The sequence below is a fragment of the Bacteroides neonati genome, assembly GCF_000499785.1.
GTDB lineage: Bacteria > Bacteroidota > Bacteroidia > Bacteroidales > Bacteroidaceae > Bacteroides > Bacteroides neonati.
On record NZ_HG726019.1, the window covers coordinates 435,988 to 493,658 of the forward strand.

General features: G+C 41.7%; 58 protein-coding genes and 5 tRNA genes (2 of these 63 only partly in view). 38 read left to right on the top strand and 25 right to left on the bottom strand.

Annotation, left to right across the window (positions count from 1 at the left end; translation table 11 throughout):
- The 19 genes from TY03_RS01630 to TY03_RS01720 form a co-directional block, all read right to left on the bottom strand.
- On the bottom strand, window positions 1-315 hold the 5' portion of the coding sequence (locus tag TY03_RS01630; RefSeq protein WP_042366734.1) for an IS4 family transposase. 1,125 nt of this gene lie to the left of the window's left edge; the window shows 315 of its 1,440 coding nt (coding positions 1-315); the start codon lies at window positions 313-315; its stop codon lies off the left edge, out of view.
- A 103-nt stretch (window positions 316-418) separates the two neighbouring features.
- Window positions 419-1,108 (bottom strand): ABC-three component system protein, encoded by a 690-nt coding sequence (locus TY03_RS01635; RefSeq protein ID WP_042366735.1) that lies wholly within the window; start codon window positions 1,106-1,108, stop codon window positions 419-421.
- Window positions 1,109-1,153: 45 nt separating this feature from the next.
- Window positions 1,154-3,517, bottom strand: a complete 2,364-nt coding sequence (hsdR, locus tag TY03_RS01640) for an EcoAI/FtnUII family type I restriction enzme subunit R (protein WP_042366737.1) — start codon at window positions 3,515-3,517, stop codon at window positions 1,154-1,156.
- A gap of 5 nt (window positions 3,518-3,522) precedes the next feature.
- Window positions 3,523-3,984, bottom strand: coding sequence for a hypothetical protein (locus TY03_RS01645; RefSeq protein ID WP_042366738.1), 462 nt, complete (start codon window positions 3,982-3,984; stop codon window positions 3,523-3,525).
- A 4-nt stretch (window positions 3,985-3,988) separates the two neighbouring features.
- The gene (locus TY03_RS01650) at window positions 3,989-4,396 is read right to left on the bottom strand and encodes a hypothetical protein (RefSeq protein ID WP_042366740.1); all 408 of its coding nucleotides are present in this window, start codon (window positions 4,394-4,396) and stop codon (window positions 3,989-3,991) included.
- Window positions 4,397-4,408: 12 nt separating this feature from the next.
- The gene (locus tag TY03_RS21370; RefSeq protein ID WP_187373965.1) at window positions 4,409-5,560 is read right to left on the bottom strand and encodes a restriction endonuclease subunit S; all 1,152 of its coding nucleotides are present in this window, start codon (window positions 5,558-5,560) and stop codon (window positions 4,409-4,411) included.
- Between the two features lie 5 nt (window positions 5,561-5,565).
- Window positions 5,566-5,934 (bottom strand): hypothetical protein, encoded by a 369-nt coding sequence (locus tag TY03_RS01660; RefSeq protein ID WP_042366742.1) that lies wholly within the window; start codon window positions 5,932-5,934, stop codon window positions 5,566-5,568.
- Between the two features lies 1 nt (window position 5,935).
- A complete protein-coding gene (locus tag TY03_RS01665; RefSeq protein WP_042367282.1) occupies window positions 5,936-6,298 on the bottom strand; it encodes a hypothetical protein in 363 nt (120 codons plus the stop codon).
- 11 nt (window positions 6,299-6,309) lie between these two features.
- Window positions 6,310-7,680: a hypothetical protein gene (locus TY03_RS01670; RefSeq protein ID WP_042366745.1), complete on the bottom strand. Its 1,371-nt coding sequence runs from the start codon at window positions 7,678-7,680 to the stop codon at window positions 6,310-6,312.
- A complete protein-coding gene (locus tag TY03_RS01675) occupies window positions 7,680-9,122 on the bottom strand; it encodes a class I SAM-dependent DNA methyltransferase (protein WP_042366747.1) in 1,443 nt (480 codons plus the stop codon). The genes TY03_RS01670 and TY03_RS01675 overlap by 1 nt, the downstream gene beginning before the upstream one ends.
- Window positions 9,123-9,241: 119 nt before the next feature.
- A complete protein-coding gene (locus TY03_RS01680) occupies window positions 9,242-9,814 on the bottom strand; it encodes a hypothetical protein (RefSeq protein ID WP_052332363.1) in 573 nt (190 codons plus the stop codon).
- 19 nt (window positions 9,815-9,833) lie between these two features.
- Entirely contained in the window at window positions 9,834-10,748 is a 915-nt protein-coding gene (locus TY03_RS01685; RefSeq protein WP_042366749.1) for a relaxase/mobilization nuclease domain-containing protein, read from the bottom strand.
- Window positions 10,738-11,100: a plasmid mobilization protein gene (locus TY03_RS01690; RefSeq protein ID WP_187373966.1), complete on the bottom strand. Its 363-nt coding sequence runs from the start codon at window positions 11,098-11,100 to the stop codon at window positions 10,738-10,740. The genes TY03_RS01685 and TY03_RS01690 overlap by 11 nt, the downstream gene beginning before the upstream one ends.
- 130 nt (window positions 11,101-11,230) lie before the next feature.
- Window positions 11,231-11,488 carry a DUF3408 domain-containing protein gene (locus TY03_RS01695; RefSeq protein WP_042366752.1) on the bottom strand — a complete coding sequence of 86 codons (258 nt, stop codon included), beginning with the start codon at window positions 11,486-11,488 and terminating at the stop codon, window positions 11,231-11,233.
- Between the two features lie 183 nt (window positions 11,489-11,671).
- Complete coding sequence (locus TY03_RS01700; protein ID WP_042366754.1) at window positions 11,672-12,682, bottom strand: toprim domain-containing protein; 1,011 nt, start codon at window positions 12,680-12,682, stop codon at window positions 11,672-11,674.
- A gap of 236 nt (window positions 12,683-12,918) precedes the next feature.
- The gene (locus tag TY03_RS01705) at window positions 12,919-14,103 is read right to left on the bottom strand and encodes a primase-helicase family protein (protein WP_074434124.1); all 1,185 of its coding nucleotides are present in this window, start codon (window positions 14,101-14,103) and stop codon (window positions 12,919-12,921) included.
- 19 nt (window positions 14,104-14,122) lie between these two features.
- The gene (locus TY03_RS01710; RefSeq protein ID WP_042366757.1) at window positions 14,123-14,434 is read right to left on the bottom strand and encodes a helix-turn-helix transcriptional regulator; all 312 of its coding nucleotides are present in this window, start codon (window positions 14,432-14,434) and stop codon (window positions 14,123-14,125) included.
- Between the two features lie 168 nt (window positions 14,435-14,602).
- Entirely contained in the window at window positions 14,603-15,583 is a 981-nt protein-coding gene (locus TY03_RS01715; RefSeq protein WP_042366760.1) for a hypothetical protein, read from the bottom strand.
- A 7-nt stretch (window positions 15,584-15,590) separates the two neighbouring features.
- Entirely contained in the window at window positions 15,591-16,931 is a 1,341-nt protein-coding gene (locus TY03_RS01720; protein WP_042366762.1) for a site-specific integrase, read from the bottom strand.
- 338 nt (window positions 16,932-17,269) lie between these two features.
- Here TY03_RS01720 and TY03_RS01725 point away from each other — a divergent pair, with 338 nt between their 5' ends.
- From TY03_RS01725 to TY03_RS01745, 5 genes are all read left to right on the top strand, one after another.
- Window positions 17,270-17,608, top strand: a complete 339-nt coding sequence (locus TY03_RS01725) for an MGMT family protein (protein ID WP_042366764.1) — start codon at window positions 17,270-17,272, stop codon at window positions 17,606-17,608.
- Window positions 17,609-17,902: 294 nt separating this feature from the next.
- Complete coding sequence (locus tag TY03_RS01730; RefSeq protein WP_042366766.1) at window positions 17,903-18,589, top strand: energy transducer TonB; 687 nt, start codon at window positions 17,903-17,905, stop codon at window positions 18,587-18,589.
- A gap of 132 nt (window positions 18,590-18,721) precedes the next feature.
- A complete protein-coding gene (locus TY03_RS01735) occupies window positions 18,722-19,351 on the top strand; it encodes a hypothetical protein (RefSeq protein WP_042366768.1) in 630 nt (209 codons plus the stop codon).
- Window positions 19,352-19,406: 55 nt separating this feature from the next.
- Window positions 19,407-19,970, top strand: a complete 564-nt coding sequence (locus TY03_RS01740; protein ID WP_042366770.1) for a cob(I)yrinic acid a,c-diamide adenosyltransferase — start codon at window positions 19,407-19,409, stop codon at window positions 19,968-19,970.
- 71 nt (window positions 19,971-20,041) lie between these two features.
- Entirely contained in the window at window positions 20,042-20,263 is a 222-nt protein-coding gene (locus TY03_RS01745; protein WP_002558131.1) for a DUF2795 domain-containing protein, read from the top strand.
- A gap of 72 nt (window positions 20,264-20,335) precedes the next feature.
- Here the strand turns inward: TY03_RS01745 and TY03_RS01750 are convergent, their stop codons facing one another.
- From TY03_RS01750 to TY03_RS01760, 3 genes are read right to left on the bottom strand one after another with little or no spacing between them, the layout of a single operon-like run.
- On the bottom strand, window positions 20,336-21,523 hold the full coding sequence (locus TY03_RS01750) for a porin (RefSeq protein ID WP_042366785.1): 1,188 nt from the start codon (window positions 21,521-21,523) through the stop codon (window positions 20,336-20,338).
- A 15-nt stretch (window positions 21,524-21,538) separates the two neighbouring features.
- Window positions 21,539-22,597, bottom strand: coding sequence for an L-asparaginase 2 (ansB, locus tag TY03_RS01755; protein ID WP_042366787.1), 1,059 nt, complete (start codon window positions 22,595-22,597; stop codon window positions 21,539-21,541).
- Window positions 22,598-22,628: 31 nt separating this feature from the next.
- A complete protein-coding gene (locus TY03_RS01760) occupies window positions 22,629-23,939 on the bottom strand; it encodes an anaerobic C4-dicarboxylate transporter family protein (protein ID WP_042366789.1) in 1,311 nt (436 codons plus the stop codon).
- Between the two features lie 142 nt (window positions 23,940-24,081).
- Between TY03_RS01760 and TY03_RS01765 the strand changes: the two genes are divergently transcribed.
- The 5 genes from TY03_RS01765 (at window position 24,082) to TY03_RS01785 (ending at window position 29,013) form a co-directional block, all read left to right on the top strand.
- On the top strand, window positions 24,082-24,792 hold the full coding sequence (locus TY03_RS01765) for a DUF169 domain-containing protein (RefSeq protein ID WP_042366791.1): 711 nt from the start codon (window positions 24,082-24,084) through the stop codon (window positions 24,790-24,792).
- 9 nt (window positions 24,793-24,801) lie between these two features.
- Window positions 24,802-25,296 (top strand): GNAT family N-acetyltransferase, encoded by a 495-nt coding sequence (locus tag TY03_RS01770; RefSeq protein ID WP_042366792.1) that lies wholly within the window; start codon window positions 24,802-24,804, stop codon window positions 25,294-25,296.
- Between the two features lie 111 nt (window positions 25,297-25,407).
- Window positions 25,408-25,998 carry a porin family protein gene (locus tag TY03_RS01775; RefSeq protein ID WP_042366794.1) on the top strand — a complete coding sequence of 197 codons (591 nt, stop codon included), beginning with the start codon at window positions 25,408-25,410 and terminating at the stop codon, window positions 25,996-25,998.
- 76 nt (window positions 25,999-26,074) lie between these two features.
- Window positions 26,075-28,534, top strand: a complete 2,460-nt coding sequence (gene priA, locus TY03_RS01780) for a replication restart helicase PriA (protein WP_042366796.1) — start codon at window positions 26,075-26,077, stop codon at window positions 28,532-28,534.
- Between the two features lie 5 nt (window positions 28,535-28,539).
- Entirely contained in the window at window positions 28,540-29,013 is a 474-nt protein-coding gene (locus TY03_RS01785; RefSeq protein ID WP_042366799.1) for a low molecular weight protein-tyrosine-phosphatase, read from the top strand.
- Here TY03_RS01785 and TY03_RS01790 read toward each other — a convergent pair.
- Complete coding sequence (locus TY03_RS01790; protein WP_042366802.1) at window positions 28,988-31,048, bottom strand: HD family phosphohydrolase; 2,061 nt, start codon at window positions 31,046-31,048, stop codon at window positions 28,988-28,990. The genes TY03_RS01785 and TY03_RS01790 overlap by 26 nt on opposite strands.
- A 94-nt stretch (window positions 31,049-31,142) precedes the next feature.
- Between TY03_RS01790 and gltX the strand changes: the two genes are divergently transcribed.
- Window positions 31,143-32,660, top strand: a complete 1,518-nt coding sequence (gene gltX, locus TY03_RS01795) for a glutamate--tRNA ligase (protein ID WP_042366805.1) — start codon at window positions 31,143-31,145, stop codon at window positions 32,658-32,660.
- Between the two features lie 11 nt (window positions 32,661-32,671).
- Complete coding sequence (locus TY03_RS01800; protein ID WP_042366806.1) at window positions 32,672-33,892, top strand: 3-deoxy-D-manno-octulosonic acid transferase; 1,221 nt, start codon at window positions 32,672-32,674, stop codon at window positions 33,890-33,892.
- A gap of 347 nt (window positions 33,893-34,239) precedes the next feature.
- Here the strand turns inward: TY03_RS01800 and TY03_RS01805 are convergent, their stop codons facing one another.
- Window positions 34,240-34,755 carry a gamma carbonic anhydrase family protein gene (locus TY03_RS01805; RefSeq protein ID WP_042366808.1) on the bottom strand — a complete coding sequence of 172 codons (516 nt, stop codon included), beginning with the start codon at window positions 34,753-34,755 and terminating at the stop codon, window positions 34,240-34,242.
- An 11-nt stretch (window positions 34,756-34,766) separates the two neighbouring features.
- The gene (locus TY03_RS01810; protein ID WP_042367284.1) at window positions 34,767-36,548 is read right to left on the bottom strand and encodes an aminopeptidase P family protein; all 1,782 of its coding nucleotides are present in this window, start codon (window positions 36,546-36,548) and stop codon (window positions 34,767-34,769) included.
- Window positions 36,549-36,760: 212 nt separating this feature from the next.
- Between TY03_RS01810 and rpsU the strand changes: the two genes are divergently transcribed.
- The 26 genes from rpsU to rplB all read left to right on the top strand — a co-directional run.
- Window positions 36,761-36,952: a 30S ribosomal protein S21 gene (rpsU, locus tag TY03_RS01815; protein WP_042366811.1), complete on the top strand. Its 192-nt coding sequence runs from the start codon at window positions 36,761-36,763 to the stop codon at window positions 36,950-36,952.
- Between the two features lie 73 nt (window positions 36,953-37,025).
- Window positions 37,026-37,907, top strand: coding sequence for a tyrosine recombinase XerC (xerC, locus tag TY03_RS01820; protein ID WP_042366813.1), 882 nt, complete (start codon window positions 37,026-37,028; stop codon window positions 37,905-37,907).
- Between the two features lie 14 nt (window positions 37,908-37,921).
- Window positions 37,922-38,221 carry a ribosome hibernation-promoting factor, HPF/YfiA family gene (hpf, locus tag TY03_RS01825; RefSeq protein WP_042366815.1) on the top strand — a complete coding sequence of 100 codons (300 nt, stop codon included), beginning with the start codon at window positions 37,922-37,924 and terminating at the stop codon, window positions 38,219-38,221.
- A 97-nt stretch (window positions 38,222-38,318) separates the two neighbouring features.
- Window positions 38,319-38,392 (top strand) — tRNA-Thr (locus TY03_RS01830).
- Between the two features lie 110 nt (window positions 38,393-38,502).
- Window positions 38,503-38,585: transfer RNA gene (locus TY03_RS01835), tRNA-Tyr, on the top strand.
- 41 nt (window positions 38,586-38,626) lie between these two features.
- Window positions 38,627-38,699, top strand: a tRNA-Gly gene (locus TY03_RS01840).
- Window positions 38,700-38,711: 12 nt separating this feature from the next.
- A tRNA-Thr gene (locus TY03_RS01845) sits at window positions 38,712-38,783 on the top strand.
- A gap of 55 nt (window positions 38,784-38,838) precedes the next feature.
- A complete protein-coding gene (tuf, locus tag TY03_RS01850) occupies window positions 38,839-40,020 on the top strand; it encodes an elongation factor Tu (protein ID WP_042366817.1) in 1,182 nt (393 codons plus the stop codon).
- A gap of 58 nt (window positions 40,021-40,078) precedes the next feature.
- Window positions 40,079-40,151: transfer RNA gene (locus tag TY03_RS01855), tRNA-Trp, on the top strand.
- A 14-nt stretch (window positions 40,152-40,165) separates the two neighbouring features.
- On the top strand, window positions 40,166-40,354 hold the full coding sequence (gene secE, locus TY03_RS01860) for a preprotein translocase subunit SecE (RefSeq protein ID WP_042366819.1): 189 nt from the start codon (window positions 40,166-40,168) through the stop codon (window positions 40,352-40,354).
- A gap of 15 nt (window positions 40,355-40,369) precedes the next feature.
- Window positions 40,370-40,915, top strand: coding sequence for a transcription termination/antitermination protein NusG (gene nusG, locus TY03_RS01865; RefSeq protein ID WP_042366821.1), 546 nt, complete (start codon window positions 40,370-40,372; stop codon window positions 40,913-40,915).
- Between the two features lie 57 nt (window positions 40,916-40,972).
- Window positions 40,973-41,416, top strand: a complete 444-nt coding sequence (gene rplK / locus TY03_RS01870) for a 50S ribosomal protein L11 (protein WP_042366824.1) — start codon at window positions 40,973-40,975, stop codon at window positions 41,414-41,416.
- 15 nt (window positions 41,417-41,431) lie between these two features.
- Window positions 41,432-42,130, top strand: a complete 699-nt coding sequence (rplA, locus tag TY03_RS01875; RefSeq protein ID WP_042366826.1) for a 50S ribosomal protein L1 — start codon at window positions 41,432-41,434, stop codon at window positions 42,128-42,130.
- 15 nt (window positions 42,131-42,145) lie between these two features.
- Complete coding sequence (rplJ, locus tag TY03_RS01880) at window positions 42,146-42,658, top strand: 50S ribosomal protein L10 (RefSeq protein WP_042366828.1); 513 nt, start codon at window positions 42,146-42,148, stop codon at window positions 42,656-42,658.
- Window positions 42,659-42,705: 47 nt separating this feature from the next.
- Entirely contained in the window at window positions 42,706-43,077 is a 372-nt protein-coding gene (rplL, locus tag TY03_RS01885) for a 50S ribosomal protein L7/L12 (RefSeq protein WP_042366830.1), read from the top strand.
- A gap of 104 nt (window positions 43,078-43,181) precedes the next feature.
- Window positions 43,182-46,994: a DNA-directed RNA polymerase subunit beta gene (gene rpoB, locus TY03_RS01890; protein ID WP_042366832.1), complete on the top strand. Its 3,813-nt coding sequence runs from the start codon at window positions 43,182-43,184 to the stop codon at window positions 46,992-46,994.
- 117 nt (window positions 46,995-47,111) lie between these two features.
- Window positions 47,112-51,395 (top strand): DNA-directed RNA polymerase subunit beta', encoded by a 4,284-nt coding sequence (gene rpoC, locus TY03_RS01895; RefSeq protein WP_042366834.1) that lies wholly within the window; start codon window positions 47,112-47,114, stop codon window positions 51,393-51,395.
- A 212-nt stretch (window positions 51,396-51,607) separates the two neighbouring features.
- A complete protein-coding gene (locus tag TY03_RS01900) occupies window positions 51,608-51,913 on the top strand; it encodes a DUF3467 domain-containing protein (RefSeq protein WP_042366836.1) in 306 nt (101 codons plus the stop codon).
- Window positions 51,914-52,165: 252 nt separating this feature from the next.
- Window positions 52,166-52,576 (top strand): 30S ribosomal protein S12, encoded by a 411-nt coding sequence (gene rpsL, locus TY03_RS01905; RefSeq protein WP_042366837.1) that lies wholly within the window; start codon window positions 52,166-52,168, stop codon window positions 52,574-52,576.
- Between the two features lie 141 nt (window positions 52,577-52,717).
- Window positions 52,718-53,194 carry a 30S ribosomal protein S7 gene (rpsG, locus tag TY03_RS01910; RefSeq protein ID WP_042366839.1) on the top strand — a complete coding sequence of 159 codons (477 nt, stop codon included), beginning with the start codon at window positions 52,718-52,720 and terminating at the stop codon, window positions 53,192-53,194.
- 50 nt (window positions 53,195-53,244) lie between these two features.
- Window positions 53,245-55,362, top strand: coding sequence for an elongation factor G (gene fusA / locus TY03_RS01915; protein ID WP_042366841.1), 2,118 nt, complete (start codon window positions 53,245-53,247; stop codon window positions 55,360-55,362).
- An 84-nt stretch (window positions 55,363-55,446) separates the two neighbouring features.
- Window positions 55,447-55,752: a 30S ribosomal protein S10 gene (gene rpsJ / locus TY03_RS01920; protein ID WP_002558075.1), complete on the top strand. Its 306-nt coding sequence runs from the start codon at window positions 55,447-55,449 to the stop codon at window positions 55,750-55,752.
- A 21-nt stretch (window positions 55,753-55,773) separates the two neighbouring features.
- Window positions 55,774-56,391 carry a 50S ribosomal protein L3 gene (gene rplC, locus TY03_RS01925; RefSeq protein WP_042366848.1) on the top strand — a complete coding sequence of 206 codons (618 nt, stop codon included), beginning with the start codon at window positions 55,774-55,776 and terminating at the stop codon, window positions 56,389-56,391.
- Complete coding sequence (rplD, locus tag TY03_RS01930; RefSeq protein WP_042366850.1) at window positions 56,391-57,017, top strand: 50S ribosomal protein L4; 627 nt, start codon at window positions 56,391-56,393, stop codon at window positions 57,015-57,017. The genes rplC and rplD overlap by 1 nt, the downstream gene beginning before the upstream one ends.
- A 17-nt stretch (window positions 57,018-57,034) precedes the next feature.
- The gene (gene rplW / locus TY03_RS01935) at window positions 57,035-57,325 is read left to right on the top strand and encodes a 50S ribosomal protein L23 (RefSeq protein ID WP_042366852.1); all 291 of its coding nucleotides are present in this window, start codon (window positions 57,035-57,037) and stop codon (window positions 57,323-57,325) included.
- A 5-nt stretch (window positions 57,326-57,330) separates the two neighbouring features.
- A protein-coding gene (gene rplB, locus TY03_RS01940; protein ID WP_042366854.1) for a 50S ribosomal protein L2 crosses the window boundary here: on the top strand, window positions 57,331-57,671 show its 5' portion. 484 nt of this gene lie beyond the right edge of the window; the window shows 341 of its 825 coding nt (coding positions 1-341); its start codon is at window positions 57,331-57,333; its stop codon lies off the right edge, out of view.

Here is a 57,671-nt window from a genome sequence, read left to right on the forward strand (position 1 = left end):
TATCAGATTGCGCCAGTTGATATTATCATGTGACATAAACGAATACAAGACATCCTTCTTGCCGCCGAACATTCGACTTAAAGCCGAATCAGGATAATGGGAAAAACCTTTTATGGCGAAAAACGGCATCAGGACAAGAATCTGAAACAGCTGAAGATTGGTCAACTGACAGTTTTCACGTTTGTTCCCTCCAAGACAACGGCTGTCAAGATGAAGAGACTCTAACAGTCCTGAAAATGAGTCCATCACAGAGCAACGGCGTTTTTCACTCAAAATATTGCGGATTTCTGACGGAATTTTAGTAATTTTGCTCATGGCTTTGAGAATGGTTAATTAGTTGTTTGGTCACTGCTAATTTACTAAATTTCCGAGATTTACGGAAAGTCTCAAAGCTTTTTTTATGTCTAGAATTAGGATGTCAGCCTAAATCCGAAACTTGAGTATTTATTAACCGCCTTTCGGCTTTATACCAAGCCAATTCCTCAGTCACAACTATTGAGTTATCTGCAACCAAATCTACAATATCCACGAGAAGGATTTGTTCTACAACTTTAGATTTATGTCTCATCCTGATTAAAGTATTGATTTTGGAACAGCAATTATAATACTTATGCTCTATACTCGGCTCATCAACAGATAGTCCTTTTTTTGTGCAAAGATTATTTATTTGCTCCAATATTTTAACCTTAATATTATCCAGAGTATATTTACCTGCGATGACATTGCTTTTCATTAGCTCTTTTTTGGGGAAATCGCTTGACTCAAACTCACAACTATTGTAATATAATTTACCTTTATGCAGTATTAAAAAGTTGTCTTTAGAATTTTCTGGATATCTTGTCATTAAAGAACGCCAAGCTTCTGCATACTTAACGTAATTATGGGACGTATATGCTTTTACTTGAAATATCAATAGTGAGTCTGTGATAATAGAGAAGTCCTCTTCTTCCTCGATCTTGAGCATATAGGTTTCAGGAATCTCAACTTCTTTATCAATAAGTTCATTGATTGTTTCAAGAGCCCTACAAATAGCTACCTCACCCTGAAATATATATCCAGACCATATTGATGATGCATCTTTATCTTTAATAATTGAACCTTCGCTCATTTTCTTTTTGTTAATAATTTAATCAGCACTAACCAAATTACAGAACTATGCTCCGTATAATGATATTTGAAAATTTGTAAACGTCTGTTGTATCATTGTCGGATTGCCGAAGACTTTAACGGCATCGCCTGCTGTACCATATTTCATTTGCAGAAGTGTTGGTAACTTATCCATTGCCAGCTCGCTTACCCCTGTAGAGATGTATTTGGATATAATAAACTCAACAAACTCTTGTTGCTGTTTGGTCAAACCGTCAAATATCGCTTCACGTCGGCTATTGACACGATTAGTCCGCTCAATCGGCTCGACACTATATGCTATGTATTCAAGCACATCAAGCAGATCGCAATCTTCAGCTTCAATCACCGCTTGGACGCTACGAAGAACCTCCTCGCCATATCCTGCGGTGTCAAGCTCCGAAAGTAGCTGCTTGCGTGTTAATGGATTTGACCACTTATCTTTTAGCTCCGCTTCCGAGTTGAAAAACTTAGGCAACTCGCCAAACATCGTTTCGAGGAAATCAGAGATTGCCATAGGTTTACCATTTGCACCATAAAACATATCTGTTTTGATATGCTTGATTTGTCGTACACGTCCATCCGAGAGCTTTATCTTTAGCTTCGGTTTTGGCGGGCAAATACAAGGCGAGCAACCGCAAACTTCGCAAATCTTTGGTTCTGACGGACACTCACACGGACGCACGCCACACACAGGGCACACTGGTTTCGGTGCGACAACATCGCCGCCACCTTCGCACTCACAATCCACCTGACCGCATACGGAACAAACAGGCTCGCCGTCCCACTCCTTATCATTGAATCGCTCGTAAGCCCTCACGAAGTCAAATATCGTAAAATAACTCTTGCCATCGAACAAGCGAGTCCCACGACCAACAATCTGTTTAAACTCAATAATAGAGTTTATAGGACGCAACAGAACGATGTTACGCACATTGCGAGCATCGACACCTGTTGAGAGTTTTTGCGATGTGGTAAGAATCGTTGGGATCATCTTGTCGTTATCCTGAAACTCTTTCAAATATGTTTCGCCCTGCGTTTTGTCGTTAGAAGTTACACGCACGCAATAATTGGGGTTCTTAACCTTTTTCAGGCGGTTAATCATATCACGCACCTGCCCTGCGTGGTTTTGTGTAGCACAAAAGACGATTGTCTTCTCGTTGGCTCCTATGTATTTCATAAATTCGGCAACACGAGCTTCGTCACGTTGTTTAATCTCTATACGACCGCTGTAAAAATCCGTCTCGTTGTAGGTCTTCCCCTCTTCAACTTCACCACTCAATACGTCGTCATCGGGCGAGTAGATATAATCGTCGATGTTACTCTGCATCCGACAATGACGGAACGGAGTTAAGAAACCGTCATCAATGCCCTGTTTGAGTGAATAGGTATAGACTGGCTTGCCGAAATAGTTGTATGTGTCTGCGTTGTCTTTTCTCTTCGGAGTAGCGGTAAGTCCAAGCTGCACGGCAGGTTTGAAGTAGTCCAAAATCCTTCGCCAATTGCTCTCGTCATTCGCTCCGCCACGGTGGCACTCATCAATGATAATCAAGTCAAAAAAATCGGGGTCATAGCCATAGAAGTTCGGCTTATCCCCACTCATAAAGGTTTGAAATATGGTAAAGTAAATATTATGCCCCGTTGGAAGCCCTTTTTTCGAGACTAATTCGGGTGTTACTCGACTAATCGTCTTTTCATCAAAGCCACCAAAGTCAATCAATGCTTGATTCGCCAAGATATTACGGTCGGCAAGGAACAAGATTTTTGGGCGACGATTGTTTTTTGATAAGTTCCATCGTGTTTGATAGAGCTTCCACGCTATTTGGAACGCAATAAATGTTTTGCCTGTGCCTGTTGCAAGGGTTAGCAATATACGGTTGCGTCCTTCGGCAATCGCGTCGAGAGCTGCGTTGATTGCATTCTCTTGGTAGTATCGGGGTGATTTTTGTCTTGTATCAAAAGGCTCTATAAGGAATTTCTCTTTCCACTCTTCTATGGTTGTGCCAAAAGTTGCACTCCACAGCTCTTCGGGCGATGGGAAATTTTCGACATTTTTCTCTTCGCCTGTCTGCATATCGATGAAGTATATTTCATCTCCATTGGTTGCGTAGGTGTAACGAATACGCATCATTGCCGCATACTCTTTCGCTTGCATTACCCCTTCGGATGCAGGTAGCTCGTCACGTTTGGCTTCGATGATTGCGAGTTTCACACCACGATAGACCAATAGATAGTCAATCTTCTTTGGCATCCGTGATTTCGCTCCGACTTTACCCGGAGCGATAGTATATGCGTTTTGCTCTGTCAGAATGCGACTGTCAGCCACAACTCCCCAACCTGCATTTCGCAGCTTAGGGTCAATCTTTTCGAGCCTTGTTTGCGATTCGTTCATAATAGTTATTTAGTATCTTCGTTTTTGATTCTATCAAAATTTAGTTCAATGTAGTTTTCAAATTTCTGCAGTGGTTTAGGTTCTTTATTTGCGACCCGATTAAATTTTATTGATCTTCTACCATCGCTCATAACTTTTGATTCGTCACAAAACTCAGAAGAAGACATTATCCACATTTTATCCATTCTTTCTGAATAAAACACAAACCAATAATTGGCTCTATATTCATGTTTAATAGGTGAGAAAAAAGCGGAGTAACTCTCTTTTACTTCATTCGACCTTGCCTTAATCTGTACCTCTACAAATTTGCCATCTGGTCTTTTTACAACAGCGTCAATAGCATCATCGTCAATCATAGGAATAAAGACGTCAAGCCCTTCTTTGAGCATTTTTCCTATTAGATAATGCTCCATCCTCTTGCCGAATGAAGCTGAATGCCTATATGATTTAGCTTTTATTTCGCCCATGACATCAATATATCCAACTTATTATTTGATGAGCATCCGAGACATTAAGGTGATATACATTATGAGGTCTAACTAATTTTCTTACCCATTGTATTCCTACCCCATTACTGTTCGCCATAGCGTTTATAGCATCAACGCTTTCTCCTCTTGACCTTGAGGCTGTAATCGCAATATCGCACTTTTGATTATTGAAATACGCTTCATTTTGCTTTATCTCGGCAGCATTATCACCAGCCGTACACACAGAGACCGTCAGTCCATTGAACACAAATGTGGCTTGTCTGTCAGTATGATTCGGGACAAGAGGAATTAAATTTCCTGTCGTGATTGTATTTAGTATCTCAATAACATAGTTCAGAGTTTCGGTTTTCCCGGTATCTCCTCGTCTGTAAAGTGCGATAATCTTTTTCATATTGTTTTGATTTTATAGTTCTCCGTTGAAGGCTTTTTTTAGTAGTGCTTGTTTTAGGGCGTTGCAGTGGGTGATGGTTTGTCGGTAGTTCTCTTCCATCGCTCGGCAACGCTCAATTAGTGTGTCAAGTTTTTCGACTACTTGTTGTTGCTCTATTAATGTGAAATCTGGCATTTGTACGTTTTCTATCATACCAAGTTTCAAGAATTTGGTATTAGCACCAACCGACATAGACTTGAGTTCTGAAAGGTAATTTTCAAGAACATAGTACAATATTCGACAATGTGTTTGGTTGCTTTTAGTGGTGATTACATATGTTCGTTGATATGCATTGAATTTACCTTTATAATGTTTCACATTAAAATCGCCACTCGCATTGTTACCAGCAAGCAAAACAGCCTCACAATCAAAGGCAAATTGATTTATTGCGTACACTTCTCGTGAACAAGTGAAAAATGGGTATGCTCCATTCTCTTCAGCAGCATTTGCATTCAATTTACCTGTTTTTATATCAAATAAGTCTTTTGCGAGTTTGTATTTACCTTTTTGTTTTGGGGTGAGTTCTTGTTTTAGTGATGCTTGGAAGAGGTCTTTTGTGTTTTGGAGGTTTTGCTGGGCGTTGGCTCTGAGAGCCTCAATCTTCGCAAATGCACTATCCAAAATCCAAACTATCCGCTCCTGCTCAGGAATTGATGGAATGCGCAATTCATAATTTGCTACGTAATCCTTAGGCAAACGCTTTAACCCTGAAGCGCCTAACATTAGCTTTGCGCCTTGCCTTCGGAATATATCAGATGAAAGTCCGTAATATACATATTCAGGTTTTACACTATTATCATTTGCACGAATAACAATATACTCACTTGACCCGAAACCGATTTCATTGTATAGGTTCTTGGCGATACCCAATTTCCCATTTTCAAAACAAGGAGTTACCTTTGCTAACAACAAATCATTGTTAGCAAAATATGTATACCCACTAACTACGTCAAGTAAAGATTTACCTTTTTTCGGAGTTATGTACATTTCGTTAATACCCAAATCTTCCATCGGAATAAAGGAAACCATATCTTTCTCGTTCAGGCTGCTTTCTCTTACTTCACTTTTAGGTGGTGATATTTTACACACCTCCCCCAACTTCTTTATTTCCCACCTTTGTTTCATTTTGTCTAATCTAAGGTTGTCCATTCATGCGTGTGAGAATAAGATTGATATCCGTAATATTTATTTCGGAATTGCGTCATTGCAGCTTGAAATTGAGACAACATAAAAGAAGCATCGCTATTAGTTGGTAAACTTTCCTCGTCTAATAACTCTAAATATTCTACAGATGAGTCATGTTCTAAAATTGTTTTTATGCGAAGAAGTATTTTATTTATCATCTTTACTTTAAGTAAATTCAATACTCCATCTTGTTTTTTCTTGGACAGTTCCTTTGTCTCAACAAACAATGCATCAAGTAGTGGGGATAGCATATCAAACTCTTCTGCCTGCAACTTAGTTGGAGCTACACTCTTTGTTTCCTTTATTTTAGCCATATTAAATACGATTTTTAGGTGCTTTTGTTCTTATCTTAGATTCTATACCATCTACAATCCAATACCACGCTTTACCATATGATTTTGCATTATCTGATCGCAATTTATCTATACAGTTAAGATACTGTCCAAGTATCATAACTACGTCGCTATTGGATGGTATCGCATCAGCATCAAATTCATCAAACGGTTTGTATTCAGCTCCAAGTAGCTCATTAGCTTGAATAATCACTCTGTTTATAAGTTTTAGTTTAAATTCACTTATTGCATCATTTGGCTTCTTATTTAGACTGTTGAAGTCAGTGTAGAATGCCTGCAGTTGTGCTTCTGCTTTTTCTAATATATCTATTTCTGTTGCTGTCATAATATTCTTTTTTATGATGGACATTTTTGGGTAAACTCTATAAATTTCTTTTTTATTACCTCTATTGGTAATCGTTGCTTACTTTCGTAAACATTACACATCATCTCCAAGTCAGTATCATCCATAATTAAGATACATTTTCTATGACCAGACCACAGGTCAATCGTGTGTTGCATAATATTATTCTTTGGCCTATTTCTTGTAAATATAATACCGAATCGCCCAAAAGAGTCAGATAAATATCTATTTAATTGGTTGATGTGCTCCTTCTCTACAGATGCGACATTTTTAAACTCAACTACAATTTGTTTGCAACAATAATCATTATAGATGTCTTGTAAGAAGTCTACAGAGCGATTATTATAGAATACCATATCCCTGATCTGCAAACCACTCTCTGTTCGACTTTGTTCTTGTGCGAAATCTAAGTGAGGATAAAGCAATGATGCTAACATCTGAGCCATGTAGTCTTCATACTTTTGATCAGCATTATCTATTTTACCGCTTGGTAACTTCTTTATTGAACATAATTTACGATTAACTGACATTACAGGTATTTGCTTAAATAATGGGTCGCTTTTAATATTTTTCCCGCCTATTTCTTTTATATTTATATACGACTGAAGAATATTATAATTCTGTCTGTTATAGCTTAAGATAGGAACTCTATTGAGTTTTCCATCGTATACCTTTTGTATGTTTTCAATAAAATAATGTTGAAAATAATCTTCATAATTAATCCAAGGAATAAACCTCAACCATCTCTTAGGTATTAAGATTATTGACTGATTTGTATTTGAATTTATCGGCAACCAAGCTTCATCTTCTTGAAACTTAAATTTTTTATAATCAAATAATGGAACGCTACACTTAGTCATAGGTATCGCCCATTTTTCACATTGCTCAATGGTGAAATCTATTAAAAATGATTTTAACAAAGAACAACTAATATCACTGATTCTATCCTTGGATATATTATCAACAAGTAATTGAACTTCTTCAAAATGAGTAAAGCCTTGTGCTGTTAGCTGTGGAATCTCTTTGAATAAATTAAGAACCTCAGCAGATAACTTAGAGCCTATTTTTTTACCAACACGAGTTTTTGAATTACCTAAGCCAACTTCATTGCATTCTGATAACTCTGATAATATGGAAACACTCTCTTTTTCTTTCCCGTGCAAATATTGGTGTCCTAATTGATTAAACTGCTCTACCAATAATGAATGAAGTCCATTATCCTGCATAGATGGCATCGCCCACAATAGAAATGGATCTACATATAGCGGAATATCTTCATCCAAAAAAGGTATTGCGAAGTCTACCTCTTCTTGTAGAATAGGTATATCATAGTAATCATTTAATCGAGGTCTAATAATTGCCATTATAATAATTCCAAAATCTCGTTCAACAATCGGTTGCTATCGGTGTTTAATAGCTCAATTTCGGCGGCAATATCTTCGGGAGTGCGGTTGTCTTCTTCCTCTACCTTATTCGGATTCTTAACCGACAAATCGCAGGTCTCATCAAGTGTAGCAACATCAATTGTCCAAGATTTATCGCTCGACTTCTGCTCAGGTTGCAAAGCAACAAAATCTGCCAAATCGCCCTCGTTCAAAGGATTAGTCTTGCCCAAATTCCTATCCAAGCCCAACTGATAGTACCACACCTTATCGGTAGGCATACCCTTCTCAAAGAAAAGAACAACCGTCTTTACCCCCGCACCCGTAAACACGCCACCCGGCAAATCCAACACGGCAAACAGATTACACTCTTCGAGCAGCTTGCGTCGCAAAGCCACCGAAGCAGTATCGGTATTGCTCAAAAACGTGTTCTTGATAACAACCCCAGCACGACCTCCGGCACGGAGATGCTTAATAAAGTGCTCCAAAAAGAGATAAGCCGTTTCGCCAGTCTTTATCGTAGAGTTCTGCTGTATCTCAGGGCGTTCCTTGCCCCCGAAAGGCGGATTAGCCAATATAAAATCATATTTATCACCCTCCTGCACATCGGCAAGGTTTATTGCCAGCGTATTGGTATGCTGAATATTTGGAGCCTCCACACCGTGAAGAATCATATTCATCATTCCGATAATGTAAGGCAGCTCCTTTTTCTCACGACCATACAAGGTGCGTTTTTGCAGAGTCTCTCTATCGTCCGAACTATGAACTCGCTCATTCAAGTACGAAAAAGCCTCGCAAAGAAAACCTGCCGAACCGCAAGCTCCATCATAAACCGTTTTCCCGATTTCGGGCTTAACCACCTCGATAATGGTACGAATCAACGGACGAGGTGTGTAATACTCCCCGCCATTTCGCCCTGCATTACCCATACGCTGAATGCGGCTCTCATAGAGGTGCGACATCTCGTGCTTCTCCTCCGAGGTCTGAAACCGCAGTGCGTCAATATCCCAAAGCATATCACGCAACGAAGCACCATCAGTGATTTTATTCTTCAACTCACCGAACACCTCCCCAATCTTATATTCAATCGTATCAGGCGAAGCTGCCGTCTGGCGGAACTTTCTCAGATAAGGAAACAGCTCCCGATTGACAAAGTCAAGCAAATCTTCCCCCGTAAGAGCGTTTTTCTTGTCAGGTGTTCCGCTTGCATCTTTCGGTGCAGCCCACTTATCCCAACAAAACTCACCTGTGATAATAGGCTTGTATGGTGTGGCTCCAAGTTCTGCGTGTAGCCTCTTTTCATACTCCAAATCGTGCAGATATTTCAAAAACAGTATCCACGACGACTGTTCCACGTAATCCAACTCATTGCTACACACCAAACGCAGTGTGTCGTCTATATTTTTAAAAGTTTGTTCAAACATATATTATTCAAATATCATTTTTACTTATGTATTCCATTCCCAATATACAAAGTTAAATAATCTTGTTGGATTATCAACTATAAAACTGCAAGATCTTAATCATCCTGCGGTTTTATAACTCACTTACTCTTAATCGAATTAGCCTTGTGATTTAACTTTTCAGCTTCTTGTTGTCGGAGTCGGGTTTGCTCATCGATGGTAGCTTTTTCCTTAACTGCTCGCTCGTACTCTTCTACATCTTTGCTCATTTGTCGGATTTTGGTGTTATCTCGGTTGATTTCAAATAGATTTTCGAGTTCAGAAATACGTTGCGGGGTGGCTTCGCCTTTCATTTTGATGTAGCGGTATTTTAGGTCGTTGTCGATACGGTCGTAGTTTGGGCGAGTGGCGAGGTAGAGCCATGCACTCAGTCCGGCAATAATGATGAGCATTCCGATGAAAATAAAAACTGCTTCTTTCGATACTATGTCGATGGTGATGCGTCGCTCTCGGACTACTGGTTTGCGAGCCTCTTCGATGACCTCTTTAAGCTTGGTGGTATTGTCGGCAGTCTGGTCGATGCTGCTTTGCATCATCACGGTGAGGGTCTCTACTTTCGAGAGGTCTACTTGTGGGAACTTACTGCTCTGCTTGACCAATTTGGTCAGTTCTTCAATCATAAAGATGATTACATCTTCTTTGTCTGTTGCCATATTTTTAGTTTTTAAGTGGTTAAAATCTGATTCCTTTTTTCTTTTTGCGTTGCATACGCTTGCGGAATGCCTCCTCTTCGGGGTCTGTGCCGTTGGGTAGCATAGGCATCTCGAATAGAGAGCCGATAGAGTCACCAATGGTATTGCTTTCGTGGTGTTCGGGGCGGTGCTGCGGTTGTTGCACAGGTGGCAAGCTCTGCCGCTCCGCTCGATTGTTTTGCCGTAGAGCGTACTCAATTTTGGAATAGCTGAACTGGCGATCTACTTTTGAGCCATTGAACGAAAGGTTGTTCCTCGTAAACCTTACTCCCTCAATTTGGTCAGTAGAGCCTTTGGTTTTGAAACCTAACTCAATGCCCTCAGAACGCAATCGCTTTTCAAGCTCCTTCCACGACTTTGACTGTGGAACGTGTTTGCAAAGAGCATCGTAAATGCGATACTTAGTTGCGTCGGGTTCTCGGAGTTGCTTTCGCTTGACGTTCTCTTTTCCGCTCGAAACATACAAACCGTGCTCGAGTGTTAGCTCCTTGCATATCTTAACGTTGCGTATCTTCTCATTCTGGTCGGAAATGCGTTTGCCGTTGAAGTCGATGCGGTTCATTATTAAGTGTATGTGTGGATGGTCTCGGTCGGTGTGGCGGACAATTAAGACCTGCGTATTGCCGTAGCCCATCTTTTTCATATACTCGTCGGCAATTTCTATCATCTTCGCATTGGTCAGTTTCTCTCTGTCCTGTGCCGAAAAATCGAGTGAGATATGGGCGACAGGCTTAGCAATTTGCAACAGTCGAGCTTGCGTTTCAAAGCTGCGGATTATAGACTCTTTGTCGATATTCCGCACTCCTTTTGTGGCGATTATATCAGCTTCATCACGATTCAAAACGTAGTTTACAGCATTCGAAAAACTGTTCCCTTGCACTATTTTAGCCATCATTTTCTATCGATTTTATTACGTTATCAATCTCTTTAGCGAGTGTTTCGGACTCGGTTTTTACCATAACATACCCTGCTTGATTGGCTCGTTTGGCAATCTGATTTAGATTGTTTGCCATCCCTGTGAGCTTGGTTATCAGTTGCAGGTGGGTGGCGGTGAGCCGCTCTTTGACGGTGGAATTCCGCAAAGCACTGCGGATGTATTCGCTTATGGTCAGTCCTGCTGTACTCGCATTTCTTAGCAATGCTTTGTACTCAATCAGCCCCAATTTTATGGAGGCTCGATACTGCCATCGGTCAATCGCCTCTTTCTTAGGGCGACCGTTCTCATTTCTATTTTTTATCGTTTTCATTATATTGTTTTTTTTAGTTAGACCATCGGGATTCATTGTTTCTGTCGGACAGAAACACAAACTTGCTCCCAAATTCTCATGATATTGGCAATGTTACTCTTGCTGCTCATTCTCAGAATAGTTTTTATGGTTAGACCTTCCCCAAAAAATCAGCGACCTGTTCGTTATTCAACTCCTCAAAAATCTGTCCGTAGGTTTCAAGATGATGAATTAGGATGGTGTCAATAAGCGAGGCTACCGTTACGTGATGCTGTTCAAATAGATGAGCAACTCTTCTTATACGGTTGTGCGTTTCGGCACTTACATAAAGTACCTGACGTTCGCGGATTCGTTTGTCCCGGCAAAATGTTTCGATGTATTTCTCTCGTGAAATATGTTTTGTTTTCATAACTTCTGTATGTTTTGAATTAAGTAATTATCTCATTTTTGGTTTAAGTACTGGTTTACGTAATAGGTGGCGGTACTGATTCTTGTTTTGACACCTCTTTTTACTCCTGAACTGATTTCAGTTTGTGTGTCACAACATACTCGTTCAGGTTTTTGTGGTTTCGGTAAATGGGAAATTGATCCATTAGAACTTCATCCGCCTGCCTGGCTTCTTCGGCTGTATAGACTTACGCATCGCCGTCTCTTTTGGCTTCAATGCTTGCTTGGCTTCTGAGTCCACTTCTTTTCCTGTTGCTGGCTCTGCTGAATGCTTGACTTTTGGTGTCTGTTCTTGCTTCTTGCCACATAGGCGGTCATTCAAATCTTTATATCCTCTATAGTGATCGGATTGGTCGAATACCTTATATCCGCACCGTTGCCGAATTTCTTCCGTAGCTCTGCAGCCTGCTTTGTCATTATCAAGAAGGCATATGATGTGCTGGTAGATTTCCAGTACATCCCATGCTTTCGGAAGATTGGTCACCGAATTAAGGATAAGATAATCCTGCTTATCTAAATCCGGAGAAGCGGGGCAACTCTTTTGCCGAAGTGTGAGGAAAGAAAGGTAATCAATGAATCCTTCAAATACGATGCAGGTTTCTCGTCCTTGTTTGATATGGGTGATGTCTTTGGGGGAGATACAGCCTTTGAAATATTTATTCCGTACCTCGTATCCTCCTACTACATTCGGGAAGCCGATGGCGAAGTACCACTTGCCATTGTTCACAAAGTGCAACTCCCTGCATTCTTTTTTCGCCAGTTCCGTATTGACACCTCTCTCCTGTAAGTATGCTAAAAGGATGGGGCTATTAAGAGGCTCTACCTCCAACTGCTGGAAGCTCGGCAAAGAGGGTTGCGGGCGAAAAGAAAAAGAAACGGGATGGATTACGGACGTTTGTTCTGCTATGCGCTGCAATAGATATGGCACACTGTCCGTTCCATGAAGTTCTGATGCTAAGGCGATGATATTGCCGCCTTTGCCTAAACCAAAATCATACCACTCATTGCGGGTTAAATTTACTTTGAATGATGCTTCCGTTTCGGTACGGAAGGGGGAGTTGTACCAAAGGCTGCTTCCCTGTTGCTTGATGGGGCTAAAACCCAAACTGTGCAAGTAATCTTCCAACGCTATATTTTTAACTTGTTCGATGTTCATACAATATGTAATTTACGGGGTTGATAAATGTAAAAGAACGATGATTTGATGAATAGTCCGCATAAATCGCTTGTAATGAAATAAATAGGTCTTCATCTGATTTCATCAGATGACTTCACAAAAACAAAGCCTCTTTTCTCTTTTCATCAGTAAAAAGCTATTGATGAGAATTTGTTGAGAGAGTATCTTGTTTATTACTAGTGAACTATAATGCTTATTCATCATTTCATCAATAATTAAAGTAATAACTCTTTTGTAACGGTATAATAGCGCCCAACTCGCCTAATAGGTGAGAAGCGACATTCACTGTTGTAGTTGTACTGATAGGTCTGGTACGTCAGCGAATTAGGTGCAGGCTCTAATTTCCAATCATCCTGTATAATCCTTCGTAATTGATACGTTTCCGATTTTACTTGATTAGCCATTAGTAATGGTATAAGGTCGGTAGGGCAAAATGAGATGCTCTCTTTTCCCGTTGCCTCCATAATGTCCAAGAATAGTTCCGAAAGTTCCATCTCTAAGCGATTGCGGTTGCTACGGATAATCTTCTGCAGAGCTGGCGTATTGACCAGTTTGGGTGCAAACCACATACGACTTTCTTTTTTCGTGGTTAGTATTCTATTTTGAAGAAAGAACAGGAAATGAGGGATTTCTACTATTAATTTATGGAGCATCATTGTGTCCTCTATTCCGAAAGGAGTAATTCTTCTCACCCAGTAGCGTGTTTCTCCGGGGTCAATAATAACCGGATTACTCTCATTGTTTGAGCATAAGATGAACTTGCCAAAAAAGGAAATCTCATTGCGGTCTTTTCCCTTCGCTTCTACTTTGTGAGAAAGTGCTGTGCTTAGGTTCTTTAGACGTTCGGAGTCTTCTCTGCGATTCAATAAAACTTCATCTACGGCAATAATAAGCTTTCCCGTCCAGTCTGAGTTGAATTGACTACGGAAATCTTCATTAGTATTGAAGGTCATATTGCCTTTAAATATGACTTTCAGAAAGTTAAGAAAGGTGCTTTTGCCCGTATTTCTCTGTTGCGATACCAATAATAGAATAGGTAGCTTCTGAATTGGGTGCATATAGAGTAACTGTATGTAGTCTAATCCTAATTCATTCTGCTCTCCGAATATATGCTTTACAAAGGATAGCGTTAAGGCACAATTTCCCTGTTGTGGTTTATAGCCTATCGGTTCGTAGAGATTTAGAAAAGTTCCTATCACTGGCTGATAATGAATGTGATTTGGAACGGTGCAAAATCCATCATATTTGGGGACAGTTGCAATGAAATTCTTGCCATAATCTTGGCGGAGTGTTTCATTGTTCCATAGAATACGTTTTTTAATAAAATCCCCACTCATTGATGGCTGATCCACCATTTTGAAAAGTGATGTACCTACTCGAGCAAATTTGTCGTCTGTCATAATCATATGGATTAAATTATCATTTTACGCTTTTCTCTCCGAGTATGATTTGAATATCTGACAAGCGGTATTTTACCTTATTCCCAATTTTAACAGCCTTGAGATACCCTTTTCTATTCCAATGCCAAAGTGTGGCATCACACACATCACATAACTCCATTACCTCTGCTTTGGTGAGGTATCTTTCTTTTCGGGCTTCGGCTATTTCTACTGATAGCTCGTTTTTCGCTCGATTGATTAAATCGTTGGAGAATAAGAGTAAATCTTCTCCATTGACTTCAAACCTAATGTTCGCCTTTTCATTTTGAATGATTGATAATAAATTGTTCATATTCCATGCTTATTCACCTTGTGTAGGTTTCCTCTCTTGTGAATATAGAAAAAGAAAACCGCCATCTGACTAACAGATGACGGCTGCAAAAATATACTGATTTAAAGCGGATTAAGAATATTCCAAGTTCATAAAAGTTCACGTGAACAACAATGAACTTGAGTGAACTTACTTCATTTCTAAAAACTTTAAATAGAACTCAGTGTTTTTTAATTTCACACCTTTAACTTCTTCTGGAAGCTTTCGGCTAAAGTAACTCGAAGAGCATGTTGACTTAGGAAATGAACTCTGAAAAGATTCAAGCGTAGCTTTTTTATTGCTTAAAGAAATATACCCTTTTCGATGTAAAGCAGACATTAAAGAACAGAGATCCTCACCTGCCATTCCATCTTTTGCTATCGTTCTTATTCGATTAAAAATGGTTCTTCTGATTTCCCTGTTTTCTATGAGTAACATTGTCTCAAATGCGTCCAAAGAGTAGCTATCTGTATTTCCAAATTCTTCGAGCAATGTAATTGACAAAGTGGGATTATTATCAATTAGAATTAAATGGGGGTGCTCTCTGTCTGACTTTTTTCCGGCGTTGACTGTGTTGTCGTACTCATATCTAATTTCTCCAAGCTCAATGCCATGCTCAATGCATTTGATTTGTGCGCCTTGTGATATTCCAAACCATCGGAACATATCTATTAGATGAGCCGTACTAATTGCTACATTGTCTTTTCTAAGCTTGTACCTCATCACTTTGCGCTTGATATATTTACGTGTCTCAATTACGCAGCCTTTCAATTCCAATTGGTTTCCACTTCTTAAAAAAGCTTTAGATATAATGTCTTCCATGTGCCTATATCCACCTGTAAACCCATTGTAATAGGCACGAGCCAGTGCGGAGTCTTCAAAAGTAGACTCAGATATAGGAATATTATTACTGTAGCTCTGCATTTTATGATATAGGCTTTTGTTCATTAGAGAATAAATTGAATACACATGTTTGAGTGTCTCCAAGTCGTCTTTGCTTATCACAACACAACCTTTGCAGTTGGCAATTTCTATTTTCGTATAACCTATTGACTCAAAAGAGGGTAAATCCATCAAGGCCTTGTCTCCCAACTCTTTAATGTCTATCCATATTTCTTGAAAAACTCCCATAATCCTATTAATCTAATAATTTCACTAAATCTTTTTTCATCTCTTCGTCAATATCTCTATAGCGCGTAAAGGCTTTACTTCCCTCTTTGTGTCCACTAAGTGCCGATACCAAATTGGGGTCTTTAACTTTTTTGTAGATATTACCAATAAATGTTCTTCGCGCCAAGTGACTACTTGCAACTTCATATAAAGGGCGCTTTACTTCATCGTGTGTAAGTGGGTCTAAAATAGTTACAATCCTATCTATATGGGCAATTTGAAAGAATTTCTTTATGGCAGCATTGTATTTTTGCTCTGAAATGAAAGGTAAAAGTTTGCCTGCATGGTCTTTGTATTTACTAAGTATGGATAAAGCTTTATCATTGAGAGGCACACGGACGGTTATTGGGTTGCCCTCTTTTGTCTTTCGGGGCATATACTCAATCGCACCATTGACAACGTTAAGTTTCGTCATTCTGTATAAATCGCCAACACGACAACCTATCAATGTTTGGAATATAAATATATCTCGCTGGATTGCTAACTGAGGGCGTTCTGAAAGATCGGTATCAAAGATTTGGTCTCTCTCTTTAAGGGTAATATAAAACGGTGTCCCGTAGGTACATTCATCAATTGGGAAGTCATCGAACGGTCTGTTTTTTGTTTTTTTATTATCGTAGCACCAGATGAAAAATGTTCGAATGCGAGAGAAGCAATCGATAAGGGTATTCTTTCCTCTTGGTTGAGGGGTGCGCTTTTCGGGTATAGATTCATATACAGAGGGATATAACTCAACGTATTTATATTCGTTCTCAAAGAAATCCCACATATCACGCAAAACATCGGATGTAACGGTGTCTACGTCTAAAATAAATGCTTTCTGCCCTCGCTTAGTCATTTTGATGTATAACTCGTAACGAAGCACTCCCCTTTTCACCACTTTGAAATTTTTTATTCTGACCGCAGATAGTCTATGTTTAAGAAGGAACTCGTCAAAGAGTTGTTCAAGACTCGGTTTAACGGCTACCTCTTCTACTATAAAGTATTTTGCCGGATGATAATATTTATCCAATGATAGTTTGAGCCACTCCTTATTAATCTCTTCTTCTTTGGCTACTTGATATTCTTTCTCAATGTAGGTTTTTATATTACGTACTTCTTCATTTATGGAAGCTCTTATTTCGTCAGAGCAGACAGCTTTGCTCTTTATGCCCTCCTTTTGTTCATCCCATAGATTTGGATTGACAGCCAACTCGGTAGGAGCAACGGAATCTAAGCGTCTGCCATCCCTTAGTCGTACATAGATTGTAGCCTTGGAGTCTACATCATTGCGTTTTGCCACTTTCTTAATAATAAAGGTAACTTTCATAAATTGAGGCTTAATTTGTTGTATGCAAAGATAGATTATTTTCCCCACATTTTCCCCACACATGCTAAAAATGTTTCAATTCATTTCAATTTGATTAAATGCAATATGATAGTAAGTCATTTAATAATCAGTTAATTATAGCCATATATTGCTGATTTAATGCTTCCGCACATTAGCTATGATTTAATATTTTCAAATGCGGGTCTGGGTACTTAGAAAGCAAAGAGCTAATTGATTTTTAATCAGTTAGCTCTTTTTATTTATTGCCAGCGTTCAAATTTGTGGATCTTATATATTATCTTTGCCATATTGACTTCAGAAAAGCATATAATAATCACATGGGTAAAATAGAAAAGAACGATATCTTTTGTAAAGCGGTATACGAAATAGTGAGCAGTATCCCTAAGGGGAAGGTGACTACCTACGGGGAGATAGCGCGTCTGTTGGGCTGTCCGCAGGCTTCCCGTTTGGTGGGGTGGGCATTGAAGTGTGTACCCGAAGATTTTAATTTGCCCTGTCATCGTGTGGTTAATGCACAAGGGCGCTTGGTACCCTCATGGGATCAGCAACGAGTATTGCTAATTCATGAGGGCATTTCTTTCCTTTCGAGTGGTAGGGTGAATATGAAACTACACTTATGGCAATATGAGGACTTGAAGGATGTTTTGGAGGCATAAATAGCTTACACTGGAAAACTTATCATTTTGGTCTAATCTTGTTTGATGCCATACAGAATCACTGGCTGTATCTATTTGTGTGGCATCAACATACCCATTATTCTCCGATTTGCAGTAATTAGCTTAATTTTAATCAAATAGATGACTTAATTCTTAAATAATCTATTGAAAAGCAACATTCTATAAATAATAATTCTATATTTAAAAACGACGAAAGACGTATTAGGTAATCTGAATATGAGGATGGTATATATACTATATATTTTCTATTATTAATTACTTAAATTCATTTTTATGGAAGTCAAGAAATCTAAAAAAGCAGCAATCGAGAGCCGTAGAGGCACTTGGTTACTGATGGGATTTGTTGCTACTCTTGCACTCATGTTCGTAACGTTCGAATGGACACAGCGTGATGTCAAGGTTGCATCCGGTTTGCTTGCCGGCAATGATCCTATCTTCGAAGAGAGCCTGATCCCTATTACGTTTCGTGAAGAGAAGCTACCCCCGCCACCATTACCTGAGGCAAAGGTGCCCGAAGCGTTGATTATCGTAGAAAACGATGCCAAAGTAACGGAAGCCTTGATTGGGTCTACCGAAGAAGACGGTAAGGCTTATGAAATAGGTTGGAGGCCAGCGGCTATTGAAAAAGAGATCGTGGTAGAAGACGAAATCTTTGTATTTGCGGAAAATATGCCGGTATTTCCCGGAGGAGATACCGCATTGATGCAGTATTTAGGGAAAAACATCAAGTACCCTATCGTTCCGCAAGAAACGGGAATTCAGGGAAGAGTGATTGTGCAGTTCGTAGTCGACAAGGACGGTACGATTACCCATCCGGTGATCTTGAAAAGTGTAGATCCTTATTTGGATAAGGAAGCCCTCAGGGTAATCAATGCAATGCCCAAGTGGACTCCCGGCAAACAGAGGAATCAGCCGGTACGTGTGAAGTATACATTACCAGTCGTGTTTAGACTGCAATAGTGCTTGAACGTGCCCGAACAGTAAAATAGAGCCGACCCGATCATGACGGGCGGCTCTTTTGCTTTTACGCATTGGCGGTGTGCCAGAAAAACCATATCTTTGTGGCATATCAAATGAAAATAGAGTTGAATCATGAATATGCTTCTTACGTTGAAACGACCTTTTATCTGGCTATCACGCATTCGTTATCGTTGTGGCTATGGAGTACATTCGCCGTTCGCCTTCGAATTGATTACCTGCCTGATATACGAGAATGCACCCTATTACGCTTATCAAGAGTTGGCTGTCGAACAAAAAAAACTGTCTGCTATTCGTGGAAAGGGATGGAATAAAGAGCGTAGAAAAGTGAATCGCTTATTGTTTCGGTTGGTTAATCGGTTTCAGCCGTGCTGTATGATAGATGCCGGTGCGCTTTCGGCTTCTTCGCTCTATTTGCAGGCTGGTAAAGCTGATGCAAATTATCTTTTTGTCTCCGAACTATCCGATCTTTTTCTCGAATCCGATACACCTGTCGACTTTTTATATCTGCATAAAGAGAAAGAGCCATCTTTTGTTGAGGAGGTTTTTAATCTTTGCTCAACCCGAACAACTTGGCAGAGTGTGTTTGTGCTCAGTGGTATCCACTCTTCGCGTGCTATGCAAACTCTTTGGAAACAATTTCAAGACAACGAACGGGTAGGAATTACATTCGATCTTTACGATGTCGGTATTCTTTTCTTTGATCGTTGTAAGATAAAACAACACTATATCGTCAACTTCTGAAACCTGTTATTTGTTAATCTATAAGAAAGAGAAACCATTAATAAAAATAGTAATTATGAAGAAAAGTCTTGTGTATACGAAAACCGGTGATCGTGGAATGACTGCTCTGGTGGGTGGTACACGCGTACCGAAAACTCACATTCGTCTCGAAGCATACGGAACGATCGATGAGTTGAACTCCAACTTGGGTTATCTGGTAACGCATCTTACTGAGAAACATGATGTCGACTTTGTACAGGTAGTACAGGATAAGTTGTTTGCGATCGGTTCGCATTTGGCCACCGATCAGGAGCAGACCCAGCTGCATAGTGCTAGTATTATTGATGCATCCGATGTGGAGTGTATTGAGCGTGAAATTGATGTTATTGACGAAATGCTTCCACCCTTGCATGCTTTTGTTCTACCGGGAGGCAGCAAAGGAGCCTCTGTTTGCCATATTTGTCGTACCGTATGCCGCAGGGCGGAACGACGGATACTTGCACTGTCCGATATTTGTGTCGTATCTCCGGAAGTTTTAGCCTATATAAACAGATTATCAGATTATTTATTTGTTTTATCGCGTAAAATCAATTTTAATGATGGTAACGATGAAATTTTCTGGAATAATAGTTGCAAGTGAGAAATTTTATTATACTTTTGCCGAAAAATAGGAAAGTAAAATCAACATTCACAATTTAATAGTAAAAGCTTATGTATTGGACATTAGAATTAGCATCAAAGTTGGAAGATGCTCCTTGGCCGGCAACAAAGGACGAACTTATTGATTATGCCATGCGCTCAGGTGCTCCTCTCGAAGTAATTGAGAATTTGCAAGAGATGGAAGATGAAGGCGAAATATATGAAAGTATTGAAGATATCTGGCCGGATTATCCGAGTAAAGAGGACTTTTTCTTTAATGAAGAAGAATACTAATATACTCTAGCCGGTAGTAACCATTATAAAAAAGGGTGATTCATTTATTTAGAATGAATCACCCTTTTAAATTTAAAAGATGGGCATCTGCCAAATAAAACCTACTGAAATCCGGTTGGTGCTATAGTTCTCTTGCCCTAATGCCTTGGCACGCGCAGCAAAGTCATAGCTGCGACCTACATACGTAAGGAAGAAGTGCAGGTTCGTTTCCATCGGATAGTATTCTAATCCGGTCAGATATCCCCAGGAGGTACGGTAGTTACCTTTTTCGACACCATCCGACGCTTTTGTTACCGATGCGGTGTCGTACATCCCCTTTACAAACACATTCCATTTGGGTAAAAAACGATAATTGAGCTGACTAACTACGGCCAGATAGCCTGTATTAAATGTATTATGATTTTCGGGGCGACCCACTATGTTACTGATCGTTCCGTTGCGGTCGATTCCTTCTTGCGAATACATAAAATCAAGGTACATATTAAACTTACCCAGATTCAATTCATTACCTAATGCATAGTAATAAAGGTTCTTATTACTCGATTCGCTCATTAAAGAGGCTGACCACCTGGTTTTGAATACATTATTAAAATTACCATTCCAGTTTAAGGTATAAATGAGAGGTAGTTTACTCGATTTTAGATCGGGCAAGTTGCCTAGTGCATCCGCAGTGACGCCGTAGGTGTCATTGAATGAGTTGTTGCGGCTATCGAGAATTTGTAAATTGAGCTGTTGGCTCGGTGTAACGTTGTAGCCAACGTTCACACCGGTCATGAACCCGCTCAGGTTTTCGAGCAGGTCGCAATACTCATAAATCTCGATAGGATTCAAATCATACTCAAATCCACCGTAAGCTACCCCTTGCTTACCGGCAAAGAGACTAAACTTAGGACTTAACTTGATACCGATGCCTGCCCAGTCAATCGAATTAGGAAGGTTATCGATCATGTTATTGCCGTCATTTGAGCGGTTTAGCCTTTGGCGATACCTATACGAAAGCCAATCGTTGATGTTGCCCTTCATTTCGATGCGCAGTTGCTGTACTTTGAAGGCACCTTCATCGAATCCGTTTCGGAATCTGGCATCGAATCCGGCTTGCATATTTAAGTAAAGATTAAACTTATCTGTTTTTTTCTTTACATCTGTTAGCTCCTCGAAAAGCGTTTTATTACTCATAAACTCGCTTTTCTGCCCCGTGTTTTGGGCATATAAGTTATGTATGCTGCCCGCTAGGAGCAGCACGAAAATGATTTTCTTCATAAAGTGAGTTTTATTTTAGTATTCCTCGAAATATTGCTGAATCTGTTTCCAGTCGCTGGTCTTTGTCAAAGAGAGCATCAATAGAATACGAGACTTTTGAGGGTTCAGTTCTCCCGATGCTACAAATTCATAGTTGGCATCGTTGACTTCAGCATCCAATGTAGTAGGTCCGGTAGGTACCCGAGATGATCGTACTACTAAAATTCCTTTTTTACGGGCTTCGATAAGTATCGGGAAGATATTCTTATGAATATTGCCATTGCCTACACCCGCATGTATAATACCGCGGTAGCCCTCATTTAACATCGGACTGACCATATCGGCCTCTATATTTGAATAGCTATACACGATACCCACTTTCGGGAGTGTTGTTAACTGGTTAACATCAAACACCGATTGCGTTGTGTGCTTTTTCAATGTAGCTTGGTTATAGAATGCCTTTCCATTAAAAATATAGCCTAATGCACCGGAGTTAGGTGCCTGGAAGGTTTCTACATCTACCGTATTCATTTTTACAGCACTCTCTGCACCCAGAATGAGACCATTCATTGCAATTAGTACACCTTTGCCTTTGGATTCTTTAGCACACGCAGTAACAACGGCGTTGTATATGTTCAATGGTCCGTCGGCACTTAATGCTGTTGACGGGCGCATGGCACCAGTGATAACGACGGGTTTATCGCTCTTCACGGTTAGGTTCAGGAAATAGGCTGTTTCCTCCATCGTGTCTGTTCCGTGGGTAATGACGATACCGTCAATATCCGGACGATTCAGCAATTCGTTTACTTTTTTGGCAAGCGTCAGCCATACCTCGTTGCTCATATCCTGTGAGCCAATTTTAACCACTTGTTCTCCGGTAATATTGGCTATGGAGTTCAGTCCGGGAACTGCATCAAGTAGTGCTCCGATGGCTACCTGTCCCGAAGTATAGCTCGTCGACGTAGCCGAACTACCTGTTCCGGCAATGGTTCCACCTGTAGCCAAGATATGAATATTTGGCTTTGCAGCCAATGCCAGAGTTACCGATAAGAAGAGGCCCAATACAAGCAAACTTCGTTTTCTAAAATCTTTCATGATTCAATGTTGTTTAGGTTAATATATAAATTTAATAGAACTGTATAAAGAGTAATCCCAATCCGATGGCTACTGCCGTAGAAACCAGCCCCGGTATCATAAAAGAATGATTTAACACATACCGGCCTATTTTTGTTGTGCCGGTTCGGTCGAAATTAATAGCAGCTACTACGGTGGGGTAATTGGGTATGAAGAAGTATCCGTTTACCGCCGGGAACATAGCAATCAGCATCAACGGTGAAATGCCTAGTGCGATACCTAAGGGCATCAAAGCCCGTACAGTGGCTGCCTGACTGTAAAGTAAGATAGACATGACAAAGAGGGCAACACCAAACAACCAGGGCATCTCGCGTACAATGCCTTCGATAGATAAGGTGAGCTGTCCCATATTGCCTTGAAGAAATGTGTCGCCCATCCAGGCAATACCAAAAATAGCAATGACCGCCTGCATGCCTGCCGGAAAAACAGAACCTTGCGTTGCTTTGATTCCGTCTGTCTTAGTCAGCAACAGTATGAGAGCGGCTGCCGAGAGCATCACAATCTCGATAATCGAAGACATATCAAGCTTTACAACGCTTCCGTCGATTAAAAAGGAGGGTCTCAAGCTGTCAAATGAACCGAAGAATACGATAAATACGGTAGCCAGCATAAATACCAGGACTGAAACTAACGCATGACGTTTGTTTTTGACATCTTCGATCTCTATTTTTTTATTATCAAACAATCCTTCGGCTAAGCGTTTCTGATATTCCGGGTCATCAACCAGCTCCTTGCCAACACGCATTGACAAAAGTGCGCCAACCAATACGCCGATAATAGTAGAGGGGATGGTTATTTTAAGAATATCGAATAGGGTAATGTCAAATCCCGACAATAAACCCAATAGGGCAACGGTAGCAGCCGAGATAGGGCTGGCTGTAATAGCCTGTTGCGAAGCAATAACGGCAATACCCAATGGCCTTTCGGGGCGGATTTTTGTTTCGGTAGCGACCTCGGCTATGACCGGTAGTACCGAATAGGCAACATGTCCCGTGCCGGCCACGAAGGTAAACAGATAAGTCACAATGGGGCTTAGCAGTGTAACGTGCGAAGGGTTTTTCCGCAGCAGTTTTTCGGCCAACTTTACCATATAATCAAGTCCACCGGCTGCTTGCATACACGATGCGGCCGAAATAACAGCAGCGATCATCAGCATCACGTCGATAGGTGGGGCAGTGGGTTGCAAGCCAAAGACGAAGGTGAGTATTCCCAGCCCTACGCCACCCATTACTCCCAATCCGATACCACCTAAGCGAGCACCGATAATAATCGCCATCAATACAAAAAGTAGTTGTAGAATCATATTCTTATTTTTTCTCAGGTAAAGATACTATGTTTCTTACGAATATGAAAAAGAACAATAAAAGAAGTTGATTGGTTTTTGTATACTAGCTTAAAACCTTTTATATTTGCGAGATACTGGTCGAAAAACGAAAGAAGAGAGTATGGACGTTAAAAACTTTATAGAAAACTATCGGGAAGCCTTTGGCACACAGGCCGAACTGCCTATTGGTTTTTGGTATTCGGATGAAGAAACAGCTCCTACGGATAAAACCAATGGCTGTCTCTTTAAATCTATGAAAGAGGTGAGAGCCGGAGTCAAGGTGAGTCTGAATGCTGCGACTATCGGTTGTGGGGGAGGACAGTTTTATACTGGTTTTATTGACTTTCCCGAACGGATTCCTGCCTTTGTGTCTCTTAAGGAACGTTACAAACAAACCCCCGAAATGGTGAAGGAGTTTGTTGAAGAGCTCCAAGTGCCGCGAGCTGCTAAAGCTTATCTTAATTTTGCCCGTATTGATTTACTCGATAGTTTTGAAGGACTTGAGGGTATACTATTCCTAGCTACTCCCGATATCTTATCCGGGCTTTTTACATGGGCCTGCTATGACAATAATGATGCGCAAGCTGTCACTTCTATTTTCGGCTCGGGTTGTAGTTCGGTTATCACACAAGCTGTCGTGGAGAATCGTTGTAAAGGGCGAAGAACATTTTTGGGTTTCTTTGATCCTTCTGTTCGTCCTTATGTTGAGGCCAATGTATTGAGCTTTGTCATCCCATTGGTGCGTTTTCAAGAGATGCTCACAACCATGCGCAGCAGTTGTCTCTTCGATACCCATGCCTGGGGTAAGATTAAAGAGCGAATTAATCAATAATCTTCATTTATGAAAGGAACTATTAGAGAAGTAAGAACCGGTGATGTTCCCGATATTCTGAATATCTATAATTATTATATCAAGGAAACTGTCATTACTTTCGAAACAGAACTCTTGACTGAGGAGGAGATGGGTACACGCATTATCAATATTGCGGGCAGATTTCCTTACTTTGTGTATGTTTCGGAGGATGATGGTCTTTTGGGCTATTGCTATGCACACACTTGGAAGGCACGAGCGGCTTATCAGGCTACGGTAGAGACTACAGTTTATTTACGTCCCGGTTGTAGTGGTCAAGGTATTGGTAGAGAGTTGATGGAAGTATTGCTTGGTAGCCTTAGAAAGCACTCCTTCCACGTAGCCATTGCTTGTATAACCTATCCCAATGAGGCCAGTATCCGGCTGCACGAACAGTTGGGCTTTCGTAAAGTGGCTCATTACGATGAGGTGGGTTATAAGTTCGGCCGCTTACTCGATGTAGGCGACTGGCAGTTGATTCTTTAACTACGTGTCAGTTGGTAAAGAGACGAAGCCATCTGAACAAAAATAGTGGTTTTTATGTTCTTTTCGTGATAATTACATATCTTTGCTCCCGAATATTAAATACAACGAAGTATGAAAAAAATCATGAGTGTCTTACTGGTAGCCATTTGCTTAGTGATGGCTATTCCCGCTCAAGCTCAACTAAAGTTTGGTGTTAAGGGTGGATTAAATCTGGCCAAAGCCGATTTTAATAAGTCTGATTTCAAAACAGATAACTTTACCGGTTTCTTTATCGGCCCGATGGCGGAACTAACCATCCCTGTAGTAGGATTAGGTGTAGACGGTGCATTACTCTTTTCTCAACGAGGTATTAAGATTAATGGAGAGTCTGAAAAGGAAAACGGTCTTGAAATTCCAATAAACCTGAAGTATACGATCGGTTTGGGTAGTCTTTTTGGTATTTATGTAGCTGCCGGTCCTGATTTCTACTTTAACTTTGCGAAGGATAAAAGTTTCGGGCAGAATATCAATCTCAACAGAAAAAACGCACAGGTAGGCATTAATCTGGGTGCCGGTGTTAAGCTGTTGAAGCATCTTCAGGTTGGATTCAACTACAATGTGCCGCTGGATAACTCATCCGAACTCACCTTTGGCGACGCTGCCAAAGAGGTATTCTCTTCGAAGACAAAAGTTTGGCAGATATCTGCCGCCTATATCTTCTAAAAAACAAGTATCTCTTTTTTAGATATTGAGGCTTCCACTTCTTGGAAGCCTCTTTTTTTGTATCTTTGCCCGTGCAATGAAAAAGTATGTTGATGTCATATTACCCCTTCCACTTCCGAAGAGTTTCACTTACTCCCTGCCCGATGAAGGTGCGGAGGAAGTGCAGATAGGTTGTCGTGTGGTGGTACCTTTTGGAAGAAAGAAGTTCTATACAGCCATCGTTCGTAATGTGCATTATTGTGCTCCGACAGCATACGAGGTGAAAGAGATAAGCACTGTACTCGACACTTCGCCGATACTGCTACCTATACAATTTCGCTTTTGGGAGTGGTTGGCAAACTATTATCTTTGTACGCAGGGCGATGTGTATAAAGCTGCTCTACCCTCGGGGCTGAAATTGGAAAGCGAAACCATGGTCGAATATAATCCCGATTTTGAGGCAGACGCTCCCTTGACCGATCGCGAACAACAAATTCTCGACTTGTTGGCGCAAGAACCCGAACAATGTGTCACTAAACTCGAGAAGGAGAGTGGCATCAAGAATATTCTCAATGTTATTAAATCGCTCCTTGATAAAGGTGCTATTTTTGTGAAGGAAGAGTTGCGGCGCACCTATAAGCCCAAAACGGAGATACGTGTACGGCTTACCCCTTCGGCTGCCAATGAACGACGCATGCGTATGCTGTTTGATGAACTGGGGAGAGCACCCAAGCAATTGGCGCTGCTTATGAAATATGTAGAGCTGTCGGGAGTGCTCGGAGGAGATACTCCGAAAGAGGTCTCAAAGAAAGAACTTCTATTACGAGCCGATGCTTCTCCTTCCATATTTAACGGCTTGGTCGATAAAAAAGTCTTTGAGGTCTATCATCATGAAATAGGGCGATTAATGACTCAAACCGATGATGTGATGTCACTTCACCCGTTGAATGAGCATCAACAACAGGCTTATGAAGAGATTACCGAAAGTTTCCGCCATAAAAATGTTTGCCTGCTTCATGGGGTTACCTCCAGTGGGAAAACCGAGGTGTATATTCACCTCATTGAAGAGATGCTTCGGCAAGGCAAGCAAGTACTTTATCTATTGCCCGAAATAGCCCTTACCACTCAAATTACCGAGCGATTGAAGCGGGTGTTTGGTAGTCGGTTGGGTATTTATCATTCCAAGTTTCCCGATGCCGAGCGAGTCGAGATCTGGCAGAAGCAGTTGAGCGAAACCGGGTATGATATCATTCTGGGTGTTCGTTCTTCCATCTTTCTTCCCTTTCGCAACTTGGGGTTGGTTATTGTTGACGAAGAGCACGAGAATACCTACAAGCAGCAAGACCCTGCTCCCCGCTACCATGCACGCAATGCTGCCACTGTATTAGCTTCTATGTACGGAGCAAAAACATTATTGGGCACAGCTACTCCTTCGGTCGAAACCTGGCACAATGCTACAACCGGGAAATATGGCTTTGTACAGTTGAAAGAGCGATACAAAGAGATTCAAATGCCCGAAATCATCCCTGTCGATATTAAAGAATTGCATCGCAAGAAACGAATGGTGGGACCGTTCTCTCCATTATTGATGCAGTATATCCGTGAAGCACTCGATCAAAAAGAACAAGTGATTCTATTTCAAAACAGGCGCGGGTTTGCTCCCATGGTCGAGTGTCGTACATGTGGCTGGGTGCCCAAGTGCAAGAACTGCGATGTGAGTTTGACCTATCATAAAGGCATTAACCAACTCACTTGCCATTATTGTGGGTATACCTATCAATTACCCCGTTCGTGTCCGGCCTGCGAAGGAGTAGAGTTGGTGAATCGAGGCTTTGGCACGGAGAAGATTGAAGACGATATTAAAGTATTGTTTCCCGAAGCTTCTGTTGCCCGTATGGATTTAGACACCACACGTACCCGTTCGGCGTATGAGAAAATCATTGCTGACTTTGAACAAGGCAAAACCAATATTCTGATTGGTACGCAGATGGTTTCGAAAGGACTGGATTTTGATCACGTCAGTGTGGTTGGTATTCTCAATGCCGATACGATGATGAACTATCCCGATTTTCGTGCCTATGAACGCGCTTTTCAATTGATGGCACAGGTTTCCGGTCGTGCAGGGCGCAAGAATAAGCAAGGGAGAGTGGTGTTGCAAACAAAAAGCATCGATCATGAGATTATCCCTCAGGTAATCAATAATAATTACGAGCAGATGGTGAACGGACAGTTGGCGGAAAGGCAGATGTTTCACTATCCGCCCTACTACCGGCTGGTCTATGTCTATTTGAAGAATCGCAATGAAACATTGCTCGATGCCATGGCCGAGGCTATGGCCGAAAAGCTACGGGCGCTCTTTGGCAACCGGGTGTTAGGACCGGATAAGCCACCGGTAGCCCGGGTACAAACGCTATTTATTAAAAAAATTGTACTGAAGATAGAATACAACGCTCCTATGAGCAGAGCTCGCGAATTATTGCTGCGTGTACAACGCGAAATGATCGAGGACGAGCGTTTTAAATCTTTAATTGTTTACTACGATGTAGACCCCATGTAAGTGATATGAAATATAAAATTCTGTTTGTTTGTCTCGGCAATATTTGCCGTTCTTCTACTGCCGAAGGAGTGATGCTTGAGTTCATTCGGAAAGCCGGACGGGAAGATGAATTTGTTATTGATTCGGCGGGTATTCTTTCCTACCACCAAGGGGAGTTGCCCGATAGTCGTATGAGGGCTCATGCCAGTCGTCGCGGTTATCAATTGGTACATCGTTCGCGTCCCGTACGTACCGATGATTTTTACGATTTTGATCTGATTATCGGGATGGACGATCGAAATATAGACGACCTAAATGATCGTGCTCCCGGTCCGGAAGAGCAAAAGAAAATTCGTCGGATGACAGATTACTGTACCCGTATACCGGCCGATCACGTTCCCGATCCTTACTATGGAGGTTCCGAAGGGTTCGAGTACGTAATCGACATCTTGGAAGATGCTTGTGCCGGACTACTTACTTCTTTAACTCGGGATAGCTGATACGTGTGTGATACACCGTTTTGAGTTTCTCCTTAAATACCGATTTGATTGTTGAAATATCCTTGAAGGTAATGGGACACTCTCTGAAGTACCCTTCATCGACTTGCGAATCAATAATCTTATCGACTAGGTTGCTGATACTCTGCTCCGTATATTCGGGCAAGCTGCGGGAAGCAGCTTCAACCGAATCTGCCATCATCAAAATAGCCGTCTCGCGAGAAAATGGGTTAGGTCCCGGATACGTGAAGCGTTCTTCATCCGGTTCTTCGCCCGGGTGTTCGTTTTTCCATGAAATATAGAAAAACTTTGTTTTTCCTCTTCCGTGATGGGTACTGATGAAATCTTTAATGGCCGTCGGCAGGTTGTGCTTCTCGGCCAGCTTCAATCCATCTGTAACGTGGTTGATCACCACCTGCGCACTCTGTTCATAACTCAGGTTCTTGTGGGGATTGACACCACCCGACTGATTCTCGGTGAAGAATGCGGGATTCTCCATCTTGCCAATATCGTGATACAACGCTCCGGTACGCACCAATTGTGTTTTGGCACCAATGCGGATAGCCGCTTCGGCAGCTAGGTTGGCCACTTGCATGGAGTGCTGAAAAGTTCCCGGAACCGATTCGGACATTTTTCTCAATAAATCATTATTGATGTTGGATAATTCTACGAGTGTTACATTCGAAGTAAAACCAAATGCTTTCTCCAGTAAAAACAAGAGCGGATAAGCAAATAGCAGGAATACTCCATTCAGCGCAAAGTAGGTATACATGCGAATGTTCAGCTTGGATAAGTCGTTTTCGGTAATCAGTTCGAAAGCAAAATATACAGCTGCATAGGTGAGTATGACTAAGATTGCCGTACGGAAGAGTTGAGAGCGTTGCGACAACTCGCGTAGGCTAAAGATAGCTACCATTCCCGCTGCCAACTGTACTAATATAAATTCGTAAGGAAGACGTAAGGTGATGGAGCAGATTAAAACGGTGATCACATGCGTGAGGAAGGCTGTTCGAGAATCAAGAAACACCCGTATAATGATAGGTATCATCGCATAAGGAATAATATATACATTTAGTATATTATTAGTGATCATTAAAGAGGTGAGTACGCAATAAAATATGATGAGCATAAACAATAGGGATAAACTTCCTCTTCTTTTATAATAGTCTTTGCGAAACAGGTATAGGTATAAGATGAAAAAAAGAATCCAGATTCCTACATACAGAATCTGTCCGACCAATATGAGTTGTTGCTGCTCTATCGAATCACTGCGTTTGATAAACTCCTGGCGTAGTGATTCAAGAATACGATATGTTTCGGGTGTAATAATCTCTCCCCGATCAATGATCTTCTGTTTGGTTACCACCATTCCGTCAGACATCGAATAGCTGCTTAAAATGTCTTTTTTTGCTGCGTCGGTTCGTTCCTTGTCAAAGGTCAGGTTGGGGAGGATATAATCGTTCAGGGCACATTGGCGCAGAATGTCCCGTTTGTAATGTACCGTATCGTTTGATAATAGGTATTCGTATGCTTCCTTTACTGTAAACAAACTCTGTACTGTACGCGGATTGGCCAATTTGTCCTCAATGATCATCACCGATCGGGAGCTGTCTTTCTGTAGCAGGCTCATCTCGTCGGTCGATACAATGCCTGCGCTGTATATCTCCTTTAAGGTACGCTCGATATAGCGCAGGTAGTCGATGGAAGGAAGTATGTTTTTCATCCGATCCTGATGATTCTCCTTCAGTCGCCCGAGAACTTTCTTTTCGGTTTCTTTCTGCAATTGATAGTAGGGTTGAAACGAAGCCAACAAACTGTCTTGTTCGCGCTTGATGACCTTACTATCCTTATAGATAGGGAAATCGAATGTCGCGATGAGTTGTCCATACTTCCAGGGTTTGTTTACATCAAACTCATAATTGAACTTACCCTCTCGCGGTAGAAAATAGACGATGACGGCTACTGTTCCAACCAGCAATAAGGCTTTGTATAGTAAATCTTTGAGCGCTAAGCTCTTTTTGTTTTGGAGATGACTCATAACCTTTGAAATTTTTGCGAAAAGTACGAAAAAAAACAATAGTGTGGAAAAAAAGGCTTAATTTTGCTGCGATTTACCTATACTAACTCAAATTATGTCAGAAAGAAAAGTAAGAGTTCGCTTCGCTCCGAGTCCTACGGGAGCACTGCACATCGGTGGTGTACGCACCGCTTTGTATAATTATCTATTTGCTCGTCAACATGGCGGCGACATGATTTTTCGTATTGAAGATACCGATTCCAATCGTTTTGTTCCGGGCGCCGAAGAATATATTCTTGAGTCTTTTAAATGGCTTGGAATTCACTTTGACGAAGGTGTGAGCTTCGGAGGAGAATGTGGTCCTTATCGCCAGTCCGAACGTCGTGATATATATAAGAAATATGTGCAAGTGTTGTTGGAAAACGATAAAGCTTACATTGCTTTTGATACCCCTGAGGAGTTGGATGCCAAACGCACCGAGATTGCCAATTTTCAGTATGATGCTTCTACGCGCGGCATGATGCGCAACTCATTGACCTTATCGAAAGAAGAGGTTGATGCACTCATTGCTGCCGGACAACAATATGTAGTTCGCTTTAAAATTGAACCCAATGAAGATGTTTGTGTAAACGACCTCATTCGTGGCGAAGTGATTATCAACTCTTCTATTCTGGACGATAAAGTACTCTATAAGTCGGCTGACGAATTGCCTACCTATCACTTGGCAAACATCGTAGACGACCACCTGATGAACGTATCGCACGTCATTCGTGGCGAAGAGTGGTTGCCCTCGGCTCCCTTGCACGTATTGCTTTACCGTGCTTTTGGCTGGGAAGCCACTATGCCCGATTTCGCCCACCTACCTTTGTTGCTGAAGCCCGAAGGAAACGGTAAGCTGAGTAAGCGCGACGGTGATCGTCTGGGTTTCCCTGTTTTCCCGCTCGAGTGGCACGATCCTAAGACGGGTGAAGTCTCTTCGGGCTATCGCGAAGCCGGTTATCTGCCCGAAGCTGTGATCAACTTCTTGGCTCTGCTCGGATGGAATCCCGGTAACGACCAGGAGGTGATGTCGATGGACGAATTGATTCAGCTTTTTGACCTGCATCGTTGCAGCAAATCGGGTGCTAAGTTCGACTTTAAAAAAGGTATCTGGTTCAATCATCAATACATTCAGCAGAAATCAAACGAAGAGATTGCAGCACTCTTTATGCCGATTCTCAAAGAGCATGGTGTAGAAGCACCGATGGAGAAGGTGGTGACCGTAGTTGGCATGATGAAAGATCGCGTGAGCTTTGTCAGCGAACTATGGGACGTATGCAGTTTCTTTTTTGTTGCTCCGACCGAATACGATGAAAAAACGGCCAAAAAGCGCTGGAAAGAAGATTCGGCTCGTTGCATGACCGAGTTGGCCGAAGTATTGGCTGCTATTGACGATTTTAGCATCGAGGGACAAGAGAAGATTGTCATGGATTGGATTGCTGCCAAAGAGTACCATACCGGCAATATCATGAATGCTTTCCGCTTAACGCTTGTAGGCGAAGGCAAAGGCCCCCACATGTTCGATATCTCTTGGGTATTGGGCAAAGAAGAGACACTGGCACGTATCAAACGCGCTGTTGAAGTATTGAAATAATCAGTCCTATTATGCTTTATGACTTAGCAATAGTCCTTTACGACCTTGCGATACATTTGGCGGCTCCGTTTAGTCGCAAACCCCGGAAGATGATGAAAGGGCATTGGGTAGTATACGAGCTTCTTCGCCAACAGGTAGAGAAGGATGCTCGTTATATCTGGTTTCATGCCGCCTCTTTGGGCGAATTTGAGCAGGGACGTCCGTTAATTGAAAAAATTCGTTCGGAGTATCCGGATTATAAGATATTGCTTACTTTCTTCTCGCCTTCGGGCTACGAGGTGCGTAAAAATTATCGGGGAGCCGACATTGTTTGCTATTTGCCTTTCGACAAGCAGCGCAACGTGAAGAAGTTTCTCGATATAGCCAATCCTTGTATGGCATTCTTTATCAAATACGAGTTTTGGAAAAACTATCTGGATGAGTTGCACAAACGCCGCATTCCGGTATACAGCTTGTCGTCGATATTCCGACGCGATCAGGTTTTCTTTAAGTGGTATGGCGGTACGTATCGTCATGTGTTGCGCGATTTTGACCACCTGTTTGTACAGAATGAGGCTTCTAAACGCTACTTATCCAAAATTGGTATCACCCGTACTACAGTAGTGGGTGATACGCGCTTTGATCGTGTGTTGCAGATACGCGAAGAGGCGAAAGAGCTGCCCTTGGTCGAGAAGTTTAAAAATGACTCTCTCACATTTGTGGCAGGCAGTTCTTGGGGACCCGATGAAGATTTGTTTATCGAATACTTTAATAATCACCCCGAGATGAAATTGATTATTGCGCCACATGTGATTGATGAGAATCATTTGGTGGAGATTATCAGTAAGCTGAAACGCCCCTATGTGAGATATACGCGTGCCGGTGAGAAGAATGTACAGAAAGCGGATTGCCTTCTGATCGACTGCTTCGGCTTGCTCTCATCGATCTACCGTTATGGTGAGATCGCTTATGTAGGCGGAGGTTTTGGTACCGGTATTCACAATACGCTCGAAGCTGCTGTGTATGGTATTCCTGTTATCTTCGGACCGAAGTATCATAAGTTTATGGAAGCCATACAGTTGCTCGAAGCCAAAGCGGCTTACTCCATCAAAGATTATGCAGAGCTTGAAGCCTTGCTGGATAAGATGCTGACCGATGAGGCTTTTTTGAAAGAGACCGGAGCCAATGCCGGCTATTACGTGACCAGCAACGCCGGTGCTACGGATAAAGTGATGCGGATGATTAATTTCTGATCAACGTGTTCTAAAGCCATCCTTTCGGCGGCGGTGAGAAGCCGGAATGACGTATCGGTTGAGGCAAAGATGAAGTTGACAAATACACAAGTATAAAGCCTTGTAATTTTCGGGCTGACAACTATTAAAAGAGCGACCACGCAGATAATTATCTGCGTGGTCGCTCTTTTAAATAACTGAATATAAATAGTTTTATTCTCTTTTTAGCGAAGCTTTTATCATTGATAATTCTTCCAGTGTAAAAGAACTATTTTAACGCTCTGTTAAGTACGTACTCTTGGTAGCAATGAGTACGTACTTCTGCATACCAAAAGTACGTACTCCTGTATGGCAAGAGATTTCTTTTATTATTCTTTGTACCAACCGGCGTACATCAGGTAGTTATGTGCAATCTTCTCGTTAAGCTCTTTGGCTTGTGCCGGATCTACCTTTTTAATAAACTTGGCAGGAACGCCACCCCAGATACTACCGGGTTCTATTACCGTATGGCTCAACACTAGCGAACCTGCAGCAACAATGGCACCTTCGCCAATAACCGAATGATCGAGTAGGGTAGAACCCATGCCGATAAGGGCATAATCCTTGATCGTTGCTCCATGAATCGTTACATTATGCCCCACCGAAACATGATTGCCGATCTCCAATGTCGATTTCTCGTACAAGGTATGTAGTACACTGCCGTCTTGTATGTTCACTCCGTTTCCTATGCGAATGGAATTAACGTCTCCGCGCAATACAGTGCTGAACCAGATGCTGCAATCGCGACCCATTTTTACATCGCCAATGATGGCGGCATTATCTGCCAGAAAACAATTCTCTCCTATTTCCGGGGTAAATCCCCGTACTGATTTAATGATAGCCATGTACTTAAAGTTTAAATTTTTCTTGTGGCTTCTTTCAGCCAGTTCTTCTCTTCTTCACTGAGCGAGGGCGATAGCTTGTCGTATACCAACTGATGGTATTGGTTGAGCCATGCCACCTCTTCGTTCGTAAGCATCTCTTTGATAACTCCTTTCGTGCAGATGGGGCAAAGTGTGATAGTCTCGAACCGGAAGTACTCGCCAAACATTCCCTCCCGATCTTTGCAAACCAGTATCAGGTTCTCGATACGTATGCCGTGGCTACCGCTTTTGTATACGCCCGGCTCGTTGGAGGTGACCATGCCCGGTTGCAGTGTTACCGGATTCTCATTCATGCGAATGCTTTGCGGTCCTTCGTGTACGTTGAGGAAATGTCCCACGCCATGTCCCGTACCATGTAAATAATTCATTCCACGGTTCCATATCGGCATGCGTGCCAATACATCCAATTGCGCTCCACGTGTTCCGGCAGGAAACTTCGCCATACTCAAAGCGATATGCCCTTTCAAAACCAAGGTATAATCTGTTTTTTCCTCTTCGGTGAGTTCGCCTAAAGCGATGGTGCGGGTGATATCGGTTGTTCCGTCCATGTATTGTGCCCCCGAGTCGAGCAGCAAATACCCTTTGGGGCGCAATGTTGCATTGCTTTCCGTACTGGCCGAGTAGTGAATAATCGCCGCATGCTCTTTATACCCGGCTATGGTGTCGAAGCTCTCTCCCATGTACAATGGTTGCTCGGCGCGCAGCTCGTGTAGCTTAATATCGATACTTAATTCAGTTTCTTGCTCTGATGGCACTGCCTCTTCGAGCCACTTTAGAAACTTAACCAAAGCTACCCCGTCTTTCTGCATTGCATGGTGAATGCCTTGAATCTCTTGCTCGTTTCGGATAGCCTTCAATAAGGCTACGGGCGATTCGCCGCGGATAATCTTGCATTGGGCATTTATTGCCGAATATATGGAGTAGTTGGTTTTTGCCGGGTTCAACAATATGTTTCGGATATTCAATTTCGACAGATACTCTTCTGCCTCCGTATAGGGTTGAGTGCTGACGTGCTGTGAGTCAAGATAGGCACTGACTTCGGGCGATAGTTTTTCTTGTGAGATGAAATAGACAATATTGTTTTGCGTGATAAGAAGATAGCTGACGATTACCGGATTACAGTGTATGTCGTTTCCTCTCAGATTCAACGTCCACGCTATTTCGTCAAGTGCCGAGATGAATACTCCTTCGGCTCCCTTCTTCTTTAATTCACAACGGATAGTCTCAATTTTCTCTTTGCAACTCTTTCCTGCAAACTCCTGTTTGTAGATGTAGGCGGGTGCTTCGGGAATAGTCGGACGGTTCTTCCAAACCTCATCAATCAGGTTGGCTTGGGTATTTAGTTGTAAGCCGGCCGCTTCCAGCTCTTCTTTTAGTTGCTCAACTTGCTGAACCGAAAACATCTTTCCGTCGATGCCAACCGTTTCTCCGGGAGTAAGATTCTGACAGAGGAACGTGCTGATATCGGGTGTCTCGGGTAGCATCTCCTTATATAAAGTAATACCGGTATCCGCTAGCTGCTCGGCAGCTTGAAGGAAATAACGAGAGTCGGTCCATAAGCCTGCTTCATCCTTTAAAATGACTGCGGTACCGGCCGAACCGGTAAATCCTGTTATCCATTCACGTGATTTCCAATGGGGAGCCACATACTCACTCAAATGAGGATCAGTACTGGGTATAATAAATGCATCGATATGCGATGGGGCGAATGCCATTCGCAGCGAGTGTACTCGTTCGCTAATTGTTTGCTTCATCATTAAATGTGTATTAGTAAGTTTCCCCCAAAGATAGCGACTTTTTATAAAATAGTGTTCGGAACCGAAAAATTATACGCATCGAGAGTACTCTTGTGCACTGATTTTGAGAAATAATTGCCGAAAGTTTTGTGAATAAAGAAAGTATGTGTAATTTTGCGGCGCAATTTAACTGCAGAATTTAAAACCATAACATATTTAATAATAACAAAATGATTGTAGTACCTGTAAAAGAAGGCGAAAACATCGAAAAAGCGCTGAAGAAGTTTAAAAGAAAATTTGAGAAAACTGGTATCGTTAAAGAACTTAGACGTAGACAACAGTTTGACAAACCGTCTGTAACTAACAGACTTAAGAAAGAACGCGCAGTTTATGTGCAACAACTTCAGCAAGTAGAAGATTAATAATTCGTAATTTCCTTTGAATTATTGAATTCTTTTCATACATTCGTTGCGTAATTATAGATGCGGCGATATTATGTTAACAGATTCTTTTCTTGATTATCTCCGGTATGAGCGGAACTACTCTGATAAGACCGTAAGGGCTTATGGTGAGGATATAGCGCAATTGCAGGAGTTCATGAAAGAAGAGATGGGAGAGTCTGATTTGTTGAGGGTAGACCCCGATCTTATTCGCGAATGGATTGTTTCATTAATGGATAAGGGGTATACTTCAACTTCGGTTAATCGGAAGCTGAGTTCGCTCCGGTCATTTTATAAATATCTTTTAAAACAAGGTAAGATTATTGTGGATCCGCTACGTAAAATAGTAGGTCCGAAGAACAAAAAGTCTCTTCCTTCGTTTCTCAAAGAGGCAGATATGAATCGACTATTGGATGATACGGATTTTGGCGAAGGGTTTAAAGGTTGTCGGGATCGTTTGATTATCGAAATGTTTTATGCCACCGGCATGCGGCGTTCGGAATTGATCGGGCTTGATGATAAAGATATAGATTTCTCGGCATCTCTGCTCAAAGTGACAGGAAAAAGGAATAAGCAGCGTTTGATACCTTTCGGCGAAGAGTTGGAGGTGCGAATGCGCGAATATGTTAATGTAAGAAACGAAGTGGTTCCTGGTCGATCGGATGCGTTTTTCGTAAGAGAAAGCGGCAAGCGATTTCAGCCCACGCAAATCTATAATTTGGTGAAACGAAACCTGTCAAAGGTAGTGACGTTGAAAAAGAGAAGTCCTCATGTGCTTCGGCACACATTTGCCACAACGATGCTGAATAATGAGGCAACGCTTGGGGCGGTTAAGGAGCTTCTGGGTCACACGAGTCTGGCGACTACGGAGATCTACACGCATACTACTTTTGAAGAACTTAAAAAAGTATATAAACAAGCCCATCCGAGGGCTTAAAAAAGGAGGTAAGTATGGATCTTAGAATTCAATCAATTCACTTTGATGCAACAGAACAATTGCAAGCTTTCATTCAAAAGAAAGTGTCTAAGTTAGAAAAGTATTACGAAGATATACAGAAAGTAGAGGTGTCATTAAAGGTTGTGAAGCCAGAAACAGCAGAGAATAAAGAAGCTGGAGTAAAAGTGCTTATTCCGAATGGTGAGTTTTATGCCAATAAGATTTGCGATTCGTTTGAGCAAGCAGTGGACGAAAGCGTCGAGGCTCTCGAAAAACAGCTGGTTAAACATAAGGAAAAACAACGTATTAAATAAAAAGTTCGCAAAAGTTTTGCGGGAAAGAAATAAATCACTAAATTTGCAGCCGTTTCGCTCGCATTAGAACGTTGCGGTTGCATTTTTTCAGTAAACCGCCTCTTTAGCTCAGCTGGCCAGAGCACGTGATTTGTAATCTCGGGGTCGTTGGTTCGAATCCGACAAGAGGCTCAAAGCGAATTTAGATAGACTAAGGTGTCTTGGTTATTCAAGTTCGAAATGTGAAAGAAAGAGAGATGTTTGTTGGTTGTTGCCAACTTGCGAATGTCGATCAAATATGGGGGCAAATTCCAGAGTGGCCAAATGGGACTGACTGTAACTCAGTTGTCTTTCGACTTCGGAGGTTCGAATCCTTCTTTGCCCACAAAGAAAAAGAGTAATAGCGTAAAAAGCTTTGGCGAGATTGCGGAAGTAGCTCAGTTGATAGAGCATTAGCCTTCCAAGCTGAGGGTCGCGGGTTTGAGCCCCGTCTTCCGCTCTTTTTTCTCTCGCTGTTATAGCTCAGTGGTAGAGCACTTCCTTGGTAAGGAAGAGGTCCCGGGTTCAAGTCCCGGTAACAGCTCATACGAAAGTGTAAATGCTGATTATTAATCAAATAATAAATAACAAGTAAAGCTATGGCTAAAGAGAAATTCAATCGTGACAAACCGCACGTAAACATTGGAACAATTGGTCACGTAGACCACGGTAAGACAACTTTGACTGCTGCTATCACTACGGTATTGGCGAAAAAAGGTCTTTCAGAAATGCGTTCTTTCGATTCAATCGACAACGCTCCTGAAGAAAAGGAAAGAGGTATTACTATTAATACTTCACACGTTGAGTATCAGACTGCTAACCGTCACTATGCACACGTAGACTGTCCGGGTCACGCCGACTACGTTAAGAACATGGTAACTGGTGCTGCTCAGATGGATGGTGCTATCATCGTAGTTGCTGCTACAGATGGTCCTATGCCTCAGACTCGCGAGCACATCCTGTTGGCTCGTCAGGTAAACGTACCTAAGTTGGTTGTTTTCATGAACAAGTGTGACATGGTTGAAGATGAAGAAATGTTGGAACTTGTTGAAATGGAGATGAGAGAACTTCTTTCATTCTACGATTTCGACGGCGACAATACTCCTATCATCCAGGGTTCTGCTCTTGGTGGCTTGAATGGTGTAGAGAAATGGGAAGATAAGATCATGGAGCTTATGGAAGCTGTTGATACTTGGATTCCACTTCCTCCCCGTGATGTTGATAAACCTTTCTTGATGCCTGTTGAGGATGTATTCTCAATCACAGGTCGTGGTACTGTAGCTACAGGCCGTATCGAAGCTGGTATCATCAAGGTAGGTGAAGAAGTTCAAATCCTTGGTTTGGGTGAAGATAAGAAGTCAGTTGTAACTGGCGTTGAAATGTTCCGCAAACTTCTTGATACAGGTGAAGCTGGTGACAACGTTGGTTTGTTGCTTCGTGGTGTTGCTAAGGAAGAGATCAAACGTGGTATGGTACTTTGCCACCCAGGTCAGATCAAACCTCACACTACTTTCAAGGCTGAGGTTTATATCTTGAAGAAAGAAGAAGGTGGACGTCACACTCCATTCCACAACAAATACCGTCCTCAATTCTACTTGCGTACAATGGACTGTACAGGTGAGATCACACTTCCTGAAGGAACTGAGATGGTAATGCCTGGTGATAACGTAACAATCACTGTAGAATTGATTTACCCAGTAGCATTGAACGTAGGTCTTCGTTTCGCTATCCGCGAAGGTGGACGTACAGTAGGTGCAGGTCAAATCACAGAAATTCTGTAAGATATACCAATAATAAAGTCAGTTCCCGATGACCTTTCATCGGGAACTGATTATATCCACGGGAGTAGCTCAGTTGGTAGAGCACCGGTCTCCAAAACCGGGTGTCGGGAGTTCGAGCCTCTCCTCCCGTGCTAATATTTTTGAAATGAAAAAAGTAGTAGCTTATTTTAAGGAATCTTACGACGAACTTGTTCATAAAGTATCGTGGCCTACGTATGCTGAACTAACCAACAGTGCAGTAGTTGTTTTATATGCTTCCCTGCTTATTGCATTGGTGGTGTTTGCGATGGACTTCTGTTTCCAACACCTAATGGAATTTATTTACCCACATTAAACAAGAGGATTTTAAATGTCTGAGATTGAAAAGAAATGGTACGTTCTGCGTGCTATTAGCGGAAAAGAAGCTAAGGTTAGAGAATATCTTGAAGCTGATATAAAAAACAGCGACCTTGGTGAATATGTGTCTCAGGTATTGATTCCAACCGAAAAGGTATATCAGGTTCGCAACGGAAAAAAAGTTGTGAAGGAGAGAAGTTATCTTCCTGGTTACGTTTTGGTGGAGGCGGCTCTTGTTGGTGAGGTGTCTCATCATTTGAGAAATACTCCAAATGTGATTGGGTTTTTAGGCGGCTCCGATAAACCGGTGCCTCTTAGACAATCAGAAGTGAATCGGATACTTGGGTCAGTGGATGAACTACAAGAAGGTGGTGGCGAAGATATGTCGACTCCATATATTGTAGGTGAAACTGTCAAAGTTACTTTTGGACCTTTTAGCGGATTCAGTGGTCTCATTGAAGAAGTGAATAATGAAAAAAAGAAACTGAAGGTCATGGTGAAGATATTCGGGCGCAAAACGCCGCTTGAATTAGGCTTTATGCAAGTGGAAAAGGAATAGTACAGGTGTTACGCTGTGGTATTCTTCATTAATTTTTATATATAAATTTTTATAACAATGGCTAAAGAAGTTGCTGGACTAATCAAATTACAGATTAAAGGAGGCGCGGCAAACCCATCACCTCCCGTTGGACCTGCTTTGGGTTCGAAGGGAATCAATATCATGGAGTTTTGCAAACAATTCAACGCCAGAACCCAGGACAAAGCAGGTAAGATTTTGCCTGTTATCATTACTTACTACGCAGATAAGTCTTTCGATTTTGTAATCAAGACTCCTCCCGTTGCTATCCAATTGCTTGAGGTAGCTAAGGTAAAGAGTGGTTCTGCTGAGCCTAACCGTAAGAAGGTTGCCGAGTTATCTTGGGAACAGATTCGTACGATTGCTCAGGACAAAATGGTTGACTTGAACTGTTTTACTGTGGAAGCTGCCATGACAATGGTTGCAGGTACGGCTAGAAGTATGGGTATCGCTGTAAAAGGGGAGTTCCCGGTTAATAATTAATAAACTTCAATTGTAATGGGTAAACTGACAAAAAATCAAAAGTTAGCTGCAGAGAAAATTGAAGCAGGGAAAGCATACTCACTGAAAGAGGCTGCATCTTTGGTAAAGGAAATCACCTTTACTAAGTTTGATGCTTCATTAGATATTGATGTACGTTTAGGTGTTGATCCACGTAAGGCGAACCAAATGGTGAGAGGTGTTGTATCACTTCCTCATGGAACTGGTAAAGAAGTACGTGTATTGGTATTATGTACACCGGATGCTGAAGCTGCTGCAAAAGAAGCTGGTGCTGATTATGTAGGTCTGGACGAATATATCGACAAGATCAAAGGTGGATGGACTGATATTGATGTAATTATCACTATGCCATCTATTATGGGTAAAATTGGTGCACTCGGACGTGTGCTCGGTCCTCGCGGATTGATGCCTAACCCGAAGAGTGGTACTGTGACTATGGATGTTGCTAAAGCTGTAAGAGAAGTAAAACAAGGCAAGATCGACTTTAAGGTTGATAAGAGCGGTATTGTTCATACTTCAATTGGTAAAGTATCATTCACTGTAGACCAGATTCGCGACAATGCGAAAGAGTTTATGGCTACCTTGAATAAACTGAAACCGACTGCGGCTAAGGGTGCATATATTAAGAGTATTTATCTTTCCAGCACGATGAGTGCAGGTGTCAAAATTGACCCGAAAACAATAGAGGAAATCTAATAAAACGGAGTAACAATGAGAAAGGAAGATAAAAATACGATTATTGGGCAGCTTGCTGCTACAGTACAGGAATACAGTCATTTCTACTTGGTTGATACAACAGCGATGAACGCTGCTAAAACCAGCGACTTGAGAAGAGAATGTTATAAAGCTGACATCAAATTGATGGTAGTGAAAAACTCTCTGCTTCACAAGGCTTTGGAAACCCTTGAAAACGACTATTCTCCTATTTACGGATCTTTGAAAGGCACCACTGCCGTTATGTTCAGCAACGTTGCTAACGCACCTGCTAAACTGATCAAAGATAAAGCGAAGGATGGTATTCCGGGACTGAAAGCTGCATATGCAGAAGAAAGTTTCTATGTTGGTGCAGACCAATTGGATGCCCTTGTAGCTATCAAGAGTAAAAATGAAGTTATTGCCGACGTTATTGCTTTGTTGCAATCACCCGCCAAGAACGTTATTTCAGCTCTTCAATCAGGTGGAAACACCCTTCACGGAGTACTCAAAACTCTGGGTGAAAGATAATTATAACACTTATTTATTAGTAAATTAAACATTAAAATCATACAAAAATGGCAGATTTGAAAGCTTTTGCAGAACAATTAGTTAACTTGACAGTAAAAGAAGTTAATGAACTTGCAACTATCCTTAAAGACGAATATGGTATTGAACCTGCTGCTGCAGCTGTAGCTGTAGCTGCTGCTGGCCCTGCAGCTGCTGCTGCTGAAGAGAAATCTTCTTTCGACGTAGTGTTGAAGAGCGCTGGCGCTGCTAAACTTCAGGTTGTTAAAGCCGTGAAAGAAGCTTGTGGTCTTGGTTTGAAAGAAGCTAAGGACATGGTAGACGGTGCACCTAGCGTAGTAAAAGAAGGTTTGGCTAAAGACGAAGCAGAATCATTGAAGAAAACATTGGAAGAAGCTGGAGCTGAAGTTGAGCTTAAATAACATTAGCCTGGTAATCAGGTGATTCGGTTAAGAATCCTTCGCAAGAGGATTCTTAACCTTTTTGTGTATATATTTAAAATTAAGTTCTTCAAATTCATTGACAGATGTCTTCAAATACTGTAAATCAAAGAGTTAATTTTGCTTCGACTAAGAATCCGCTGGAATATCCGGATTTTCTGGAAGTACAATTGAAGTCATTCCAAGACTTTCTACAATTAGACACGCCGCCCGAAAAGCGTAAGAACGAGGGATTGTATAAAGTGTTTGCTGAAAACTTCCCTATTGCTGACACAAGAAACAATTTTGTTCTTGAGTTTTTGGACTATTATATTGATCCGCCGCGTTATACCATCGACGATTGTATAGAGCGTGGGCTTACTTATAGTGTCCCATTGAAAGCCAAACTCAAATTGTACTGTACCGATCCGGATCATGAGGATTTTGATACGGTAATTCAGGATGTATTCTTGGGTCCGATTCCTTACATGACAGAAAAAGCCACTTTTGTCATCAATGGAGCTGAGCGTGTAGTTGTATCTCAACTTCATCGTTCTCCAGGTGTATTCTTTGGGCAAAGTGTTCATGCAAATGGTACCAAATTGTACTCGGCACGTATTATCCCATTTAAGGGATCGTGGATCGAGTTTGCTACCGACATCAATAATGTGATGTACGCATACATTGACCGTAAGAAGAAATTGCCTGTAACTACGTTGCTTAGAGCCATCGGCTTTGAGAACGATAAAGACATCCTTGAGATATTTAACCTTGCAGAAGATGTGAAGGTTAATAAAACCAATCTTAAGAAAGTAGTCGGTCGGAAATTGGCTGCCCGTGTCCTGAAAACCTGGATTGAAGATTTTGTTGATGAAGACACCGGTGAGGTGGTTTCTATCGAGCGTAATGAGGTCATTATTGACCGTGAGACTGTCATCGAAGAAGAGCATATCAATGAAATTATCGAATCGGGTGTTCAGAATATTCTGATTCATAAAAATGAACCGAACCAGTCTGACTATTCGATCATATATAATACACTTCAGAAAGACCCGAGTAACTCAGAGAAAGAAGCTGTTCTCTACATCTACCGTCAGCTGCGTAATGCTGATCCGGCCGATGATGCAAGTGCTCGTGAGGTTATCAACAACCTGTTCTTCTCTGAAAAAAGATACGACTTAGGTAATGTAGGCCGTTATCGTATCAATAAAAAGTTGAACCTTACGACCGATATGGGCGTACGCGTTTTAACAAAAGAAGATATCATTGAGATCATCAAATATCTGATCGAGTTGATTAACTCGAAAGCCGATGTAGATGATATTGACCACTTAAGTAACCGTCGTGTGCGTACAGTTGGCGAGCAGCTATCTAATCAGTTTGCTGTTGGTTTGGCTCGTATGTCGCGTACTATTCGTGAACGTATGAATGTTCGCGACAATGAAGTCTTTACTCCGATTGATTTGATTAATGCGAAGACAATTTCTTCGGTCATTAATTCTTTCTTCGGAACAAATGCTTTATCACAATTCATGGATCAAACGAATCCGCTGGCCGAGATTACGCATAAGCGTAGAATGTCTGCCCTCGGACCCGGTGGTCTTTCTCGTGAACGTGCCGGCTTTGAGGTTCGTGACGTTCACTATACGCACTATGGTCGTCTTTGTCCGATTGAAACGCCTGAAGGACCTAACATCGGTTTGATCTCTTCTTTGTGTGTTTTTGCTAAAATCAACGAATTAGGATTTATCGAGACTCCCTATCGCAAGGTAAGTGAAGCTCGTGTTGATTTGTCGGATAACGGTTTGATTTACCTGACTGCCGAAGAAGAAGAGGCAAAAATCATTGCGCAAGGTAATGCTCCATTAAATGACGATGGTACTTTTATTCGTAATAAAGTAAAAGCACGTCAGGATGCCGACTATCCAGTGGTAGAACCGGGCGAAGTGGAGTTAATGGACGTGGCTCCTCAGCAAATTGCTTCGATCGCTGCTTCTTTGATTCCTTTCTTGGAGCATGACGATGCTAACCGTGCATTGATGGGATCGAACATGATGCGCCAGGCTGTTCCTCTGCTGAGAAGCGAAGCGCCTATTGTGGGTACAGGTATCGAGCGCCAATTGGTTCGCGACTCACGTACTCAGATAGCTGCCGAAGGCGACGGTGTAATTGAATTTGTGGATGCAACTACTATCCGTATTTTATACGACCGTAGCGAAGACGAAGAGTTTGTAAGCTTCGAATCGGCTGTTAAAGAATATAATATACCGAAGTTCCGTAAGACTAACCAGAACATGACGATCGACCTTCGTCCTACTTGTGAAAAGGGTCAGCGCGTGAAGAAAGGGGATATCTTGACTGAGGGTTATTCTACCGAAAAGGGAGAGTTGGCACTGGGTAAGAACTTGCTTGTTGCTTACATGCCTTGGAAAGGTTACAACTATGAGGATGCTATCGTACTGAACGAACGAGTGGTTCGTGAGGACTTGCTAACCTCTATTCATGTGGAAGAGTATTCGCTTGAGGTTCGTGAAACCAAGCGTGGTATGGAAGAGTTGACTTCTGATATTCCAAACGTAAGCGAAGAGGCAACCCGTGACCTCGATGAGAATGGTATCGTTCGCATTGGAGCACGTATCGAGCCGGGAGATATCCTGATTGGTAAGATTACTCCTAAAGGTGAATCAGACCCATCACCAGAAGAAAAATTGCTACGTGCAATCTTTGGTGACAAAGCAGGTGATGTAAAAGATGCTTCGTTGAAAGCTTCTCCATCATTGAAGGGTGTGATCATTGATAAGAAATTATTTTCACGTGTAATCAAGAACCGTAGCTCAAAATTGGCCGACAAAGCCTTGCTTCCGAAGATTGATGACGAATTTGAAAATAAGATAGCTGATCTTAAGACAATTCTGGTTAAAAAGTTAATGACTTTGACCGAAGGTAAAACTTCGCAAGGAGTGAAAGACTATTTAGGAGCCGATGTAATTGCCAAGGGAGCCAGATTTAGTGTTTCTGACTTTGATACACTTGATTTCACCTCTATTCAGCTAAGTAATTGGACAAATGACGATCGTACAAATACGATGATTCGTGATTTGGTACTGAACTTTATCAAGAAATACAAAGAGCTCGATGCTGAATTGAAACGTAAGAAGTTTGCTATCACCATTGGTGATGAACTTCCTTCCGGTATCATTCAGATGGCTAAAGTATATATCGCTAAGAAACGTAAGATTGGTGTTGGAGATAAGATGGCAGGTCGCCACGGTAATAAGGGTATTGTATCTCGTGTTGTCCGTGCAGAAGATATGCCGTTCCTTGAAGATGGAACGCCGGTTGATATTGTGCTGAATCCGCTGGGTGTACCCTCGCGTATGAATATCGGACAGATTTTCGAAGCTGTTCTTGGACGTGCAGGTAAAACACTTGGTGTGAAATTTGCTACACCGATTTTTGATGGTGCCACTTTGGACGACCTATCTGAGTGGACCGACAAAGCAGGTTTGCCTCGCTATTGTAAGACTTACCTTTGTGATGGAGGTACAGGTGAGCAATTCGACCAACCGGCAACCGTAGGTATTACTTATATGCTTAAACTTGGTCACATGGTCGAGGATAAGATGCATGCACGTTCTATCGGGCCATACTCATTGATTACTCAACAGCCATTGGGTGGTAAAGCCCAGTTTGGTGGTCAGCGTTTTGGAGAGATGGAGGTTTGGGCACTGGAAGGTTTTGGTGCTTCTCATATTCTTCAGGAGATTCTGACAATTAAGTCGGACGACGTAGTAGGTCGCTCGAAAGCTTACGAAGCTATCGTGAAAGGCGAACCGATGCCAGCTCCTGGTATTCCGGAATCTCTAAACGTGTTGTTGCACGAATTGAGAGGCTTGGGATTGAGTATCAACCTGGAATAATTATAAAATTGAGTGTTGAGAACTGAAAATTAGGAATGAGATATTTCTGATTTTCAGTTCTCAATCTTCGGTTTTGATTTGTAATTTTCAATTTTCAATTTTCAATTATACAAAAGTATGGCTTTTAGAAAAGAAAATAAAACGAAGAGTAATTTCTCGAAAATCTCAATCGGTTTGGCTTCTCCGGAGGAAATCCTTGAGAATTCGAGTGGTGAAGTATTGAAGCCTGAAACTATCAATTACCGCACATACAAACCCGAACGCGACGGTTTGTTCTGTGAGCGTATTTTTGGTCCCATCAAGGATTACGAATGCCATTGCGGTAAATATAAACGTATCCGTTATAAAGGTATCGTCTGCGACCGTTGCGGTGTAGAGGTTACTGAAAAGAAGGTACGTCGCGAACGTATGGGACATATACAGCTTGTTGTGCCAGTGGCTCACATCTGGTATTTCCGTTCGCTTCCTAATAAAATCGGTTATCTGTTAGGTCTGCCTACCAAGAAGCTTGATTCGATCATTTACTACGAACGCTACGTAGTGATTCAGCCTGGTGTAAAGGCCGAAGATGGTGTAGCCGAATTTGATTTACTCTCTGAAGAGGAGTATCTCGATATTTTGGATACGCTTCCACGCGAGAATCAACTGTTGGATGATACCGATCCGAATAAGTTTATTGCTAAGATGGGTGCCGAAGCCATATACGACTTGTTGTCGCGTTTGGATTTGGATGCACTTTCATATACTTTGCGTCATCGTGCAGGAAATGATGCCTCACAGCAACGTAAAAATGAAGCCTTAAAACGTCTGCAGGTAGTGGAGTCGTTCCGTGCATCGCGCGGTCGCAACAAGCCTGAATGGATGATTGTACGTATCGTACCGGTTATTCCGCCTGAACTACGTCCGTTGGTTCCGTTGGATGGTGGTCGTTTTGCTACCTCTGACTTGAATGACCTTTACCGTCGTGTGATTATTCGCAACAACCGTTTGAAGAGACTCATTGAGATTAAGGCTCCCGAAGTAATTCTACGTAATGAAAAACGTATGCTTCAGGAATCTGTCGATTCATTGTTTGATAACTCACGTAAGTCAAGTGCAGTAAAGACTGATGCCAATCGCCCTTTGAAATCATTGTCTGATAGCTTGAAAGGTAAGCAAGGACGTTTCCGTCAGAACTTACTTGGAAAGCGTGTCGATTATTCGGCTCGTTCGGTAATTGTTGTAGGACCGGAATTGCGCATGCATGAATGTGGTATTCCTAAATTGATGGCGGCTGAGCTGTACAAGCCATTTATTATCCGTAAGTTGATCGAACGCGGTATTGTAAAAACGGTAAAATCGGCAAAGAAAATCGTTGATCGCAAAGAACCCGTTATTTGGGATATCCTTGAACACGTAATGAAGGGACATCCGGTGTTGCTTAACCGTGCACCGACGCTTCACCGTTTAGGTATTCAGGCTTTCCAACCCAAAATGATCGAAGGTAAAGCTATTCAATTGCACCCACTCGCATGTACGGCTTTCAATGCCGACTTTGATGGTGACCAAATGGCTGTTCACTTGCCTTTGAGTAATGAAGCTGTTCTTGAAGCGCAGATGTTGATGCTGGCTTCTCATAATATATTGAACCCCGCTAATGGAGCGCCCATCACTGTTCCTTCACAGGATATGGTGCTTGGATTGTATTACATAACCAAGCTGCGTAAAGGTGCTAAGGGCGAAGGATTGACTTTCTACGGCCCCGAAGAGGCTATGATTGCCTATAATGAAGGCAAAGTAGATATTCACGCTCCGGTGAAAGTGATTGTGAAGGACTTGGATGAAGAGGGTAATATTGTGGACGTGATGCGTGAAACCTCTGTGGGACGCGTGATCGTAAATGAGATTGTTCCTCCCGAAGCAGGCTATATCAACACGGTCATCTCAAAGAAATCACTTCGTGATATTATTAGTGATGTTATCAAGGTGTGTGGTGTTGCTAAAACAGCCGACTTCCTTGATGGAATCAAGAATCTTGGATACAAAACTGCATTCGAAGGTGGCTTGTCGTTCAACTTAGGTGATATTATTATCCCAAAAGAGAAAGAAGCTCTTGTACAAAGAGGTTATGACGAGGTTGAGCAGGTTATCAGCAATTATAACATGGGTTTCATTACCAATAATGAACGTTATAATCAGGTTATTGATATCTGGACACACGTAAACTCTGAGCTGTCTAATATTCTAATGAAGACTATCTCGACAGACGATCAAGGGTTTAACTCTGTTTATATGATGCTTGATTCGGGTGCTCGTGGTTCTAAAGAACAAATTCGTCAGCTGTCTGGTATGCGTGGTTTGATGGCCAAGCCTCAGAAAGCAGGTGCAGAGGGCGGACAGATTATTGAGAATCCTATCTTGTCGAACTTTAAGGAGGGTCTTTCGGTGCTAGAGTACTTTATCTCTACCCACGGTGCTCGTAAAGGTTTGGCGGATACAGCATTGAAGACTGCCGATGCCGGGTATTTGACGCGTCGTCTTGTCGATGTTTCACACGATGTGATCATTAATGAAGAGGATTGTGGTACATTGCGTGGTTTGGTATGTACGGATTTAAAGAACAATGATGAGATTATTGCTACTTTATACGAGCGTATCTTAGGACGTGTGTCGGTACACGATATTATTCATCCGCAAACGGGCGAATTGCTGGTTTCGGGTGGTAATGAAATTACGGAAGACATTGCTAGGAAGATCACTGACTCTCCAATCGAGAGCGTTGAAATTCGTTCGGTATTGACCTGTGAGTCAAAGAAAGGTGTTTGTGCAAAATGTTACGGACGTAATTTGGCTACAAACCACATGGTTCAAAGAGGTGAAGCCGTTGGTGTGATTGCTGCTCAGTCTATTGGTGAGCCAGGTACACAGTTGACACTTCGTACGTTCCATGCCGGTGGTACGGCTGCTAATATTGCAGCCAATGCAAGTATTCATGCCAAGAACAATGCACGACTGGAATTTGAAGAACTTCGTACAGTTGATATTGTAGACGAAACAGGAGAATCTGCCAAAGTTGTAGTAGGTCGTTTGGCCGAAGTACGCTTTGTCGATGTGAATACAGGAATTGTTCTTTCAACTCACAATGTGCCTTATGGTTCTACATTATATGTATCCGATGGTGAAGTTGTTGAGAAAGGAAAGCTAATTGCCAAATGGGATCCATTTAATGCTGTTATTATAACGGAGGCTACAGGTAAGATCGAGTTTGAAGGTGTCATTGAAAATGTAACCTACAAAGTTGAATCGGATGAAACTACCGGACTTCGTGAAATCATCATTATTGAATCAAAAGATAAAACGAAATTGCCTGCTTTGCATATCCTTGCTGAAGATGGCGGCTTAATTCGTACCTATAACTTGCCGGTAGGCGGACACGTTGTAATTGATAATGGCCAGAAGGTGAAAGCCGGTGAGGTTATTGTGAAGATTCCACGTGCTGTTGGTAAAGCAGGTGATATCACCGGTGGTCTTCCTCGTGTTACTGAGCTGTTCGAAGCTCGTAATCCTTCTAATCCGGCTGTTGTATCGGAAATTGACGGTGAGGTTACAATGGGCAAGATCAAGCGTGGTAATCGTGAGATTGTCGTTACGTCTAAAACCGGTGAGGTGAAGAAATACCTTGTTGCATTATCTAAGCAGATCCTGGTGCAAGAAAACGATTATGTCCGTGCGGGTACTCCTTTATCGGATGGTGCTACGACACCTGCTGATATTTTGGCGATTAAAGGTCCTACGGCTGTACAGGAATATATCGTGAATGAAGTTCAGGATGTATATCGCTTGCAGGGTGTGAAGATTAACGATAAGCATTTCGAAATCATTGTGCGTCAGATGATGCGTAAGGTAACTATTGATGAACCGGGTGATACTCGCTTCTTGGAACAACAAGTAGTGGATAAACTTGACTTCATGGATGAGAATGATCGTATCTGGGGTAAGAAAGTCGTGGTGGATGCCGGAGACTCTCCTAACTTGCAACCCGGACAGATTGTTACAGCTCGTAGACTGCGCGATGAGAATAGTATGCTCAAGCGTCGTGACTTGAAACCTGTTGAGGTACGTGATGCCATTGCGGCAACTTCAACTCAGATCCTGCAAGGTATTACACGTGCAGCTCTGCAAACTTCAAGCTTCATGTCGGCTGCTTCCTTCCAGGAAACAACCAAGGTGCTTAATGAGGCTGCAATCAATGGTAAAGTCGATCGCCTCGAAGGTATGAAGGAAAACGTAATTTGCGGTCACTTGATTCCTGCAGGTACAGGTCAGCGCGAATACGAAAAGATCATTGTTGGGTCAAAAGAAGAGTATGATAGAATCTTGGCGAACAAGAAGACCGTACTTGACTACAATGAGGTAGAATAATATATCTTTATTGATTATACTTAGGAAAGCGGCTGGACTTTAACGTTCAGCCGCTTTTTCGTTGCTTAGTATCTGTCTTTGGGGAAATATTGTTTTCTACCATATTGATAAAAGTCACTCTTTTTATATCATCTGATTGCTAAGACAAATCTAAATCGATATCTTTGTATCATTTGTTTATTATATCTTTTTATTATTAAATTTATTATAAAATGGAAAATCAGAACATCGATGCTCAGCTGCAGATAGAATTGAAAGAAGAAGTTGCTCAGGGTACTTATGCCAACTTGGCTATAATTACTCATTCAAGCTCAGAGTTTATACTTGATTTTATTAAAGTAATGCCGGGAATGCCTAAGGCCAATGTGCAGTCTCGTATTATTTTGGCTCCGGAACATGCCAAGAGGCTGTTGCGAGCTTTGGAGGAAAATATCACCAAATATGAACGTGTATTTGGTCCGGTGCGCCTTTTGGAAGATCAGCCTATGGTGACAATGACTGCACAGGGAGAAGCCTGATAAAGCCGAATTTCGGGTGTCTATTGGTGTCTCGCATATGCGTGTCAAGAATGTTTGAGCAGAGTATTCTTATACATTTTTAATTTTTAAAACCGATGCTTTAGGCTATTTGAATATAGTAACAAAGAAAGACTTAAAAATCAAAAAAAAGAGGTAGTGCATTGATTATTCAAATATTATTCGTATTTTTGCAGCCCAAAATGTATAGTTACGAAATTAATATAACAATAATATAAATTAAAAACAATTGAAATGCCTACAATTCAGCAATTAGTAAGAAAAGGGCGCGAGGTACTGGTGGAGAAGAGCAAGTCTCCCGCCTTGGATTCATGTCCTCAAAGACGTGGCGTTTGTGTGAGAGTGTATACAACCACTCCTAAGAAACCTAACTCAGCAATGCGTAAAGTAGCTCGTGTGCGTTTGACTAACCAAAAGGAAGTAAACTCTTACATCCCGGGAGAAGGTCATAACTTGCAGGAGCACTCAATCGTACTTGTACGTGGTGGTCGTGTGAAAGACCTTCCAGGTGTTCGCTACCATATCGTTCGTGGTACTCTTGATACTGCAGGCGTAGCAGGTCGTACTCAAAGACGTTCTAAGTACGGAGCTAAGCGTCCTAAGCCAGGTCAAGCAGCTGCACCGGTAAAAGGAAAGAAAAAGTAAGAACTGGCGATAAGCCGAATTTTAAGTAACTAATTCGTTTTAGTTTGTTGGAAAAGCTTAAAGGTTGAGTAAACACTCCGGAGGGAGAGTTGAAGTAGACAAAATGCAACCCAGAAACAAAAAACATTATTTTTCAAACAAATGAGAAAAGCAAAACCCAAAAAACGCGTTATCCTTCCGGATCCCGTATTTAATGATCAAAAGGTTTCTAAATTTGTAAACCACTTGATGTACGATGGTAAAAAGAATACTTCTTATGAGATCTTTTATGCCGCTTTGGAGACAGTAAAGGCTAAACTTCCTAACGAAGAGAAGTCATCATTGGAAATCTGGAAAAAAGCTTTGGATAACATTACTCCGCAAGTAGAAGTTAAGTCTCGCCGTGTAGGTGGAGCTACTTTTCAGGTTCCTACTGAAATCCGTCCGGATCGCAAAGAGTCTGTATCAATGAAGAACTTGATTTTATATGCTCGCAAGAGAGGTGGAAAGTCAATGGCTGATAAACTTGCTGCAGAGATCCTTGATGCTTATAACGAACAAGGCGGTTCTTTCAAACGTAAAGAAGATATGCATAGAATGGCAGAAGCTAACCGTGCATTTGCTCATTTTAGATTCTAATACAGTTAAGACTAACCTATTAGATTAAAAACTTAAAGTAAAAGAATAAAATGGCTAAACAAGATTTACATTTGACCCGCAATATCGGTATCATGGCCCACATTGATGCTGGAAAAACAACTACTTCTGAACGTATTTTGTTCTATACCGGATTGACTCACAAGATTGGTGAGGTACATGATGGTGCTGCAACAATGGACTGGATGGCGCAGGAGCAGGAACGTGGTATTACGATCACTTCTGCTGCTACAACTACCAGATGGAAGTATGCTGATGAAACTTACAAGATTAACTTGATTGATACTCCGGGACACGTTGACTTCACTGCTGAAGTAGAGCGTTCTTTGCGTGTTCTTGACGGTGCTGTTGCTGCTTATTGTGCAGTAGGTGGCGTTGAGCCTCAGTCTGAGACTGTGTGGCGTCAAGCTGATAAATACAACGTACCACGTATTGCATACGTAAACAAAATGGACCGCTCTGGTGCTAACTTCTTCGATGTTGTAAGCCAAATGAAGACTGTTTTGGGTGCAAATCCTTGTCCTGTAGTTATTCCTATTGGAGCTGAAGAAACATTCAAAGGTGTAGTTGACCTGATTCAGATGAAGGCCATTTTGTGGCATGATGAAACAATGGGTGCTGCGTATGATGTGGAAGAAATTCCTGCTAACTTGATGGATGAAGCACAGGAGTGGAGAGATAATCTGCTTGAAAAAGTAGCTGATTTTGACGACTCGTTGATGGAGAAATTCTTCGAAGATCCTTCTACTATCACTGAAGAGGAAATCATGAGAGCTCTTCGCGCTGCTACAGTTCAAATGGCTATCGTACCCATGTTGTGTGGTTCTTCGTTTAAGAACAAGGGTGTACAAACTTTGCTAGACTATGTTTGTGCATTGTTGCCTTCGCCTTTGGATACAGAAAACGTTATCGGTACAAACCCTGATACCGGAGCTGAAGAAGATCGTAAACCTAGCGAAGAGGAAAAGACTTCTGCATTGGCGTTTAAGATCGCTACTGACCCTTATGTGGGTCGTTTGACTTTCTTCCGTGTTTACTCAGGTAAGATCGAAGCAGGTTCTTATATTTATAACTCTCGTTCTGGAAAGAAAGAGCGTGTATCTCGCTTGTTCCAGATGCATTCAAATAAGCAGAACCCTGTTGAGGTAATTGGTGCTGGTGATATCGGTGCTGGTGTCGGTTTTAAAGATATTCATACAGGTGATACTCTTTGTGATGAGAGTGCACCAATCATTCTTGAGTCAATTGACTTCCCTGAAACCGTTATCGGTATCGCAGTTGAGCCGAAGACTCAAAAGGATATGGATAAGCTCTCTATCGGTTTGGCTAAGCTTGCCGAAGAGGATCCTACGTTTACAGTGAAATCTGACGAACAAACTGGTCAAACAGTTATTTCGGGTATGGGTGAGCTTCATCTTGATATCATTATTGACCGTCTGAAACGTGAGTTTAAAGTAGAATGTAACCAAGGTAAGCCTCAGGTTAACTACAAAGAAGCTATTACTAAGACTGTTAATCTTCGCGAGGTTTATAAGAAACAATCGGGTGGACGTGGTAAGTTTGCTGATATTATCGTAAACGTTGGTCCTGTTGATGAATCTTTCAAAGAAGGTGGCTTGCAATTTATTGATGAAGTGAAGGGTGGTAATATTCCTAAGGAATTTATCCCTGCAGTTCAAAAAGGTTTCACTGCAGCTATCAAGAATGGTGTTTTGGCAGGTTATCCCCTCGATTCGCTGAAAGTAACGCTGGTTGATGGTTCATTCCACCCGGTTGACTCTGATCAGCTTTCGTTTGAGATTTGTGCTCAAATGGCTTATAAGAGTGCTTGTGCTAAGGCAGGTCCTGTATTGATGGAGCCCGTAATGAAACTGGAGGTTGTTACTCCGGAGGAAAACATGGGTGACGTGATTGGTGACTTGAACAAGCGTCGCGGACAAGTTGAAGGTATGGAGTCAAGCCGTTCGGGTGCTCGTATTGTTAAGGCAATGGTTCCGTTGGCTGAAATGTTTGGTTATGTAACATCGTTGCGTACCATCTCTTCAGGACGTGCAACATCATCTATGACTTACTCTCACCACGCTCAGGTTTCTTCATCAATTGCGAAAGCAGTTTTGGATGAAGTAAAGGGACGTGCTGATTTACTTTAAAGATTGAAAGCAGCAGGCTAGCGAATGACTCTTAGCCTGCCGCTTTATCTTATATATTATCTATTTATTAATTAACAAAAGACAATGAGTCAGAAAATCAGAATTAAACTGAAATCTTATGACCACAACTTGGTTGATAAATCAGCTGAGAAGATTGTAAGAACCGTAAAAGCTACGGGTGCTATCGTTAGCGGACCGATTCCTCTTCCTACGCATAAGCGTATTTTCACTGTGAATCGTTCAACTTTCGTAAACAAGAAATCGCGTGAGCAGTTCGAACTGTCTTCTTATAAGAGACTGATCGACATCTATAGCTCGACTGCAAAGACAGTAGATGCTTTGATGAAGCTTGAATTGCCAAGTGGTGTAGAAGTAGAAATTAAAGTTTAGTATTATTAAAAAATTAGTGAAATGCCAGGATTATTAGGAAAAAAAATCGGAATGACATCCGTTTTCAGTGCCGAGGGTAAAAATGTACCATGCACTGTTATCGAAGCAGGTCCTTGTGTTGTTACTCAGGTAAAAACTGTAGAGAAAGATGGCTATACAGCTGTTCAGTTGGGTTTCCAAGATAAAAAGGAAAAACACACAACTAAACCGTTGCTTGGTCACTTCAAAAGAGCTGGAGTAGCACCCAAGAGACACTTGGCCGAGTTCAAAGAATTTGAAAGTGAATTGAATCTGGGAGATACCATTACTGTTGAAATGTTTGATGGCGTAGAATTCGTTGACGTTGTCGGAACTTCTAAAGGTAAAGGTTTCCAAGGTGTAGTTAAAAGACATGGCTTTGGTGGTGTGGGTCAAGCAACTCACGGTCAACATAACCGTCTTCGTAAACCAGGTTCTATCGGTGCTTGTTCTTACCCCGCAAAGGTATTCAAGGGCATGCGCATGGGCGGACAAATGGGTGGCGACAGAGTTACTGTTCAAAACTTGCAGATATTAAAAGTAATTGCGGAGCATAACCTTCTTTTGATTAAGGGTTCTGTACCGGGTTGCAAAGGTTCAATCGTAATAATTGAGAAATAATGGAAGTTAACGTATATAACATTAAAGGTGAGGACACTGGGAGAAAGATTGCGTTAAACGAATCTATCTTTGGAATTGAACCCAACGACCACGCAATTTACTTGGACGTAAAACAGTTCATGGCTAACCAGCGTCAAGGAACACATAAGTCAAAAGAGAGAAGTGAAATTAGCGGCTCAACTCGTAAGATTGGTCGTCAAAAAGGCGGCGGCGGTGCTCGTAGAGGTGATATGAATTCACCGGTACTTGTAGGTGGTGCACGCGTATTTGGTCCTAAGCCAAGAGATTACTTCTTTAAGTTGAATAAAAAAGTAAAGGCATTGGCTCGTAAGTCAGCTTTGTCTTATAAGGCTCAAAGCAGTGCTATTATCGTAGTGGAAGACTTCAACTTAGAAGCTCCAAAGACGAAAGAGTTTATTGCAATGACAAAAAATCTTAAAGTTTCTGATAAAAAGCTGCTTATGATTTTACCAGAAGCAAATAAAAACGTATATTTGTCGGCTCGTAATGTTGAGCGTGCTACTGTACAGACGGTCTCTGGATTGAATACTTATAGAGTATTGAATGCTGGAGTTCTTGTGTTTACTGAGAGCGCTCTTTCGGCTATTGACAATATCTTAATTTAAAGAAGGAGGCTTAAGTAATGGGAATTATTATTAAACCGTTGGTGACAGAGAAGATGACTGCGATAACAGATAAGCTGAATCGCTTTGGCTTTATCGTACGCCCTGAAGCTAATAAGTTGGAAATTAAGAGTGAAGTTGAAGCCCTCTACAATGTTACGGTCGTTGATGTGAATACAATGAAGTATGCCGGCAAAAACAAAAGCCGCTATACGAAAGCAGGTATCATCAATGGTAGAACCAACGCTTTTAAGAAAGCTGTGGTGACGTTGAAAGAAGGAGATACTATTGATTTTTATAGCAATATTTAAAAAAAATGGCAGTACGTAAATTTAAGCCCACAACACCGGGGCAAAGACATAAAATTATTGGTACTTTTGAGGAAATTACTGCATCGGTACCAGAAAAGTCTCTTGTATATGGTAAGAAATCATCAGGCGGTCGCAATAGCGAAGGTAAGATGACGATGCGCTACATTGGTGGCGGCCAGAGAAAGGTGATTAGAATTGTTGATTTCAAGAGAAATAAAGACGGTGTTCCAGCAGTAGTGAAAACAATTGAATATGATCCGAATCGTTCGGCTCGTATCGCTTTGTTGTTTTATGCAGACGGAGAAAAAAGATATATTATTGCTCCCAATGGATTGCAAGTTGGTGT

What these genes read in the sequence shown, in the direction of transcription:
- rplD (WP_042366850.1), top strand. Translation starts at nt 56,391, where the DNA reads ATGGAAGTTAACGTATATAACATTAAAGGTGAGGACACTGGGAGAAAG.
- xerC (WP_042366813.1), top strand. Translation starts at nt 37,026, where the DNA reads ATGTTAACAGATTCTTTTCTTGATTATCTCCGGTATGAGCGGAACTAC.
- TY03_RS01675 (WP_042366747.1), bottom strand. Translation starts at nt 9,122, where the DNA reads ATGTTTGAACAAACTTTTAAAAATATAGACGACACACTGCGTTTGGTG.
- nusG (WP_042366821.1), top strand. Translation starts at nt 40,370, where the DNA reads ATGTCTGAGATTGAAAAGAAATGGTACGTTCTGCGTGCTATTAGCGGA.
- rpoC (WP_042366834.1), top strand. Translation starts at nt 47,112, where the DNA reads ATGGCTTTTAGAAAAGAAAATAAAACGAAGAGTAATTTCTCGAAAATC.
- TY03_RS01720 (WP_042366762.1), bottom strand. Translation starts at nt 16,931, where the DNA reads ATGAAAGTTACCTTTATTATTAAGAAAGTGGCAAAACGCAATGATGTA.
- TY03_RS01650 (WP_042366740.1), bottom strand. Translation starts at nt 4,396, where the DNA reads ATGAAAAAGATTATCGCACTTTACAGACGAGGAGATACCGGGAAAACC.
- rplK (WP_042366824.1), top strand. Translation starts at nt 40,973, where the DNA reads ATGGCTAAAGAAGTTGCTGGACTAATCAAATTACAGATTAAAGGAGGC.
- TY03_RS21370 (WP_187373965.1), bottom strand. Translation starts at nt 5,560, where the DNA reads ATGAAACAAAGGTGGGAAATAAAGAAGTTGGGGGAGGTGTGTAAAATA.
- TY03_RS01805 (WP_042366808.1), bottom strand. Translation starts at nt 34,755, where the DNA reads ATGGCTATCATTAAATCAGTACGGGGATTTACCCCGGAAATAGGAGAG.
- TY03_RS01735 (WP_042366768.1), top strand. Translation starts at nt 18,722, where the DNA reads ATGAATATGCTTCTTACGTTGAAACGACCTTTTATCTGGCTATCACGC.
- rplJ (WP_042366828.1), top strand. Translation starts at nt 42,146, where the DNA reads ATGAGAAAGGAAGATAAAAATACGATTATTGGGCAGCTTGCTGCTACA.
- TY03_RS01685 (WP_042366749.1), bottom strand. Translation starts at nt 10,748, where the DNA reads ATGATGGCTAAAATAGTGCAAGGGAACAGTTTTTCGAATGCTGTAAAC.
- TY03_RS01670 (WP_042366745.1), bottom strand. Translation starts at nt 7,680, where the DNA reads ATGGCAATTATTAGACCTCGATTAAATGATTACTATGATATACCTATT.
- TY03_RS01680 (WP_052332363.1), bottom strand. Translation starts at nt 9,814, where the DNA reads ATGGCAACAGACAAAGAAGATGTAATCATCTTTATGATTGAAGAACTG.
- rpsL (WP_042366837.1), top strand. Translation starts at nt 52,166, where the DNA reads ATGCCTACAATTCAGCAATTAGTAAGAAAAGGGCGCGAGGTACTGGTG.
- TY03_RS01710 (WP_042366757.1), bottom strand. Translation starts at nt 14,434, where the DNA reads ATGAACAATTTATTATCAATCATTCAAAATGAAAAGGCGAACATTAGG.
- TY03_RS01760 (WP_042366789.1), bottom strand. Translation starts at nt 23,939, where the DNA reads ATGATTCTACAACTACTTTTTGTATTGATGGCGATTATTATCGGTGCT.
- TY03_RS01775 (WP_042366794.1), top strand. Translation starts at nt 25,408, where the DNA reads ATGAAAAAAATCATGAGTGTCTTACTGGTAGCCATTTGCTTAGTGATG.
- TY03_RS01665 (WP_042367282.1), bottom strand. Translation starts at nt 6,298, where the DNA reads ATGACAGCAACAGAAATAGATATATTAGAAAAAGCAGAAGCACAACTG.
- tuf (WP_042366817.1), top strand. Translation starts at nt 38,839, where the DNA reads ATGGCTAAAGAGAAATTCAATCGTGACAAACCGCACGTAAACATTGGA.
- TY03_RS01740 (WP_042366770.1), top strand. Translation starts at nt 19,407, where the DNA reads ATGAAGAAAAGTCTTGTGTATACGAAAACCGGTGATCGTGGAATGACT.
- TY03_RS01750 (WP_042366785.1), bottom strand. Translation starts at nt 21,523, where the DNA reads ATGAAGAAAATCATTTTCGTGCTGCTCCTAGCGGGCAGCATACATAAC.
- TY03_RS01725 (WP_042366764.1), top strand. Translation starts at nt 17,270, where the DNA reads ATGGGTAAAATAGAAAAGAACGATATCTTTTGTAAAGCGGTATACGAA.
- hpf (WP_042366815.1), top strand. Translation starts at nt 37,922, where the DNA reads ATGGATCTTAGAATTCAATCAATTCACTTTGATGCAACAGAACAATTG.
- rplA (WP_042366826.1), top strand. Translation starts at nt 41,432, where the DNA reads ATGGGTAAACTGACAAAAAATCAAAAGTTAGCTGCAGAGAAAATTGAA.
- TY03_RS01660 (WP_042366742.1), bottom strand. Translation starts at nt 5,934, where the DNA reads ATGGCTAAAATAAAGGAAACAAAGAGTGTAGCTCCAACTAAGTTGCAG.
- TY03_RS01810 (WP_042367284.1), bottom strand. Translation starts at nt 36,548, where the DNA reads ATGAAGCAAACAATTAGCGAACGAGTACACTCGCTGCGAATGGCATTC.
- rpsU (WP_042366811.1), top strand. Translation starts at nt 36,761, where the DNA reads ATGATTGTAGTACCTGTAAAAGAAGGCGAAAACATCGAAAAAGCGCTG.
- TY03_RS01900 (WP_042366836.1), top strand. Translation starts at nt 51,608, where the DNA reads ATGGAAAATCAGAACATCGATGCTCAGCTGCAGATAGAATTGAAAGAA.
- secE (WP_042366819.1), top strand. Translation starts at nt 40,166, where the DNA reads ATGAAAAAAGTAGTAGCTTATTTTAAGGAATCTTACGACGAACTTGTT.
- TY03_RS01645 (WP_042366738.1), bottom strand. Translation starts at nt 3,984, where the DNA reads ATGGGCGAAATAAAAGCTAAATCATATAGGCATTCAGCTTCATTCGGC.
- TY03_RS01690 (WP_187373966.1), bottom strand. Translation starts at nt 11,100, where the DNA reads ATGAAAACGATAAAAAATAGAAATGAGAACGGTCGCCCTAAGAAAGAG.
- fusA (WP_042366841.1), top strand. Translation starts at nt 53,245, where the DNA reads ATGGCTAAACAAGATTTACATTTGACCCGCAATATCGGTATCATGGCC.
- TY03_RS01745 (WP_002558131.1), top strand. Translation starts at nt 20,042, where the DNA reads ATGTATTGGACATTAGAATTAGCATCAAAGTTGGAAGATGCTCCTTGG.
- TY03_RS01800 (WP_042366806.1), top strand. Translation starts at nt 32,672, where the DNA reads ATGCTTTATGACTTAGCAATAGTCCTTTACGACCTTGCGATACATTTG.
- TY03_RS01765 (WP_042366791.1), top strand. Translation starts at nt 24,082, where the DNA reads ATGGACGTTAAAAACTTTATAGAAAACTATCGGGAAGCCTTTGGCACA.
- rpsG (WP_042366839.1), top strand. Translation starts at nt 52,718, where the DNA reads ATGAGAAAAGCAAAACCCAAAAAACGCGTTATCCTTCCGGATCCCGTA.
- TY03_RS01635 (WP_042366735.1), bottom strand. Translation starts at nt 1,108, where the DNA reads ATGAGCGAAGGTTCAATTATTAAAGATAAAGATGCATCATCAATATGG.
- TY03_RS01705 (WP_074434124.1), bottom strand. Translation starts at nt 14,103, where the DNA reads ATGACAGACGACAAATTTGCTCGAGTAGGTACATCACTTTTCAAAATG.
- TY03_RS01715 (WP_042366760.1), bottom strand. Translation starts at nt 15,583, where the DNA reads ATGGGAGTTTTTCAAGAAATATGGATAGACATTAAAGAGTTGGGAGAC.
- TY03_RS01790 (WP_042366802.1), bottom strand. Translation starts at nt 31,048, where the DNA reads ATGAGTCATCTCCAAAACAAAAAGAGCTTAGCGCTCAAAGATTTACTA.
- TY03_RS01700 (WP_042366754.1), bottom strand. Translation starts at nt 12,682, where the DNA reads ATGAACATCGAACAAGTTAAAAATATAGCGTTGGAAGATTACTTGCAC.
- TY03_RS01785 (WP_042366799.1), top strand. Translation starts at nt 28,540, where the DNA reads ATGAAATATAAAATTCTGTTTGTTTGTCTCGGCAATATTTGCCGTTCT.
- rpoB (WP_042366832.1), top strand. Translation starts at nt 43,182, where the DNA reads ATGTCTTCAAATACTGTAAATCAAAGAGTTAATTTTGCTTCGACTAAG.
- TY03_RS01695 (WP_042366752.1), bottom strand. Translation starts at nt 11,488, where the DNA reads ATGAAAACAAAACATATTTCACGAGAGAAATACATCGAAACATTTTGC.
- TY03_RS01770 (WP_042366792.1), top strand. Translation starts at nt 24,802, where the DNA reads ATGAAAGGAACTATTAGAGAAGTAAGAACCGGTGATGTTCCCGATATT.
- priA (WP_042366796.1), top strand. Translation starts at nt 26,075, where the DNA reads ATGAAAAAGTATGTTGATGTCATATTACCCCTTCCACTTCCGAAGAGT.
- rpsJ (WP_002558075.1), top strand. Translation starts at nt 55,447, where the DNA reads ATGAGTCAGAAAATCAGAATTAAACTGAAATCTTATGACCACAACTTG.
- TY03_RS01730 (WP_042366766.1), top strand. Translation starts at nt 17,903, where the DNA reads ATGGAAGTCAAGAAATCTAAAAAAGCAGCAATCGAGAGCCGTAGAGGC.
- gltX (WP_042366805.1), top strand. Translation starts at nt 31,143, where the DNA reads ATGTCAGAAAGAAAAGTAAGAGTTCGCTTCGCTCCGAGTCCTACGGGA.
- ansB (WP_042366787.1), bottom strand. Translation starts at nt 22,597, where the DNA reads ATGAAAGATTTTAGAAAACGAAGTTTGCTTGTATTGGGCCTCTTCTTA.
- rplW (WP_042366852.1), top strand. Translation starts at nt 57,035, where the DNA reads ATGGGAATTATTATTAAACCGTTGGTGACAGAGAAGATGACTGCGATA.
- rplL (WP_042366830.1), top strand. Translation starts at nt 42,706, where the DNA reads ATGGCAGATTTGAAAGCTTTTGCAGAACAATTAGTTAACTTGACAGTA.
- hsdR (WP_042366737.1), bottom strand. Translation starts at nt 3,517, where the DNA reads ATGAACGAATCGCAAACAAGGCTCGAAAAGATTGACCCTAAGCTGCGA.
- rplC (WP_042366848.1), top strand. Translation starts at nt 55,774, where the DNA reads ATGCCAGGATTATTAGGAAAAAAAATCGGAATGACATCCGTTTTCAGT.